This is a genomic window from Streptomyces sp. NPDC001381, assembly GCF_042895685.1.
Classification (GTDB): domain Bacteria; phylum Actinomycetota; class Actinomycetes; order Streptomycetales; family Streptomycetaceae; genus Streptomyces.
The window spans coordinates 1,555,380-1,604,109 of the sequence record NZ_JBIAWO010000001.1 but is presented as its reverse complement, the minus strand read 5'-3'; the positions used below and the strand labels follow the sequence as shown (position 1 = coordinate 1,604,109).

36 protein-coding genes and 1 rRNA gene (1 of these 37 running past the window's edge) are annotated in these 48,730 nt (G+C 72.0%); 16 read left to right on the top strand and 21 right to left on the bottom strand.

The annotated features are described in order from the left end of the window. A 5S ribosomal RNA gene (gene rrf, locus ACFY2L_RS07095) occupies nucleotides 1–95 on the top strand; the annotation flags it as partial. A gap of 130 nt (nucleotides 96–225) precedes the next feature. Here rrf and ACFY2L_RS07090 read toward each other — a convergent pair. The 5 genes from ACFY2L_RS07090 to ACFY2L_RS07070 form a co-directional block, all read right to left on the bottom strand. Then, the gene (locus tag ACFY2L_RS07090; protein ID WP_390821679.1) at nucleotides 226–1,536 is read right to left on the bottom strand and encodes a DUF58 domain-containing protein; all 1,311 of its coding nucleotides are present in this window, start codon (nucleotides 1,534–1,536) and stop codon (nucleotides 226–228) included. Next, nucleotides 1,536–2,525: an AAA family ATPase gene (locus ACFY2L_RS07085; protein ID WP_390660291.1), complete on the bottom strand. Its 990-nt coding sequence runs from the start codon at nucleotides 2,523–2,525 to the stop codon at nucleotides 1,536–1,538. The genes ACFY2L_RS07090 and ACFY2L_RS07085 overlap by 1 nt, the downstream gene beginning before the upstream one ends. Further along, the gene (locus ACFY2L_RS07080; protein WP_390821678.1) at nucleotides 2,525–3,721 is read right to left on the bottom strand and encodes a DUF4350 domain-containing protein; all 1,197 of its coding nucleotides are present in this window, start codon (nucleotides 3,719–3,721) and stop codon (nucleotides 2,525–2,527) included. The genes ACFY2L_RS07085 and ACFY2L_RS07080 overlap by 1 nt, the downstream gene beginning before the upstream one ends. Next, nucleotides 3,718–4,473 (bottom strand): DUF4129 domain-containing protein, encoded by a 756-nt coding sequence (locus tag ACFY2L_RS07075; RefSeq protein WP_390821716.1) that lies wholly within the window; start codon nucleotides 4,471–4,473, stop codon nucleotides 3,718–3,720. Before ACFY2L_RS07075 ends, ACFY2L_RS07080 begins: the two co-directional genes overlap by 4 nt. 124 nt (nucleotides 4,474–4,597) lie before the next feature. After that, entirely contained in the window at nucleotides 4,598–5,995 is a 1,398-nt protein-coding gene (locus tag ACFY2L_RS07070; protein ID WP_390660268.1) for a glycerophosphoryl diester phosphodiesterase membrane domain-containing protein, read from the bottom strand. 140 nt (nucleotides 5,996–6,135) lie between these two features. Here ACFY2L_RS07070 and mtnA point away from each other — a divergent pair, with 140 nt between their 5' ends. The 7 genes from mtnA (at nucleotide 6,136) to ACFY2L_RS07035 (ending at nucleotide 15,125) form a co-directional block, all read left to right on the top strand. Beyond that, nucleotides 6,136–7,278, top strand: a complete 1,143-nt coding sequence (mtnA, locus tag ACFY2L_RS07065; protein ID WP_390821677.1) for an S-methyl-5-thioribose-1-phosphate isomerase — start codon at nucleotides 6,136–6,138, stop codon at nucleotides 7,276–7,278. 114 nt (nucleotides 7,279–7,392) lie between these two features. Next, nucleotides 7,393–8,082 (top strand): two-component system response regulator MtrA, encoded by a 690-nt coding sequence (mtrA, locus tag ACFY2L_RS07060; RefSeq protein WP_187283109.1) that lies wholly within the window; start codon nucleotides 7,393–7,395, stop codon nucleotides 8,080–8,082. A gap of 1 nt (nucleotide 8,083) precedes the next feature. Beyond that, entirely contained in the window at nucleotides 8,084–10,204 is a 2,121-nt protein-coding gene (mtrB, locus tag ACFY2L_RS07055) for an MtrAB system histidine kinase MtrB (protein ID WP_390821676.1), read from the top strand. Further along, on the top strand, nucleotides 10,194–12,029 hold the full coding sequence (locus ACFY2L_RS07050; protein ID WP_390660265.1) for an LpqB family beta-propeller domain-containing protein: 1,836 nt from the start codon (nucleotides 10,194–10,196) through the stop codon (nucleotides 12,027–12,029). Before mtrB ends, ACFY2L_RS07050 begins: the two co-directional genes overlap by 11 nt. Nucleotides 12,030–12,200: 171 nt before the next feature. Then, complete coding sequence (locus tag ACFY2L_RS07045) at nucleotides 12,201–13,166, top strand: ComF family protein (protein WP_390821675.1); 966 nt, start codon at nucleotides 12,201–12,203, stop codon at nucleotides 13,164–13,166. A gap of 313 nt (nucleotides 13,167–13,479) precedes the next feature. Continuing rightward, nucleotides 13,480–14,172: a ribosome hibernation-promoting factor, HPF/YfiA family gene (gene hpf / locus ACFY2L_RS07040; RefSeq protein ID WP_390660263.1), complete on the top strand. Its 693-nt coding sequence runs from the start codon at nucleotides 13,480–13,482 to the stop codon at nucleotides 14,170–14,172. Nucleotides 14,173–14,378: 206 nt separating this feature from the next. Continuing rightward, entirely contained in the window at nucleotides 14,379–15,125 is a 747-nt protein-coding gene (locus ACFY2L_RS07035) for a response regulator (protein ID WP_390660262.1), read from the top strand. 53 nt (nucleotides 15,126–15,178) lie between these two features. Here the strand turns inward: ACFY2L_RS07035 and ACFY2L_RS07030 are convergent, their stop codons facing one another. Together ACFY2L_RS07030 and ACFY2L_RS07025 are read right to left on the bottom strand one after the other, a co-directional pair. Further along, nucleotides 15,179–16,390: a winged helix-turn-helix domain-containing protein gene (locus tag ACFY2L_RS07030; RefSeq protein WP_390660261.1), complete on the bottom strand. Its 1,212-nt coding sequence runs from the start codon at nucleotides 16,388–16,390 to the stop codon at nucleotides 15,179–15,181. A gap of 93 nt (nucleotides 16,391–16,483) precedes the next feature. Then, nucleotides 16,484–17,068, bottom strand: a complete 585-nt coding sequence (locus ACFY2L_RS07025; protein ID WP_390660260.1) for a GNAT family N-acetyltransferase — start codon at nucleotides 17,066–17,068, stop codon at nucleotides 16,484–16,486. A 280-nt stretch (nucleotides 17,069–17,348) separates the two neighbouring features. Here ACFY2L_RS07025 and secA point away from each other — a divergent pair, with 280 nt between their 5' ends. After that, nucleotides 17,349–20,162, top strand: a complete 2,814-nt coding sequence (secA, locus tag ACFY2L_RS07020; protein WP_390660259.1) for a preprotein translocase subunit SecA — start codon at nucleotides 17,349–17,351, stop codon at nucleotides 20,160–20,162. 120 nt (nucleotides 20,163–20,282) lie between these two features. Here secA and ACFY2L_RS07015 read toward each other — a convergent pair whose 3' ends face one another. Then, the gene (locus tag ACFY2L_RS07015; RefSeq protein ID WP_390821674.1) at nucleotides 20,283–20,993 is read right to left on the bottom strand and encodes an Rv3235 family protein; all 711 of its coding nucleotides are present in this window, start codon (nucleotides 20,991–20,993) and stop codon (nucleotides 20,283–20,285) included. 327 nt (nucleotides 20,994–21,320) lie between these two features. Here ACFY2L_RS07015 and ACFY2L_RS07010 point away from each other — a divergent pair, with 327 nt between their 5' ends. Together ACFY2L_RS07010 and ACFY2L_RS07005 are read left to right on the top strand one after the other, a co-directional pair. Continuing rightward, nucleotides 21,321–21,836, top strand: coding sequence for a DUF6912 family protein (locus ACFY2L_RS07010; RefSeq protein ID WP_390821673.1), 516 nt, complete (start codon nucleotides 21,321–21,323; stop codon nucleotides 21,834–21,836). A 73-nt stretch (nucleotides 21,837–21,909) separates the two neighbouring features. After that, entirely contained in the window at nucleotides 21,910–22,578 is a 669-nt protein-coding gene (locus ACFY2L_RS07005) for an HAD family hydrolase (protein ID WP_390660256.1), read from the top strand. Nucleotides 22,579–22,621: 43 nt separating this feature from the next. Here ACFY2L_RS07005 and ACFY2L_RS07000 read toward each other — a convergent pair whose 3' ends face one another. Next, nucleotides 22,622–23,188, bottom strand: a complete 567-nt coding sequence (locus ACFY2L_RS07000; RefSeq protein WP_390660255.1) for a DJ-1/PfpI family protein — start codon at nucleotides 23,186–23,188, stop codon at nucleotides 22,622–22,624. Nucleotides 23,189–24,128: 940 nt separating this feature from the next. Here ACFY2L_RS07000 and ACFY2L_RS06995 point away from each other — a divergent pair. Next, nucleotides 24,129–29,075 carry an NAD-glutamate dehydrogenase gene (locus ACFY2L_RS06995; protein WP_390821672.1) on the top strand — a complete coding sequence of 1,649 codons (4,947 nt, stop codon included), beginning with the start codon at nucleotides 24,129–24,131 and terminating at the stop codon, nucleotides 29,073–29,075. An 85-nt stretch (nucleotides 29,076–29,160) separates the two neighbouring features. Here ACFY2L_RS06995 and ACFY2L_RS06990 read toward each other — a convergent pair whose 3' ends face one another. Both ACFY2L_RS06990 and ACFY2L_RS06985 read right to left on the bottom strand, forming a co-directional pair. Continuing rightward, a complete protein-coding gene (locus tag ACFY2L_RS06990) occupies nucleotides 29,161–30,012 on the bottom strand; it encodes an ABC transporter ATP-binding protein (protein ID WP_390660253.1) in 852 nt (283 codons plus the stop codon). Then, nucleotides 30,005–30,922 carry an ABC transporter permease gene (locus ACFY2L_RS06985; protein WP_390660252.1) on the bottom strand — a complete coding sequence of 306 codons (918 nt, stop codon included), beginning with the start codon at nucleotides 30,920–30,922 and terminating at the stop codon, nucleotides 30,005–30,007. Before ACFY2L_RS06985 ends, ACFY2L_RS06990 begins: the two co-directional genes overlap by 8 nt. 189 nt (nucleotides 30,923–31,111) lie before the next feature. Here ACFY2L_RS06985 and ACFY2L_RS06980 point away from each other — a divergent pair, with 189 nt between their 5' ends. Both ACFY2L_RS06980 and ACFY2L_RS06975 read left to right on the top strand, forming a co-directional pair. Then, a complete protein-coding gene (locus ACFY2L_RS06980) occupies nucleotides 31,112–31,747 on the top strand; it encodes a TetR/AcrR family transcriptional regulator (RefSeq protein WP_390660251.1) in 636 nt (211 codons plus the stop codon). A gap of 48 nt (nucleotides 31,748–31,795) precedes the next feature. Continuing rightward, nucleotides 31,796–32,440, top strand: a complete 645-nt coding sequence (locus tag ACFY2L_RS06975) for a LuxR C-terminal-related transcriptional regulator (protein WP_390821671.1) — start codon at nucleotides 31,796–31,798, stop codon at nucleotides 32,438–32,440. 78 nt (nucleotides 32,441–32,518) lie between these two features. Here the strand turns inward: ACFY2L_RS06975 and galE are convergent, their stop codons facing one another. Both galE and ACFY2L_RS06965 read right to left on the bottom strand, forming a co-directional pair. Then, entirely contained in the window at nucleotides 32,519–33,499 is a 981-nt protein-coding gene (gene galE, locus ACFY2L_RS06970; RefSeq protein ID WP_390821670.1) for a UDP-glucose 4-epimerase GalE, read from the bottom strand. A gap of 65 nt (nucleotides 33,500–33,564) precedes the next feature. Further along, on the bottom strand, nucleotides 33,565–34,809 hold the full coding sequence (locus ACFY2L_RS06965) for a glycosyltransferase 87 family protein (RefSeq protein ID WP_390660248.1): 1,245 nt from the start codon (nucleotides 34,807–34,809) through the stop codon (nucleotides 33,565–33,567). Nucleotides 34,810–34,906: 97 nt separating this feature from the next. Between ACFY2L_RS06965 and ACFY2L_RS06960 the strand changes: the two genes are divergently transcribed. Beyond that, nucleotides 34,907–36,613 carry a glycosyltransferase family 39 protein gene (locus tag ACFY2L_RS06960; RefSeq protein WP_390821715.1) on the top strand — a complete coding sequence of 569 codons (1,707 nt, stop codon included), beginning with the start codon at nucleotides 34,907–34,909 and terminating at the stop codon, nucleotides 36,611–36,613. Here ACFY2L_RS06960 and ACFY2L_RS06955 read toward each other — a convergent pair. Then, a complete protein-coding gene (locus ACFY2L_RS06955) occupies nucleotides 36,561–37,058 on the bottom strand; it encodes a MarR family winged helix-turn-helix transcriptional regulator (protein WP_390660247.1) in 498 nt (165 codons plus the stop codon). The two genes, ACFY2L_RS06960 and ACFY2L_RS06955, sit on opposite strands and share 53 nt — an antisense overlap. 141 nt (nucleotides 37,059–37,199) lie before the next feature. On the opposite strand from ACFY2L_RS06955, the gene ACFY2L_RS06950 reads away from it, so the two are divergent. Then, nucleotides 37,200–37,613 carry an organic hydroperoxide resistance protein gene (locus ACFY2L_RS06950; RefSeq protein ID WP_390660246.1) on the top strand — a complete coding sequence of 138 codons (414 nt, stop codon included), beginning with the start codon at nucleotides 37,200–37,202 and terminating at the stop codon, nucleotides 37,611–37,613. A gap of 29 nt (nucleotides 37,614–37,642) precedes the next feature. On the opposite strand, the gene ACFY2L_RS06945 is transcribed toward ACFY2L_RS06950, so the two are convergent. From ACFY2L_RS06945 to ACFY2L_RS06915, 7 genes are all read right to left on the bottom strand, one after another. Continuing rightward, on the bottom strand, nucleotides 37,643–39,235 hold the full coding sequence (locus ACFY2L_RS06945) for a hypothetical protein (RefSeq protein ID WP_390821669.1): 1,593 nt from the start codon (nucleotides 39,233–39,235) through the stop codon (nucleotides 37,643–37,645). 94 nt (nucleotides 39,236–39,329) lie between these two features. Further along, on the bottom strand, nucleotides 39,330–40,607 hold the full coding sequence (locus ACFY2L_RS06940; protein ID WP_390821714.1) for a hypothetical protein: 1,278 nt from the start codon (nucleotides 40,605–40,607) through the stop codon (nucleotides 39,330–39,332). Between the two features lie 96 nt (nucleotides 40,608–40,703). After that, nucleotides 40,704–42,920 carry a CDP-glycerol glycerophosphotransferase family protein gene (locus ACFY2L_RS06935; RefSeq protein WP_390660243.1) on the bottom strand — a complete coding sequence of 739 codons (2,217 nt, stop codon included), beginning with the start codon at nucleotides 42,918–42,920 and terminating at the stop codon, nucleotides 40,704–40,706. Nucleotides 42,921–42,928: 8 nt separating this feature from the next. Continuing rightward, nucleotides 42,929–45,133, bottom strand: coding sequence for a CDP-glycerol glycerophosphotransferase family protein (locus tag ACFY2L_RS06930; RefSeq protein ID WP_390821668.1), 2,205 nt, complete (start codon nucleotides 45,131–45,133; stop codon nucleotides 42,929–42,931). 102 nt (nucleotides 45,134–45,235) lie between these two features. Then, a complete protein-coding gene (locus ACFY2L_RS06925; protein ID WP_390821667.1) occupies nucleotides 45,236–47,500 on the bottom strand; it encodes a CDP-glycerol glycerophosphotransferase family protein in 2,265 nt (754 codons plus the stop codon). Between the two features lie 152 nt (nucleotides 47,501–47,652). Then, nucleotides 47,653–48,504 carry a carbohydrate ABC transporter permease gene (locus ACFY2L_RS06920; protein WP_390660240.1) on the bottom strand — a complete coding sequence of 284 codons (852 nt, stop codon included), beginning with the start codon at nucleotides 48,502–48,504 and terminating at the stop codon, nucleotides 47,653–47,655. Beyond that, on the bottom strand, nucleotides 48,501–48,730 hold the 3' end of the coding sequence (locus ACFY2L_RS06915; protein WP_390821666.1) for a carbohydrate ABC transporter permease. It continues 1,114 nt past the right edge of the window; only the last 230 of its 1,344 coding nucleotides appear in the window; its start codon lies off the right edge, out of view — the gene reads right to left on this strand; the stop codon is at nucleotides 48,501–48,503. Before ACFY2L_RS06915 ends, ACFY2L_RS06920 begins: the two co-directional genes overlap by 4 nt.

The following is a 48,730-nucleotide window of genomic DNA, read 5'->3' as shown; positions in this document are numbered from 1 at the left end:
AAACGCCCGGTTACATTCCGAACCCGGAAGCTAAGCCTTACAGCGCCGATGGTACTGCAGGGGGGACCCTGTGGGAGAGTAGGACACCGCCGAACAATCATTCCGGGGAACCCCCGCACCGTATGGTGCGGGGGTTTTCTGCGTTCAAGGCCTTGTTTAAGGCCCGGTATGTGGAAGCGGCGCCGGGGATTTGCGGGCTCTCACGAGAGAGCCCGTTTCGCGTGGTCACAGACGTCCCGCTGTCTTCAGAGCCAGGTAGGCGTCCGCGAGGGCGGGGGCGAGTTCGTCGGGGAGGGCGTCCACCACCGTGACTCCGTGCCGCCGGAGCCTGTCGGCGGTGCGATGGCGTTCCGCCTGGGCCTGGGCGGCGGCTGCGGCGTCGTAGACGGCTTCGGTGGTGCCGCGGGAGGTGGCCATGCCGGCGATGTGGGGGTCGGCGACCGAGGCCACCAGGACGGTGTGGCGTTGGGTGAGCTGCGGCAGGACGGGGAGGAGGCCTTCCTCGACCGGGGCCGTGTCGAGGGTGGTCAGCAGGACGATCAGGGAGTGGCGGGGGGCGGTGCGCAGCGCCGTCGCGGCGAGGGTGCGGGCGTCCGTCTCGACCAGTTCGGGTTCCAGGGTGGCCATGGCGTTGACCAGGGAGGGCAGGACGTCGCGGGCCGTGCGGCCCTGGACCAGGGCGCGTACCCGGCGGTCGTATGCGAGGAGGTCGACGCGGTCGCCGGCGCGGGATGCGAGGGCGGCCAGGAGCAGGGCCGCGTCCAGGGCGGCGTCGAGGCGGGGGGCGTCGCCGACACGGCCTGCGGAGGTGCGGCCGGTGTCGAGGACCAGGAGGATGTGGCGGTCGCGTTCGGGGCGCCAGGTGCGGACCGCGACCGTGGAGTGGCGGGCGGTTGCGCGCCAGTCGATGGAGCGGGTGTCGTCCCCGGGGACGTAGGCGCGCAGGCTGTCGAACTCGGTGCCCTCGCCGCGGGTCAGGACGCTGGTGCGGCCGTCGAGTTCGCGGAGGCGGGCCAGTTTGGCGGGCAGGTGCTTGCGGCTGGTGAAGGGGGGCAGGACGCGTACCGTCCAGGGGACCCGGTGGGTGCCCTGGCGGGAGAGGAGGCCGAGGGGGCCGTAGGAGCGGACGGTGACGCGGTCGGCCCGGCGGTCGCCGCGGCGGGTGGGGCGCAGACGGGTCGTGACGCGACGGCGTTCGCCGGCGGGGACGGTCAGGCGGTGGCGGGAGGCCTCGGTTTCCGTGCCGGGCTGCCAGCTGCTCGGAGGCCATGCGTCGCGGAGCTGGGCGCGCAGGGGGCGGCGGGAGGGGTTGGTGAGGGTGAGGGTGACGTCTGCGGTTTCGCCGAGGCGTGCGGTGGTGGCGCCGGAGCGGGTCAGGCGCAGGCGGCGTACGGGGGCTGCCAGGGCGTAGTCGCAGGCGCAGGCCAGGGCCAGGGGGGCGTTGACGGCGAGGATGCCCGTCCAGCCGGGTTCCCAGATGCCGACGGGGAGGGCGCCGAGGGCCGCGAGGAGGGCGGCGCGTCCGGTGAGTGCCATCAGCGGGGGACGGGGACGTGGGTCAGGATCGCGTTGATGACGGAGTCGGCCGTCACGCCTTCCATTTCGGCCTCCGGGCGGAGTTGGACGCGGTGGCGGAGGGTGGGCAGGGCGAGGGCTTTGACGTCGTCGGGGATGACGTAGTCGCGGCCGGTCAGCCATGCCCAGGCGCGGGACGTGGCGAGGAGCGCCGTCGCGCCGCGCGGGGAGACGCCCAGGGTGAGGGAGGGGGATTCGCGGGTGGCGCGGCAGATGTCGACGACGTAGGCCGTGATCTCGGGGGAGACGGCGGTCTTGGCGACGGCTGCGCGGGCTGCTTCGAGGTCGGCGGGGCCCGCTACGGGGCGTACGCCTGCGGCCTGGAGGTCGCGGGGGTCGAAGCCTTCGGCGTGGCGGGTGAGGACGTCGATCTCCTCCTGACGGGAGGGCAGAGGGATCGTCAGTTTGAGCAGGAAGCGGTCCAGTTGGGCTTCGGGGAGGGGGTAGGTGCCCTCGTACTCGACGGGGTTCTGGGTCGCGGCGACGAGGAACGGGTCGGGGAGCGGGCGTGGGGTCCCGTCGACGGTGACCTGGCGCTCCTCCATCGCTTCGAGGAGGGAGGACTGGGTCTTGGGCGGGGTGCGGTTGATCTCGTCGGCGAGGAGGAGGTTGGTGAAGACCGGGCCCGGCTGGAAGGAGAACTCGGCGGTGCGGGCGTCGTAGACGAGGGAGCCGGTGACGTCGCTCGGCATGAGGTCGGGGGTGAACTGGACCCGTTTGGTGTCGAGTTCGAGTGCGGAGGCGAGGGCGCGTACGAGCAACGTTTTGGCCACTCCGGGGACTCCTTCAAGGAGAACGTGTCCGCGGCAGAGGAGGGCGACGACGAGGCCGGTCACGGCGGGGTCCTGGCCGACCACGGCCTTGGAGATCTCGGCGCGCAGGGCCTCCAGGGAGGCGCGGGCGCGGCCCGGGTCCCCGGTGTTCCCGGCGTTGTCGGTGGTCGGGTCCATCATGGACGGCGTACCTCTCTTTCGAGGGCGTCGAGTTGGTCGGCGAGTGCGATGAGGGCGGTGTCGTCGCTGGGCGGCGGGCCGAAGAGAAGGGAGTGCAGGGGCTGTCCGTCGCCGCGGAGGTGTGCGGACAGGGCGGGGACGAGTGCTTCGGGCGCGTGTGCCTGGGCGACGGGGACGCCTACGAGAGGGGCGAGGCGGGTGCGGGTGGTGGAGCGAAGAGCGGCGGCCGCGCGGTCGCGGGCGTCTGCCTTGCGGTAGAGGCGGGCGCGGCCTTCGACGGTTTCGGAGGCGCGGATCGCCACGGGGAGTCTTTCGGGGACGAGCGGGCCGAGTCGGCGTGCCCGCCAGAGGGCGGCGAGCGCTGCCGCGACGAAGAGCTGCAGTGTGCCCCAGAGCCAGCCGGAGGGCAGCAGGTCGAAGAAGCCCTGCCGGTCGTCCGGGTCGGTGGCGGTGGTGTCGGAGAGCGAGGGGAGGTACCAGGTCAGATGGGGTCGGGAGCCGAGGAGTTGGAGGGCGAGCGAGGCGTTGCCCTGCTGGTCGAGCCGGGTGTTGTAGAGGAGGTCGGGCGCGCCGAGGACGACGGTGTCGCCGTCTCCGGAGGTGTCCGGGATGCGCAGCAGGGTGGCCAGGCGCCGGCTGGGGTAGCACTCGTCGGCGTCGGCGTGGCTGGTGGTGTAGCGGACGCCGCCGGTTTCCGCGGTGCCGGCGCGTCGGGCGGCGGGCAGGTCGCAGCCGGGGGCGAGGGCGGAGCCTTCGCTGGTGGCCGGTTCTGCGGTGACACCGGGGGCGAGGGTGCTCACGGACCAGACGCCGGGGGCGACGAGGACGGTGCGGCCGCCGGAGTCGGCGGTGGCGGAGTGCAGTTCCTCCTGCTGTCGTGCCGTCAGGAGGTCGGGGGAGGCGACCAGGAGGGTGGTGTCGGGGCCTGTGGCGGTGCGGGCCTCGGCGAGGGTGGTGACGACGCGGGTGGACACACCGCGGTCGGCGAGGAGTTCGGCGACGGCTCGGCTGCCGTGGGGGTCGGCGGAGCGTGGGTCGAGGGTGCCGTGCCGGGCGTCGGACTGGAGGGTGGCCAGCGCGACGGCAGCTGCCAGGAGGAGCGTGAAGGCGAGAGCGAGTCCACGCGCGCGGGTCCACAGATGGCGGGCGGTGGGCGAGACCGAGGTGGACGGGAGGGTGGCCTCGGTGGTCATTCGGCGGCTCCCCGGCGGCTGGTGGGGGCCGGTTCGGGGGTGCTGGTCGCGGTGAGGCGGGGCTTGGTGCGTTCCAGGTCCAGGTCGAGGTCGGCGATGCGGTGGTACGCCTGCTCGGTCGCGCTGCGGCCGCCGTATGTCACGTCGTCGAACTCGCGGGCGGCGGCGCGCAGGCGGTCGGCGTGGGAGGGCAGGGTGCGGCCGGCTTCCGCGGCTGCCTCGTCGGCGGTGCGGCCCGGGCGGGCGTCGAGGAGGGCGCGTTCCTCGAGGGAGCGGACGATGGCGCGCATGCGTTCCTGGACGGCCTGGTTCCAGTGGCCCTGGGCGGCGTGTGCCGCGGCGGCCGCGCGGTGTTCGGCGGCGTTGCGGGGCCGGTCGTCGAACAGGGTGGCGGCGGAGGCGGGGTGGCGGCGGGGGGTGCCCAGGCGCCACCACAGGGCGCCCACGACGGCCACGACGGCCGTGAGGACCACCAGCACGCCGAGTGCGCCGCCGGGCGTCGCGGCGGACGCGCTGTCGAACAGGTCGCCGATCCAGCCCCAGAGGGTGTCCAGGGCGCGCTGGAGGAGGCTGGGGTCGTTCTCGTGGTACAGGCGCTTGGACAGTTCACGCCGGGCGGCCTCCCGCGCGGGGTCGCGGGGGATGGTCAGCGGCGGTTCATCGTCGGCGCGGGCCGTCGAGAGCAGGGAGCCGTCGGTGGCCCGCTGCAGGGCGTGGACGGCGGCGCGGCGGGTGTGCGACCAGACGTCCAGGGCCGGGCCGACGGCGCGGAAGAGTGCCGAAGGGGCTGTGTCGGCCGAGCCGGGCGGCACAGGTGGGGTGGTGCCGCCCGGGAGTGGCGGTGCGGTGAGGACTCCCCCCGTCAGGCTCACCGCATCAGCTCCCCGGGGTGGTGCCAGGTCCGGGGGCGCCGTAGCCCTGCACGCCCGCGGCGCGGGCCAGATCGAGGTCGAGGGCCTCGCGGCGGATGCGCTGGTCGATGTAGAGGAGTGCGACGACTCCGGCCGAGATGGGGAACGTGATCATGGAGCCGATCACCGAGCCGATGCCGGTGACGATCAGGTAGGTCCAGCCGGTGCCGCCGGTGCCGTCGGCGAGACCGCTGATGCCGCTGTCGCTCAACGCCGCGCCCGCGAGGGCGAAGGGGACGACGATGATCGTCGCGACGATGTTGGCGATGATCATGGCGAGCAGCTGGATGCCGAAGACCCGCCACCAGGAGCCGCGGACGAGCTTCACGGAACGGCGCATCGCCTTGGTGATGCCCTGCTTCTCCAGCATCAGTGCGGGCGAGGCGAGGGAGAAGCGGACCAGCAGCCACAGGGCGACGAAGGCGGCGCCGAGGCTGCCCAGCACGGAGAGCGCGGCCCCCGCCGCTCCCGCCCCGGCCACGCTCACGAGGACGCCGGGCAGCGCGCCCGCGGCGCCCACGGCCCCCGCGATGAGCAGCAGCAGGAAGATCAGGCCGAACAGCCTGGGCACCTGAGGACGGGCGTCGCGCCAGGCGTCCCCGAGGCTGACCGGCTTGCCGAGGACGGCGCGGCTGGTGACGGCCGTGAGCAGGGCGGTCGCGAAGATGGTGCCGATCAGGGTGATCAGGAGGACGACGCCGGAGTTGAGCAGGAGATCGCCCATGGCTCGGGTCTGCTCGTCGGCGGTGGCGTTCGGGTCGCTGAGGGCGGAGGTGTCCGTGGTGTTGTCCAGGACCAGGCCCTGCAGCAGGACGACGACGATCTCGGTGACGATCGCGACGGTCAGGGAGATACCCAGGACCGTGCGCCAGTAGGTGCGCATGGTGGCGACCGCGCCGTCGAGGATCTCGCCCACGCCGAGCGGGCGCAGCGGGATCACACCGGGCTTCGCGGCGGGCGGGGGGCCGCCCCAGCCGTTGCCCCAGCCGGGATGCCCGCCATAGCCGGGGTAGCCGCCCGGGCCCGGGTAGGCGCCCTGTCCCGGCTGGCCGCCGTAGCCGGGGTGGCCGGGGGGAGCGCCGCCGTATCCGGCGCCGGGCCCGGGCGCCGGAGGGCCGCCCCAGCCCGGGCCGGGCGGCGGGGGCGGCGGGGTCTGGGCCGGGTTCCGGGGGCCTGCGGGCGCCGACCACTGGCCGGGCGGCGGCTGCTCCTCGGACCACTTCGTGCCGGGGCTCGGCGGAGGCGCGTCCGGCTGGTTCGCGGGCTGCGGCTCGGCGGGCCGGTCGGCGGGGTCGGACGCGCCGGGCTCCTGTCCGTCGGACGGGGCGGATCCGGGCGAGGCCCAGCCCGGAGTGTCTTTCATCGTCGCTCCTTCACGGTGCCCGTCCGCGGTCGCGGCGGCAGGTTGGCAGCCATCGTGCCATGGGGCGGTCTTGGGGAGACCGGCCGCGGTAGGGGCTGCACACCTTCAATTGTCGGCCGGACAACGGGCAGACTGACCGCATGGCTGATCAGTACGCGCAATCCGGTGAGGACAAGCGACCGGCCGAGATACCGGTGATCCGTTGGGAGGAGCCACCCGAAGGCCCTGTGCTCGTGCTTCTGGACCAGACGAGGCTGCCGGCCGAGGAGGTCGAACTGGTCTGTACGGACGCGTCGGCGCTGGTGGAGGCGATCCGTTCGCTCGCGGTGCGCGGAGCGCCGCTGCTCGGCATCGCGGGGGCGTACGGCGTCGCCCTCGCCGCCGCGCGCGGGTTCGACGTGGACGAGGCGGCCACCGCGCTGGCCGGGGCACGGCCCACCGCGGTGAACCTGTCCGTCGGTGTGGGGCGGGCTCGCTCCGCGTACCGGGCGGAGCTGGCCAGGGGAGGTGATCCGGCGCAGAGCGCGCTGGCCGCGCTGGCCGCGGCGCGGCAGCTGCACCGGGAGGACGCCGAGGCCAGCGCCCGGATGGCCGGGCACGGGCTGGCGCTCCTCGACGAGCTGCTGCCCGGCGGCGGGCACCGGATCCTCACCCACTGCAACACCGGCTCGCTGGTGTCCGGCGGGGAGGGCACGGCGTTCGCCGTGGCACTGGCCGCGCACCGGGTGGGGCGGCTTCGGCGGCTGTGGGTGGACGAGACGCGTCCGCTGCTGCAGGGTGCCCGCCTGACGGCGTACGAGGCGGCCCGCAGCGGCATGGCGTACACCCTGCTGACGGACAACGCGGCGGGCTCGCTGTTCTCGGCGGGAGAGGTGGACGCCGTGCTGATCGGGGCGGACCGGATCGCGGCCGACGGTTCGGTGGCGAACAAGGTGGGGAGCTATCCGCTCGCGGTGCTGGCGCGGTACCACCATGTGCCGTTCATCGTGGTCGCCCCGGTGACGACGGTGGATCCGGACACACCGAACGGGGCGTCGATCGAGGTCGAACAGCGCGCCGGCTTCGAGGTGACCGAGGTGGCGGCACCGCAGGCACCGGTGACGGGAGCGGGCGGCGGCATTCCGGTGGCGCCCCTGGGGACCACGGCGTACAACCCGGCGTTCGACGTGACCCCGCCGGAACTGGTGACGGCGATCGTGACCGAGGAGGGCGCCGTGTCACCGGTGACGGCCGAGGGACTGGCCGAATTGTGCGCGCGGGCGCGCTCCGGGGCGAGTGCCTGAGCCCGTCGAGATCACTGTCTGCCGCTGAGGGCAGACAGTGACGGCCACCTACGACTAGGGTCACTGGCCGGTGACCCTGCTCACCTGCGCCACCTTCACTGTTATGAGAATGGGATGATGTCGTTTATGAAGGGACGAGTCCTTGTCGTCGACGACGACACCGCACTGGCCGAGATGCTCGGCATTGTGCTGCGTGGTGAAGGTTTTGAGCCGTCTTTCGTAGCCGACGGCGACAAGGCGCTGGCCGCTTTCCGGGAGGCGAAACCCGACCTGGTGCTGCTGGACCTGATGCTGCCCGGGCGGGACGGCATCGAGGTGTGCCGTCTGATCCGGGCGGAGTCCGGGGTGCCGATCGTGATGCTCACGGCGAAGAGCGACACCGTCGACGTGGTCGTCGGGCTGGAGTCCGGCGCCGACGACTACATCGTGAAGCCGTTCAAGCCGAAGGAGCTCGTCGCCCGCATCCGGGCGCGGCTGCGCAGGTCGGAGGAGCCGGCGCCGGAGCAGCTCGCCATCGGCGACCTCGTCATCGACGTGGCCGGGCACTCCGTGAAGCGGGACGGCCAGTCCATCGCGCTGACGCCGCTGGAGTTCGACCTGCTGGTCGCGCTGGCGCGCAAGCCGTGGCAGGTGTTCACGCGCGAGGTGCTGCTCGAACAGGTGTGGGGCTACCGGCACGCCGCCGACACCCGCCTGGTCAACGTGCACGTCCAGCGGCTGCGCTCCAAGGTCGAGAAGGACCCGGAGCGGCCGGAGATCGTGGTGACCGTCCGTGGCGTCGGTTACAAGGCCGGGCCGAGCTGACATGTTCGGGCACGGTGCCGCTTCGGCCCCCGGCCGGTCCGGGGCCCGGTCGGAGCGGCCTGTCGGCCGCAGGACGACGGGTTCACGTTTCGGACGCCTTCTCGAGGGCGGACTGCTGCAGGGCGGCATGCAGGGCAGCCCCGTCCTGCGGCTGCTGCTGCGCTGGGTGCGCCGGCCGCTGCTGCCCGTCATGCGGCTGTGGCGGCGCAACATCCAGCTCAAGGTCGTCGTCACCACCCTGCTGATGTCGCTGGGCGTCGTCCTGCTGCTGGGCTTCGTCGTCATCGGACAGGTGCGCAACGGACTGCTCGACGCCAAGGTCAAGGCCTCCCAGAGCCAGGCCACCGGCGGATTCGCCGTCGCCAAACAGAAGGCCGACGAAGCCGCGGGCGCCGGAGCCGACGCCGGGACCGCGGTCGACGGCCGCTCCTCCCAGAACGTCATCGAATGGATGAGCGAACTCGTGTCGTCGCTGTCCAGCGGCGGCCAGGGCGCCTTCGACGTGGTCACCCTGCCCCCGGGCGACGACAGCGGCGGCGGACGCGGACCCCGCGCATCCGGCTACGTCGACCCCAACAAGAGCGTCCCCGAGGCCCTGCGCGCACGCGTCAACACCAACCCCACGGCCGCCCAGAGCTACTCCCGCATCCTGTACAGCAACGACAAGGAGTCCCAGCCGGCCCTCGTCATCGGCAAACAGCTCAACGACCCCAACGGCGACCCCTACGAGCTGTACTACCTCTTCCCGCTCACCCAGGAGGAGAAGTCGCTCAGCCTCGTCAAGGGCACCCTCGCGACCGCGGGGCTCTTCGTCGTCGTACTCCTCGGCGCGATCGCCTGGCTCGTCGTACGGCAGGTCGTCACCCCCGTACGGATGGCCGCCGGAATCGCCGAGCGGCTGTCCGCGGGGCGGCTGCAGGAACGGATGAAGGTCACCGGCGAGGACGACATCGCACGACTCGGCGAGGCCTTCAACAAGATGGCCCAGAACCTCCAGCTGAAGATCCAGCAACTGGAGGACCTGTCACGGATGCAGCGGCGGTTCGTCTCCGATGTCTCGCACGAACTGCGGACGCCGTTGACCACCGTGCGGATGGCCGCCGACGTCATCCACGAGGCACGCGAGGACTTCGACCCCGTCACCGCCCGGTCCGCGGAACTCCTCGCCGACCAGCTCGACCGGTTCGAGTCGCTGCTCGCCGACCTGCTGGAGATCAGCCGCTTCGACGCCGGCGCCGCCGCACTGGAGGCCGAGCCCATCGACCTGCGCGAGGTCGTACGCCGCGTCGTCAGCGGGGCCGCGCCCCTCGCCGACCGCAAGGGCACGACCATACGCGTGCTCGGCGACCAGCAGCCCGTCGTCGCCGAAGCCGACGCCCGGCGCGTCGAGCGCGTACTGCGCAACCTCGTCGTCAACGCCGTGGAACACGGCGAGGGCAAGGACGTCGTCGTCAAACTGGCCGCCGCGGGCGGCGCCGTCGCGGTCGCCGTACGCGACTACGGCGTCGGACTCAAGCCCGGCGAGGCCACCCGCGTCTTCAGCCGCTTCTGGCGCGCCGACCCGGCACGCGCGCGTACCACCGGCGGCACCGGCCTCGGCCTGTCCATCGCCCTGGAGGACGCACGGCTGCACGGCGGCTGGCTGCAGGCCTGGGGCGAACCCGGCGGCGGCTCACAGTTCCGCCTCACCCTGCCCCGCACCGCCGACGAACCGCTGCGAGGCTCGCCGATCCCCCTGGAACCTAAGGACTCCCGGCGCAACCGCGGACTCGACGACCCCGCCCAGGCCGGCCGGAACGGCGAGAAGAGCGCCACCGTGCCCGTACAGACGGCCGGAGAACAGCTCTCGCCCGCACGAGCCCCGCTCACCCCCCGCATGGCCACCGTGGCCCCCACGGCCGACCCGACCGCACTGCCCGGCAACGGCGCCCGCGTGGTGCCCCGGCCCGCCTCGGGCCCCCGCCGCCCGGACGAACCGGCCCGTGACACCACCCCGGAACGCACCGACACGGGACGGGGCGACACGGCCCACCGCGACACGGCACACAGGGACGCCCCGGACCGGCCGGACGCCGGACCGCAGGGCCCGGACGAACAAGGGGAGACATTCCGTGGCCGCTGACCGCGAGGGGGGCGCCCGGCGCACGCCGGCGCGCGCGGCGGCGTACGCCGCCTGTGGCGTCGTACTGCTGGCCGGATGCGCCTCCATGCCCGACAGCGGCGACCTCCGCGGCGTCGAATCCACACCCCGCCAGGACACCCAGGTACGGGTCTTCGCCATGCCGCCCCGCGACGACGCACCGCCCTCCGAAATCGTCCAGGGCTTCCTCGAAGCACTGACCAGCGACGACCCCAGCTACTCCACGGCACGGCAGTACCTGACCACCAAGGCCGCCCAGAACTGGCAACCGGAACGGTCCACCACCGTCCTGGCCGACGGCCCCGGCGCCGAAGCGGACCGGTCGGGCGGCCGCGAGGAGAGCGACGACTACTCGTTCACCCTGACCGGCACCAAGGTCGCCACCGTCGACGCCCAGCAGTCGTACGCCCCCGCCTCCGGCGGCTACAACCAGACGGTCCACCTCACACGCGACAAGAAGACCGAACAGTGGCGCATCGACGCGCTCCCCCAAGGCGTCGTCATGGGCAAATCGGACTTCCAGCGCAACTTCATGTCCGTCAACAAGTACTACTTCGCCTCCAACACCACCTCCGCCACCTCAGGACAGCCCATGGCGGTCGCCGACCCCGTCTACGTACGCGAACGCGTCGACGCCATGACCCAGATGGTCCGCTCCCTCCTCAACGGACCCACCAGCTGGCTGCGCCCCGTCGTCCGCTCCAGCTTCCCCACCGGCACGGCGCTGAAGAAGGGCACCACCGCGCTCACGCCCGACGACCAGAACAAGCTCACCGTGCCGCTCAACGACAAGGCGGCCCACATCGGGCAGAGCAAGTGCGACGAGATGGCCGCCCAGCTGCTCTTCACCCTGCAGAGCCTCAACCCCACCGTCGACGAGATCGCCCTGCGGGCGGGCGGCCGGCAGCTGTGCTCCCTCAGCGAGGAAAAAGCCGCGGCCGTCGCCGCGCGCGGCAGCGAGACCCACCCCGACTACCTCTACTTCATCGACGGCCACCACCAGCTCTTCCGGATGGCCGGCAGCGTGGGCGGCAACGCCAAGGCCGACCCCGTCCCCGGCGCGTTCGGCGACGGCACCAAACCCGTCCGCTCGGTGGCCGTGGCCCGCGACGAGCACAGCGCCGCCGGAGTCTCCCTCGACGGCAAGGCCCTCTACGTCACCTCCACCGTGCCCAGCGGCTCCCTCGGCGAACCCGTCCTGACCAGCGCGGGCAAGACCGAGGACGACCGGCTCACCACCCCCGCCTGGGACGCCCAGGGCGACCTGTGGGTGGCCGACCGCAACACCGCCGACCCCCGGCTGCTCCTGCTGCAGAAGGGCGGGGGACAGCCCGTCGAGGTGCTCACACCGCGACTCGACGGCCGTATCAACGCCGTACGGGTCGCCGCCGACGGGGTGCGGATCGCGCTCGTCGTCGACAAGGACGACAAGCAGTCCCTGCTCATCGGGCGGATCGAACGCTCCGCGGGCAGCGGGGACCAGCCGTCCGTGTCCGTGCAGGAACTGCGCTCCGCGACGCCCGAGTTGGAGCAGGTCACGGCCGTGTCCTGGGCCGGGGACAGCCGGCTCGTGGTGGTCGGGCAGGAGTCCGGCGGGGTCGAACAGGTGCAGTACGTGCAGTGCGACGGCTCGATCCCCGAGTCCGGGACCCTGCCCGGCCTCACGGAGGTCACCAGCATCGCCGCCTCCGAGGACAGCGAGGCCCCCCTCTTCGCGACCTCCAAGGAAGGGTTGCTGTGGCTGCCCGGGGGGAGCGGCTGGCGAACCCTGAAGGAAACCGCCTCGGCCGCCTTTTATCCGGGGTGATCCTTCCAATGGCCCAGACCGGGGCGCTCAACTGATTTATCCGGCCGGGCTGCTTCCTTTCCCGCCCGGCTCACCCTTCGGCAGAACTTACCAGCGGGTTTTCCACAGGCCGCTCCGCAGGGTTTTCCACAGGGGTGGCCGACCCGTTCGCCTCCCGGCACAGTGGTGCACGTGGAAGGCGTTCGCAACTGGTGGCAGGAACTCGCCGGCCTGGTGCTGCCGACCGAGTGCGCGGGCTGCGGACGGGGCCGCACGGTGCTCTGCCCGCGGTGCCGTGCCGCACTCGACGGACACCCGCCGCGCCGGGTGCGTCCGCTGCCCGAGCCGGCCGGGCTGCCCGCCGTCCACGCGGCGGCACGGTACGCGGACGAGGTACGGGCCGTGCTGCTGGCACACAAGGAACGCGGCGGGCTGGCGTTGACGCGACCGTTGGGGGCGGCGTTGGCGGGGGCGGTGCGGGTGGGGTTGGGGTGGGTGGGGGAGGGGGAGGGGCCCCCACCCCCCGGAAACGCACCACCGCCCCCGCCCCCGCCCCCCATCCTGCTCGTCCCCGTCCCCTCCGCCCCCGCCGCCACCCGCGCTCGTGGCCATGATCCCGCGCGGCGTATCGCGTTCGCCGCCGCCGGTGAGCTGCGGCGGGCCGGGGTGCGGGTGCGGGTGGCGGCGGTGCTGCGGCAGCGGCGGGCGGTGGCCGATCAGGCGGGGCTCACCTCGCGTGAGCGGCTGGACAACCTGGTGGGGGCGCTGGCGGTGGTGCCCGGCGCCGGGCGGTTGTTGTGCCGTGGTCCGGTGGTGCTCGTCGACGACCTGGTGACGACGGGTGCCTCGCTCGCGGAGGCGGCGCGTGCGGTGCGGGCGGCCACGGCGGCGGGGCGGGCGGGGCGGGCGGGGCGCCAGGGGCGCGCGTGCCGGCGCGTCGGCGCGGCGGGGGAGCGCGGGTGGGTGGAGGGGCTGTCCGGGGCGGCCGGGGAGGGTTCCGGCGTGTCGGCCGTGTACGAGGGTCTCAGTCGGGAAGGCAGAGAGGTACGGCCGTCCCGGGCGAGGAAGGGAGGTGCGGGCGTGGGTCGTGGCGGGGAGGTGCTCTGCGCGGCCGTGGTCGCGGCGCCTCCGGATTCCTTCGTAATAAACCGGAACTGACTGCGAACTTGGGTCGTTGCAGGTAATGACAGGGTCAATTCACCTGAACGGAGGTACGCCGCAGTAGAGGGTGACGACATCCGTCCGGGCGAGATATGTTCGGTTGTGAGGGAAAGCCGCAGGCCACACCTCTCATATCCGAATGCCGTGCTGCGGTTTCGGTAATCATCCGCGGCACCTGGGGTGTAGATCTCGCCGATGGGGGAGGAGGAGGTGGAAGTCACCGAGTCCGAGGTTCCGGAGCTCACCGGGACCTGGTGCAAAAGGGAGACGCTCCGCACTGAGGCGGAGTGATCCGGGAACGGAGTTCTGCGTGGACATCGTCGTCAAGGGCCGCAAGACCGAGGTGCCCGAGCGGTTCCGCAAGCACGTGGCCGAGAAGCTGAAGCTGGAGAAGATCCAGAAGCTCGACGGCAAGGTGATCAGCCTCGACGTCGAGGTGTCCAAGGAGCCCAACCCCCGACAGGCCGACCGGTGCGACCGGGTGGAGATCACGCTCCGCTCCCGTGGCCCTGTGATCCGGGCGGAGGCAGCGGCCAGCGACCCGTATGCGGCACTCGATCTGGCGGCGGAGAAGCTGGACGCCCAGCTGCGCAAGCAGCACGACAAGCGTTACACGCGCCGCGGCGCACGCCGGCTCAGCGCGGCGGAGGTTCCCGACCACGTCCCGGGCGTGGCGACGCTCAACGGCAACGGACACCCCGTTTCCGCCGAAGCGTCGGACAGCGTGCCGACCAAGAAGATCGGTTCGCTGGAGGTGCAGGGTGACGGCCCCCTCGTGGTCCGCGAGAAGACCCACGTCGCCGCTCCGATGACTCTCGACCAGGCCCTCTACGAGATGGAACTGGTCGGCCACGACTTCTATCTGTTCGTCGACTCCGAGACCAAGCAGCCGAGCGTCGTGTACCGGCGCCACGCCTACGACTACGGCGTGATCCATCTCGACACGGACCCGATGGTCGCCCAGGCGCACTCCCCCGAGGCGGGTGGCGCGCTGGGTGGGTGACCCGGCCCGGTGACAGCTGAGCGGTGTGCCCCTGGAGCGCGGTGTGCGCCCCCAGGGGCACCCGTGTGCGACCCCCTGGGGCGTCGCTCTGTCACCGTGTTGTCGTCCGAGCATGGAATCATGGCCGGGGCGGCCCAATCGGTGGGCCGTTGCCTTGGGTTGGCGATGGCTCAGGACCACGGCCACAGCCTGCAGGGGGAGGAACGATGGCGGACAGCTTCGGACCGATGCGGGACGAGGATGCCGACGGCGGCGTCGTCGGCATGGGCCCGGACGCGGGCACCTCACGCAAGGAGCCGATCAGAGTCCTTGTCGTGGACGACCACGCCCTGTTCCGCCGGGGACTGGAGATCGTGCTCGCGGCCGAGGAGGACATCCAGGTCGTCGGTGAGGCCGGGGACGGCGCGGAGGCCGTGGACAAGGCGGCCGACCTGCTGCCGGACATCGTGCTGATGGATGTGCGGATGCCCAAGCGCGGCGGTATCGAGGCGTGCACCTCCATCAAGGAGGTCGCCCCCAGCGCGAAGATCATCATGCTGACGATCAGCGACGAGGAGGCCGACCTCTACGACGCGATCAAGGCGGGCGCGACCGGCTATCTCCTCAAGGAGATCTCGACGGACGAGGTCGCCACCGCGATCCGCGCGGTCGCCGACGGGCAGTCGCAGATCAGCCCGTCGATGGCGTCGAAGCTGCTCACCGAGTTCAAGTCGATGATCCAGCGGACCGACGAGCGCCGGCTGGTGCCCGCGCCGCGGCTGACGGACCGTGAGCTGGAGGTCCTCAAGCTGGTCGCCACCGGGATGAACAACCGGGACATCGCCAAGGAGTTGTTCATCTCCGAGAACACCGTGAAGAACCATGTGCGCAACATCCTGGAGAAGCTGCAGCTGCACTCCAGGATGGAGGCGGTGGTCTACGCGATGCGGGAGAAGATCCTCGAGATCCGGTGAACCCGGCGCGCCCGGTGGCCGGCTGGCGCGCCGGATGATGTCGGTCGGCCGGGTCAGCGCAGGGCGGTGACCAGGGCGCGGGTGATCTCCCGGGTGAGGGGATCGCGCAGCTCCGGGGCGTCCACCCGTTCCACCCGTACGTCCGTGCAGTCCACCCAGCTCGCCGCCTCGACCAGGGCCTCCGCCACCGCGGGGACGGCCTTGGCGCTGCCCAGGGTGACCTGTCGGGCCACCAGGGTGCGGCCTTCCCGGGCGGGGTCCACGCGGCCGACGAGCCGGCCGCCGGCCAGGACGGGCATGGCGAAGTAGCCGTAGACCCGCTTGGGCTTGGGGACGTAGGCCTCCAGGCGGTGGGTGAAGCCGAAGATCCGTTCGGTGCGCGCCCGCTCCCAGATCAGGGAGTCGAAGGGGGACAGGAGTGTGGTGCGGTGGCGGCCGCGCGGGGGTGTGCTGAGCGCTTCCGGGTCGGCCCAGGCGGGCTTGGACCAGCCCTCGACCGTGACCGGGACCAGGCCCGAGTCGGCGATCACCGCGTCCACCTGGTCGCCCTTGAGGCGGTGGTAGTCGGCGATGTCCGCGCGGGTGCCGACGCCGAGGGACTGGCCGGCCAGGCGGACCAGGCGGCGCAGGCACTCGGTGTCGTCCAGTTCGTCGTGCAGCAGGTCGGCGGGGACGGCGCGTTCGGCGAGGTCGTAGACGCGCTTCCAGCCGCGGCGCTGTACGCAGACCACTTCACCGTGCATGAGGGCGCGTTCCACGGCGACCTTGGTGCCGGACCAGTCCCACCATTCGCTGGTCTTCTTCGCGCCGCCCAATTCGGTGGCGGTGAGGGGGCCTTCGGCACGCAGCTGTTTGACGACCTGCTCGTAGGTGCCCTCGGGGAGGTCGTGGTTCCAGTGGGGGCGGTTGCGGTAGGCGCGGCGGCGGAAGGCGAAGTGGGGCCATTCCTCGATGGGGAGGATGCAGGCGGCGTGGGACCAGTACTCGAAGGCGTGGGGTCGTGCCGGAGGCGTGTCGGCGGAGCCGGGCGTCCAGTAGGCGTCCTCCACCGCCCTGCGGCCCACGGCGCCCAGGCGGGCGTAGGGGATCAGTTCGTGGGAGCGGGCGAGGACGGAGATGGTGTCGAGCTGGACCGCGCCGAGGTGGCGGAGGATTCCGCGGACGCCGGCCTTGCGGTCGGGGGTGCCGAGGAGGCCCTGGGCGCGCAGGGCGATCCGGCGGGCTTCGTCTGCGGAGAGCTCGGTGGCGGGGCGCGGGGTCGTCATGGCTCGCACGATAGAGCGTGGGACTGACAGTCCGCGGTGAGCTGGGGTTTTCCGTCCGATGCTCGGCTGGTGTCCGCCGGTGGCGGTGTGCCGTCAGTCGTCGGAGGGGACGGTGGGGGACGGCAGGTAGGGGGCCGCGGAGGGCAGGCCCAGGTCGGAGGGGAGCAGGGAGGCGACCCAGCAGTCCCGGCGCACGCCCTTGTTGTTGAGGGCGGAGCGCAGGGTGCCTTCGAGGGTGAAGCCGGCGTGCCGGGCGACCGCGCGGGAGGCGGTGTTGCCCACTTCGGCGCGCCATTCGACGCGGTCGACGGCGAGGTGGGTGAAGGCCCAGCGGACGGCGGTGAGGGTGGCCTCGGTGGTGTAGCCGTGGCCGCGGTGTTCCTTGGCGGCCCAGAAGCCGATCTCGGCGGTGCCGAGGGTGCGCATGGTGAGGCCGAGCATGCCGGTCAGGGTGTTGTCGGGGAGGAACACGCCGAAGGTGAACATCGAGGCGTCCGCCCAGCCTTCGGGGGCGATCTGTTCGGTGAAGCTGCGGGCGTGTTCGGGGAGGTAGGGGGAGGGGATGGTGGTCCAGCGCTGGATGTCGGGGTCCTGGGCGGCGGCGAGGACGGCGTCGGTGTCCTGGGGGCCGACGGGGCGCAGGACCAGGCGGTCGGTGGTGAGGGTGACGGGCTCCATCGGGAGATTGTGGTGGGGCGCGGCGGGTGGACGCCATCGGTTTGCGGGGCGTGAGCGGGTGATCACGATTCGCGCAATTCGTGGCCTCGGGCGGCACTATCGGCGGGCGCCGGGCGTTGTCCTGTTTGAGGAAGATTTTGACGCGTGTGCGCGACAGTGTGCGGTCCTCGTCACGGCAGGCCTCCCGGCGTGGCGGGGTCCTCGCATACGATGGCCGTTGCTCAGTAAGTCAAATGGAAACCGACCGTCCCAGGCCCGACCGGCAAGGAGACCAACCCCCGTGTCCGTCCTCTCGAAGATCATGCGTGCAGGCGAAGGCAAAATCCTGCGCAAGCTGCACCGCATCGCGGACCAGGTCAACTCCATCGAAGAGGACTTCGTCGACCTCTCCGACGCCGAGCTGCGGGCTCTCACCGATGAGTACAAGCAGCGGTATGCCGATGGGGAGAGCCTGGACGACCTGCTGCCCGAGGCGTTCGCGACGGTGCGCGAGGCCGCGAAGCGCGTCCTGGGCCAGCGTCACTACGACGTGCAGCTCATGGGTGGTGCCGCCCTGCACCTCGGCTATGTCGCCGAGATGAAGACCGGTGAGGGCAAGACGCTCGTCGGCACGCTGCCCGCGTATCTCAACGCCCTTTCCGGTGACGGCGTGCACCTGATCACGGTGAACGACTATCTGGCCGAGCGTGACTCGGAGATGATGGGTCGCGTCCACCGGTTCCTGGGTCTGAGCGTGGGCTGCATCCTGGCGAACATGACGCCGGCCCAGCGCCGCGAGCAGTACCTGTGCGACATCACGTACGGCACGAACAACGAGTTCGGTTTCGACTATCTGCGCGACAACATGGCGTGGTCCAAGGACGAGCTCGTCCAGCGCGGCCACAACTTCGCCATCGTCGACGAGGTCGACTCCATCCTGGTCGACGAGGCGCGTACGCCGCTGATCATCTCCGGTCCGGCCGACCAGGCCACCAAGTGGTACGGCGACTTCGCCAAGCTGGTGACGCGCCTGAAGAAGGGCGAGGCGGGCAACCCGCTGAAGGGCCTCGAGGAGACCGGCGACTACGACGTCGACGAGAAGAAGCGCACGGTCGCGATCCACGAGGCCGGTGTCTCCAAGGTCGAGGACTGGCTGGGGATCGACAACCTGTACGAGTCGGTGAACACGCCGCTCGTCGGTTACCTGAACAACGCCATCAAGGCGAAGGAACTGTTCAAGAAGGACAAGGACTACGTCGTCATCGACGGCGAGGTCATGATCGTCGACGAGCACACGGGCCGTATCCTCGCCGGCCGCCGTTACAACGAGGGCATGCACCAGGCGATCGAGGCGAAGGAAGGGGTGGACATCAAGGACGAGAACCAGACGCTCGCCACGATCACCCTGCAGAACTTCTTCCGCCTCTACGGCAAGCTCTCCGGCATGACCGGTACGGCGATGACGGAGGCCGCCGAGTTCCACCAGATCTACAAGCTCGGCGTGGTCCCGATCCCGACGAACAAGCCGATGGTCCGCAAGGACCAGTCGGACCTCATCTACCGCACCGAGGTCGCCAAGTTCGAGGCCGTGGTCGACGACATCGCCGAGAAGCACGAGAAGGGCCAGCCGATCCTCGTCGGCACGACGTCCGTCGAGAAGTCGGAGTACCTCTCGCAGCAGCTGTCCAAGCGCGGCATCCAGCACGAGGTGCTCAACGCCAAGCACCACGAGCGTGAGGCGCAGATCGTGGCCCAGGCGGGCCGCAAGGGCGCGGTGACGGTGGCCACGAACATGGCCGGCCGTGGTACGGACATCAAGCTCGGCGGCAACCCCGAGGACCTCGCGGAGGCGGAGCTGCGGCAGCGCGGCCTGGATCCGGAGGAGCACATCGAGGAGTGGGCCGCGGCGCTTCCGGCCGCCCTGGAGAAGGCCGAGCAGGCTGTCAAGGCGGAGAAGGAAGAGGTCGAGGAGCTCGGCGGCCTGTACGTGCTGGGCACCGAGCGGCACGAGTCGCGTCGTATCGACAACCAGCTGCGCGGTCGTTCCGGCCGTCAGGGTGACCCGGGCGAGTCGCGTTTCTACCTCTCCCTGGGTGACGACCTGATGCGTCTGTTCAAGGCGCAGATGGTCGAGCGCGTGATGTCGATGGCGAACGTCCCGGACGACGTGCCGATCGAGAACAAGATGGTCACGCGTGCGATCGCGTCCGCGCAGTCCCAGGTCGAGCAGCAGAACTTCGAGACCCGTAAGAACGTCCTGAAGTACGACGAGGTCCTCAACCGTCAGCGTGAGGTCATCTACGGCGAGCGGCGGCGCGTCCTGGAGGGCGAGGACCTGCACGAGCAGATCCAGCACTTCATGGACGACACGATCGACGCGTACGTCTCCGCGGAGACCGCCGAGGGCTTCCCGGAGGACTGGGACCTGGACCGGCTGTGGGGCGCGTTCAAGCAGCTGTACCCGGTGAAGATCACGGTGGACGAGCTGGAGGAGGCGGCCGGTGACCGGGCCGGTCTGACCGCCGAGTTCATCTCGGAGTCCATCAAGGACGACATCCACGAGCAGTACGCGGCGCGGGAGACGCAGCTCGGCTCGGAGATCATGCGTGAGCTGGAGCGCCGGGTCGTGCTGTCGGTCCTGGACCGGAAGTGGCGTGAGCACCTCTACGAGATGGACTACCTCCAGGAGGGCATCGGCCTGCGCGCGATGGCGCAGAAGGACCCGCTGGTCGAGTACCAGCGCGAGGGCTTCGACATGTTCGCCGCGATGATGGACGGCATCAAGGAGGAGTCCGTCGGCTACCTGTTCAACCTGGAGGTCCAGGTCGAGCAGCAGGTCGAGGAGGTCCCGGTCGAGGACGTCAAGCCCGTCGACATGGAGAAGCAGGACGTGGTGCCGGCGCAGGCGGGCGCGCGTCCGGAGATCCGCGCCAAGGGGCTGGACGCTCCGCAGCGGCGGAACCTGCACTTCTCCGCGCCGACCGTGGACGGCGAGGGCGGCACGATCGAGGGTGACTTCGACGCCGACGACGAGCCGGTGCGTTCCGAGGCCGACGGCCTCACGCGCGCGGAGCGCCGCAAGCAGGCGAAGGCCGGGCGGCGCCGCAAGAAGTAGCGGCTGTGCGGGCCCGCGGGGCCGTTGCCGAAGGTGACGGTGTCGTGGGGCGCGCGGCGGATCGAGGGCCGGGTCACCTGGGGTGGCCCGGCCCTTTCGCGTGCCCGCCGGTCCGGGGCTTCAGTCGTCCTGGGGGTGTGGCCTGCGCGGGCCGCCCAGTTCCACGGCCGTGCAGCGCCAGCGGCGGTCGGTGCCGAGTTCCAGGCGGAAGGCCATGGCGCGCAGCCGGTCGCCGGTGCCGATGCGGGCGAACGCCTCGATCGCGCCGGGGCGGGGGACGTAGTAGCCGATGTCGCGGACGGTCGGGCTGACGCCGTGGGTGGCGCGCAGGGGGCCGCGTTCGGCGAGGTCGGCGAGGTCGTCGTAGGCGCGGCCGCGGGTGTGGCGGAGCATCGAGTGGACGGGGCGGCGGCCGCTGAGGACCGCGAGGAGGCGGTCGGCGAAGAGGTCGGTGGGGCGGGGCTGGGCCGGTGGGCGCTGCGGGCTTCGGGCGGGGGCCGTGGCCGGCGCGGGGGTGTGGGGCCGGGGCTGTGCCGTGGCGGGTGGGGCCGGGTGCGGGTGCGGGTGCGCGTGGAGGTGGGGTGCAGGGGCTTGGCCGGGGCGGCGCGGGGTCCTGGAGGGCTGTGTCGTCGAGGGCTGTGTCGTCGAGGGCTGGGGGGTCGGGGGCTGGGTGGTGGAGGGCGGGGTCGTGGAGGGCTGCGGGGTCGTGGAGGGCTGGGTGGTGCGGGTCTGGCGGGTGCGGGGTGGGGTGCCTGCGGGGCGGCGGGGGTCTCGGCGGCCCGGAGGGCGGGTGCCCGGGGAGTGCTGCAGCCTGGTCATGACCTTGTTCATCGTGTCCCCGTTCGATCGGCTGGATGGGGCGACGACGCGACCTTCTACCGGTCGGTAACTTGCCGTCGTCGATCTTGTACGCGGTTGCGGTGCGTGATGGCAAGTGAGCGGAGAGTGTGTGGCGCGGTGCGGGGAAGTTCACCTATCAGGGTGGCCCGAAGGGGGAAAAGCCCCGGCCGGAGGGGTGCGGGGGGTGAATTCCGGGGCGTGGGGTGGACGCTTTCCGAGGCGCGGGGAGGGCCACGAAAGGGGACGTCCGCACGTATCCTGAGGGTCATCCGGGCGAAGCGTCCGGCCCGAGAACCGACGACGAAAGAGCGGCCCGCCATGCGCGTCTACGTCCCCCTGACCCTCCCCGGCCTCGCCGAGGCGCACAAGACGGGGGAACTGGGGTCCGGGCCGCTCGTCGCGTACGCCGTCACGCCCGCGTTGCGCGAGTGGTACCTGTCCGACGACATCGAGGAGCTGGAGTACGCGGCGCTCAGCCGGGCCGCGCTGGCCTCGCTGCGGCTGCTCGCGGCGGACCCGGGTGCGCCGCGCCGGCGGGTCGTGGTCGCCGTCGACGTACCGGACCGGGCGGCCGCGGTCGACCCCGACCGGGGACTGGACCCCGCGGCGCTCGGCGAGGTGCGGGTCTCGGGTGCCGTACCGCTCGCCAAGGCGGCCTCGGTGCACGTCGACGCGGCGGACGCGGAGGCGGACGTGGCCGCGGCGGCGGAGGCGCTTCGGGCGGCGGACGGCGGGGACGACGACGCGCAGTTCGTGGTGGACGGGGCCGAGGACCACGAACTGCTGTGGTTCGCCACCCAGGAGATCCCGAACCTGGTGGGGGCCGGCGGCTGAGGGACCGGGCCCGGTGAGGGTGCCGAATCGCTTCGGCTCTTGATTGTCGGTGGAGGCGGGTACGTTTTCTGGCATGGGGAAGCAGCAGGTGGCGGCGCACATCGTCTGGGACTGGAACGGGACGCTGCTCAACGACAACGACGCGATCATCGGGGCGACCAACGCGGCGTTCGCGGAACTGGGACTGGAACCGCTGACGCTGGAGCAGTACCGGGCGCTGTACTGCGTGCCGGTGCCGAAGTTCTACGAGCGGCTGATCGGCAGGCTGCCGACGGACGCCGAGTGGGAGCTCATGGACGAGATCTTCCACCGGTACTACGCGGAGCACCGGGTGCGGTGCGGGCTGACCGAAGGGGTGGTGGAACTGCTCGCGGGGTGGCGGTCGGCGGGCCACAGTCAGTCCCTGCTGAGCATGTACGTGCATGAGGAGCTGGTCCCCGTCGTGCGGGGGTTCGGGATCGAACCTCACTTCGTGCGGGTCGACGGGCGGGTCGGGCCGTCCGGGGGGAGCAAGGCCGAGCACATGGTGCGGCATCTCGCCGCGCTGGCCGAGGTGGAGCCGTCGCGGACGGTGGTGATCGGGGACGCGGCCGATGACGCGGTGGCCGCGTTGCACGCCGGGGTGCAGGCGGTGCTGTACACCGGCGGGTCGCACAGTCGGGCCAGCCTCGAAGGGGTGGGGGTGCCGGTGGTGGATTCGCTGGCTGAGGCGGTGGAGGTCGCGGGGCGGCTGGCTGCCTGAGGTGCGGCGTCCTTGAGGCGCCGCACCTGTGGGGCCGTCCGGATCAGATCGCCGGGGCCTTCGCGCGCAGCACCGTCAGGAACTCGCGCATCCAGGCCGGGTGGTCGGGCCAGGCGCGGGAGGAGACGAGGGTGCCGTCGACCACCGCCTCGGTGTCCTGGTAGGTGGCGCCGGCCGCCTGCATGTCGATCTCCAGGGCGGGGTACGCCGTGACGCGGCGGCCGCGGAGGGCGTCCGCGGCGGCGGTGAGCAGGGGGCCGTGGCAGATCTGGGCGACGGGTTTGTCCGCGTCGAAGAACGACTTGAGGATCTTGCGGAGTTCGGGGTCGTTGCGGAGGTATTCGGGGGCGCGGCCGCCGGGGATGACCACGGCGGCGTACTGGCCGGGGTCCACCTCGGAGAAGGCGAGGTCGGCGGGCCAGGTGTAGCCGGGCTTCTCGGTGTACGTATCGAAGCCGGGTTCGAAATCGTGGACGACGAACTGGAGCTTCTTGCGGGTGGGGGCGGCGATGTGGACCTCGTAGCCCTCCTCGCGGAGGCGTTGGTAGGGGTAGAGGACTTCCAGGGATTCGGCTGCGTCGCCGGTGACGATGAGGATCTTCGTGGGCATGGTGGGCGGCTCCTCTCGGGCGGGCGCTCTCCTTGGCAACGTGCCTCTCGGGGGTGGCCTTGCCAAGAGGTGGGGCGCTTTCAGGGTCTCTCGCCGAGGGATGCGACGTCGACCTGTCTCGCCCCCGCCGCCCTTACCCGTCCCATCCCTGGGGCTCCGCCCCTGTCGCCCCTCGAGGGTCTTCGCCCACCCGCCCGCCCGACTCGGTTGGTCGAGAAGTGACCCTCCTCGGGGCTCCGCCCCGGACCCCGGCGGGGACCGCGTCCCCTGCACCCCTCACGGGCTCAGCCCCTGCACCCCGGTGGGGCCTGCGTCCCCGGCACCCCTCGGGGCTCTGCCCCTGCACCCCACGGGGCTCCGCCCCGGACCCCGGCGGGGACCGCGCCCCCTCGCACCCCTCGCAGACCTCCGCCCCTCAGCCCCCACCAACCCCCATCAACCCCCCATCAACCCCCTCACCTACCCCCTCCCCCCACCAACACCTCCCCCTGCACCCCCCACCCCCTCCCACCCCTGTGCAGAACGTCAAAGTTCTCCCCCCGGTTTTGTACACATACGGCTCATGACGGGTCCCCGGTGATGAGCGATAGCCTTGGTGGCGTGATCAGCGCGATAGCTCGCGGGGGTGCTGTGGCCCCTGCCCTGCGCCCGGCATGTGCGGACCATCTCCGCGGCCGGGCGGCGGACGCTGGTTCTTGCGGGCGGGGCCGGGGCACCAGGAGCCTCAGGACGGCGCGTACGTTCGAGAAGCGCGTGGCGCGGAGAGCAGCGTCACACCTCGGAGTGGTGTCGAGAATGGCCGATTACCCCCCGCTCATCTCACCTTGCGGCATAGCGTCGGAGCAGACCGGAGACCCCGGGCTGTGGCGTCGAGCCGCTGGGGAAGAGACCGTACTTCCTTCTACGTCACGCAACGGCGCGCGACAGGAGTCAGAGGACAATGCAGACCAAGCTGGACGAAGCCAAGGCCGAGCTGCTCGAGAGGGCGGCGCGGGTCGCTGAGAACAGCCCGGTCGGGGGGCACCTACCGACTGGGACGACGGGCGAGGGCACTCCGGGCACCCTGGACCACGACGCCCTCCTCGCGTTCCTCCAGCGCTACTACCTGCACACCGCCCCGGAGGACCTCGCCGACCGCGACCCGGTCGACGTCTTCGGAGCCGCGCTCTCCCACTACCGGCTCGCCGAGAACCGGCCGCAGGGGACGGCCAACGTCCGGGTCCACACGCCGACCGTCGAGGAGAACGGCTGGACCTGCAGCCACTCCGTGGTCGAGGTCGTCACCGACGACATGCCCTTCCTCGTCGACTCCGTCACCAACGAGCTGACCCGTCAGGGACGGGGCATCCACCTCGTCGTGCATCCGCAGTTCGTGGTGCGGCGGGACGTGACCGGAAAGCTCATCGAGGTGCTGGGATCCCCGCGCGCCGCCGGTGACCTTCCGCACGACGCGCACATCGAGTCCTGGATCCACGTGGAGATGGACCGGGAGACCGACCGCGCCGACCTGAAGCAGGTCACCGCCGATCTGCTGAGGGTGCTCTCCGACGTCCGCGAGGCCGTCGAGGACTGGGAGAAGATGCGGGACTCGGCCCTGCGGATCGCCGACGCCCTGCCCGACGAGCCCACGCCCGGTGACCTTCCCTCGCCCGAGGTCGAGGAGGCCCGTGAGCTGCTGCGCTGGCTCGCCGCCGATCACTTCACCTTCCTGGGGTACCGGGAGTACCAGCTGCGGGACGACGACTCCCTCGCGGCCGTGCCGGGGACCGGGCTCGGGATACTGCGGGCCGATCCGCATCACGCCGACGGTGACGCGCACCCCGTCAGCCCGTCCTTCGAGAGGCTCCCCGCCGACGCGCGCGCCAAGGCCCGTGAGCACAAGCTGCTCGTCCTGACCAAGGCCAACAGCCGGGCCACCGTGCACCGGCCCTCGTATCTCGACTATGTCGGGGTCAAGAAGTTCGACGCCGAGGGGAACGTGGTCGGGGAGCGGCGGTTCCTCGGGCTCTTCTCCTCCGCGGCCTACACCGAGTCCGTGGTCCGGGTCCCCGTCGTGAGGCGCAAGGTCGACGCCGTCCTGACGGGCGCGGGGTTCTCGCCCAACAGCCACGACGGGCGCGACCTGCTCCAGATCATGGAGACGTATCCGCGCGACGAGCTCTTCCAGACGCCGGTCGACGAGCTGCGGTCCATCGTGACCAGCGTGCTCTACCTGCAGGAGCGGCGGCGGCTGCGGCTCTACCTGCGGCAGGACGAGTACGGGCGCTACTACTCCGCGCTGGTCTACCTGCCCCGCGACCGCTACACCACCGGTGTCCGGCTGCGGATCATCGAGATCCTCAAGGAGGAGCTGGGCGGCACCAGCGTCGACTTCACCGCCTGGAACACGGAGTCGATCCTGTCCCGGCTGCACTTCGTGGTGCGGGTCCCGCAGGGCACCGAGCTGCCCGAGCTGTCGGAGGCCGACAAGGAACGCATCGAGGCGCGGCTCGTGGAGGCGGCGCGGTCCTGGGCGGACGCGTTCGCCGAGGCGCTCAACGCCGAACTGGGCGAGGAGCGGGCCGCCGAGCTGCTGCGCCGCTACAACAACGCCTTCACCGAGGGCTACAAGGCCGACCACACCCCGCGCGCCGCGGTCGCCGACCTCGTCCACCTCGAACGGCTCACCGAGGACCAGAGCTTCTCGCTCAGCCTGTACGAGCCGGTGGGCGCCGCCCCGGACGAGCGCCGCTTCAAGATCTACCGCAAGGGCGCCGCGATCTCCCTGTCGGCCGTGCTGCCGGTGCTGAACCGGCTGGGTGTCGAGGTGATCGACGAGCGGCCGTACGAGATGCGCTGCTCGGACCGGTCGGTGGCCTGGATCTACGACTTCGGGCTGCGCATCCCCAAGGCGCTGGGCGGCGGCACCACCGATCTGCTCGGGGACGACGGGCGTGAGCGGTTCCAGGAGGCGTTCGCCGCGACCTGGACCGGCGAGGCGGAGAACGACGGGTTCAACGCGCTGGTGCTGGGGGCCGGGCTGAACTGGCGGCAGGCGATGGTGCTGCGCGCCTACGCCAAGTACCTGCGCCAGGCCGGGTCCACGTTCAGCCAGGACTACATGGAGGACACCCTCCGGACGAACGTCCACACCACCCGGCTGCTCGTCTCCCTGTTCGAGGCGCGGATGTCGCCCGGCCGGCAGCGTGCCGGGCTGGAGATCGTCGACGCGCTGCTGGAGGAGCTGGACGCCGCGCTCGACCAGGTGGCCTCGCTCGACGAGGACCGGATCCTGCGGTCCTTCCTCACCGTCATCAAGGCGACCCTGCGGACCAACTTCTTCCAGAACACCGCGGACGGCACGCCGCACGCGTACGTGTCGATGAAGTTCGACCCGCGGGCGATCCCGGACCTGCCGGCGCCCCGCCCGGCGTTCGAGATCTGGGTGTACTCGCCCCGGGTGGAAGGTGTGCACCTTCGGTTCGGGAAGGTCGCGCGCGGCGGCCTCAGGTGGTCGGACCGCAGGGAGGACTTCCGGACCGAGATCCTCGGGCTGGTCAAGGCGCAGATGGTGAAGAACACCGTCATCGTGCCGGTCGGCGCCAAGGGCGGCTTCGTCGCCAAGCAGCTGCCCGACCCGTCCGTGGACCGTGACGCGTGGCTGGCCGAGGGCATCGCCAGCTACCGCACGTTCATCTCCGCGCTCCTCGACATCACCGACAACATGGTGGCCGGGGAGGTCGTGCCGCCCGCCGACGTCGTACGGCACGACGGGGACGACACCTACCTGGTGGTCGCGGCCGACAAGGGCACGGCGACGTTCTCCGACATCGCCAACGAGGTCGCCCAGTCCTACGACTTCTGGCTCGGGGACGCGTTCGCCTCCGGCGGCAGCGCCGGGTACGACCACAAGGCGATGGGCATCACCGCGCGCGGCGCCTGGGAGTCCGTCAAGCGGCACTTCCGTGACATGGGCGTGGACACGCAGGTCGAGGACTTCACGGTCGTCGGCATCGGTGACATGTCCGGTGACGTGTTCGGCAACGGCATGCTGCTCTCCGAGCACATCCGCCTGGTCGCCGCGTTCGACCACCGGCACATCTTCATCGACCCCCACCCGGACGCCGCGACCTCCTACGCCGAGCGCCGCCGCCTGTTCGAGCTGCCGCGCAGTTCCTGGGCCGACTACAACAGCGACCTGATCTCCTCCGGCGGCGGTGTCTTCCCCCGTACGGCGAAGGCGATCCCGGTCAACGCGCACATCCGGGAGGCCCTCGGCATCGAGGCGGGCGTCACCAAGCTGACCCCGGCCGACCTGATGAAGGCGATCCTCTCGGCGCCGGTGGACCTGCTGTGGAACGGCGGCATCGGCACGTACGTCAAGGCGAGCACCGAGTCGAACGCCGACGTCGGCGACAAGGCGAACGACCCGATCCGTGTCGACGGCCAGGACCTGCGGGTCAAGGTCGTCGGCGAGGGCGGCAACCTGGGCCTGACCCAGCTCGGCCGGATCGAGTTCGCCCGCAGCGGCGGCCGGATCAACACCGACGCCATCGACAACAGCGCCGGTGTGGACACCTCCGACCACGAGGTGAACATCAAGATCCTGCTGAACGGTCTGGTCACGGACGGCGACATGACCGTCAAGCAGCGCAACAAGCTGCTCGCGGAGATGACCGACGAGGTCGGCGCGCTGGTCCTGCGCAACAACTACGCGCAGAACACGGCGATCGCCAACGCCCTCGCCCAGTCCAAGGACATGCTCCACGCCCAGCAGCGCTACCTCCGCCACCTGGTCCGCGAGGGCCACCTGGACCGGGCGCTGGAGTTCCTGCCGACCGACCGGCAGATCCGTGAGCGCCTCGGGTCCGGCCACGGCCTGACCGGTCCGGAGACCGCGGTCCTGCTGGCGTACACGAAGATCACGGTCTCGGACGAGCTGCTGCAGACCTCGCTGCCCGACGACCCGTATCTGCGCGGTCTGCTGTACGCGTACTTCCCGACCGCGTTGCGCGAGCAGTTCCCCGAGCACATCGACAACCACCCGCTGCGCCGTGAGATCACCACGACCGTGCTGGTCAACGACACGGTCAACACGGGCGGTACGACGTATCTGCACCGGCTGCGCGAGGAGACGGGCGCCTCGCTGGAGGAGATCGTGCGGGCGCAGACCGCGGCCCGGGCGATCTTCAAGTCGGCGCCGGTGTGGGACGCGGTCGAGGAGCTCGACAACACCGTCGAGGCGGCCGTGCAGACCCGGATCCGGCTGCACTCGCGCCGGCTCGTCGAGCGCGGCACCCGCTGGCTGCTCAACAACCGGCCGCAGCCGCTGCAGCTCGCCGAGACCGTGGAGTTCTTCGCCGAGCGCGTCGAGCAGGTCTGGTCGCAGCTGACGAAGCTGCTGCGCGGCGCGGACCTGGAGTGGTGGCAGAAGATCTACGACGAGCTGACCGGCGCGGGTGTGCCGGACGAGCTCGCCACCCGGGTGGCCGGGTTCTCCTCCGCCTTCCCGGCGCTGGACATCGTGTCGGTCGCCGACCGCATGGGCAAGGACCCGCTGGACGTGGCCGAGGTCTACTACGACCTGGCCGACCGGCTGCACATCACCCAGCTCATGGACCGCATCATCGAGCTGCCGCGTGCCGACCGCTGGCAGTCCATGGCCCGCGCCTCCATCCGCGAGGACCTGTACGCGGCGCACGCGGCGCTGACGGCGGACGTCCTGGCCGTCGGCAACGGCAGCTCGACGCCGGAGCAGCGGTTCAAGGCGTGGCAGGAGCGGAACGCGGCGATCCTGGGCCGGGCGCGCACGACGCTGGAGGAGATCCAGAGTTCGGAGACGTTCGACCTGGCGAACCTGTCGGTCGCGATGCGCACGATGCGGACGCTGCTGCGGACGCACTCGTGACGCCGCCCCGTACCGGCACACCGCGTACGGCGTGACGAAGGGCGCCCCCCGGTCCTCGGGGGGCGCCCTTCGCCTGTCTGCCGGCTCAGACGGTCGCCGCGACCGGCTTCGGGCGGGGCTTCTTCTTGGCCTTGCTGTCGCCGCTGAACGCCTCGTACGCGTCCATGACCTCCTCGGTGGGGCCGTCCATGCGCAGCTCGCCGCGCTCCAGCCACAGCACCCGCTCACAGGTCTCGCGGATCGAGCTGTTGCTGTGGCTGACCAGGAAGACGGTGCCGGCGTGCTCGCGCATCTCGCGGATGCGGTCCGCCGAGCGCTTGCGGAACTGCGCGTCACCGGTGGCCAGGGCCTCGTCGATGAGGAGCACGTCGTGGTCCTTCGCGGCGGCGATGGAGAAGCGCAGCCGGGAGCCCATGCCGGAGGAGTACGTGCGCATGGGCAGGGAGATGAAGTCGCCCTTGTCGTTGATGCCGGAGAAGTCGACGATCTGCTGGTAGCGCTCCCTGATCTGCTCGCGGGACATGCCCATGGCGAGGCCGCCGAGGTAGACGTTGCGCTCGCCGGTCAGGTCGCCCATCAGGGCCGCGTTGACGCCGAGGAGGGAGGGCTGGCCGTCGGTGTAGATACGGCCGTTCTCCACCGGCAGGAGGCCGGCGATCGCCTTGAGCAGGGTCGACTTGCCGGAGCCGTTGGTGCCGATCAGGCCGATCGCCTCGCCCTTGCGGGCGACGAAGGAGACGTTCTTGACCGCGTGCACCAGCCGGGTGCCCGCCGCCTTCTCGGCCTGCTTGCGGCGCAGGATCCGGTTGAGGGCCGCGGTGGCGCTGCCGCGGCCGCCGCCGGTGCCGTTGACCCGGTAGACGATGTCGACGCCGTCGACGACGACGGTGGGGGCCCGCTCGTCGAGGGGCTGGATGGGGTGTGCGGTGTCAGCCACGGCCGTACGTCTCCTCAGCCTTCCAGAAGTAGATGAAGCCGCCGACGCCGGCGAGCAGCGCCCAGCCGGACGCGAGCGCCCACACGTGGGGCGGCAGCTGATCGGCGTGGAAGCTGTCGATCAGCGCGAAGCGCATCAGGTCGATGTACACGGCGGCGGGGTTGGCGCGCAGCACGTCCCTGACCCAGGACGGCCAGTCGGTGTGCTTGCTGAGCAGGTTGTCGATGCTCCACATCACGCCGGACACGTACATCCAGGTGCGCAGCACGAACGGCATCAGCTGGGCGATGTCCGGGGTCTTCGCGCCCAGCCGGGCCAGGATCATCGAGATGCCCGCGTTGAAGACGAACTGCAGGGTGAGGACCGGCAGGACGAGCACCCAGGACAGGGCCGGCGGCACGCCGACCGCGAACAGGATGATCAGCAGCGCGGCCATCGAGAACAGCAGCTGCTGCAGCTGCTGGAGGCAGTACGAGATCGGCAGCGCGGCCCGCGGGAAGTGCAGGGCCCGCACCAGGCCGATGTTGCCGGAGATGGACCGGGTGCCCGACATGATCGAGCTCTGGGTGAACGTCCACACGAACACGCCCGTGACCAGGAAGGGGATGAAGTCCGGCACGCCCTTCTTGGTCTGCAGCAGCAGGCCGAAGATGAAGTAGTAGACGGCCGCGTTGAGCAGCGGGGTCATCACCTGCCAGATCTGGCCCAGCTTGGCGTCGCTGTACTGCGAGGTGAGCTTGGCGGTGGCGAAGGCGGTGATGAAGTGGCGGCGCGCCCACAGCTGACGGATGTACTGGGGCAGGGAGGGGCGGGCACCGCTGACCGCGAGGCCGTGCCGGGCGGCGAGGGCCGCCAGGTCGTCGTGGGGTGCGGCCATCGGGGTGGGCGGTGTGTGGAGGACCTGGCTCACATCCGCTGCTTTCACTCGGGGGTGGGGGTGCGTGCGGTCGTCCGGCCGCACGGCCGTCGCCCGGCGTTCTCTTACGGTTCTCTTCACGTTTTCTTACGTCGGGACGGGACCGTATCGTCGCAACGTGAGCGTAGGGCTTCTTCACGTCGGAACGCAACCGTTTCGTCGTAACGCCCTATGCTGGTCCGCATGACGACGAACGCGACGAACGCCGACGAACCGCAGGCGAAGCCGCGCCGCCGGGCTCCCGCGGGCGCGGCCGTGCTCCGCGAGGATGTGACGGAAGCCATCCGGGCGGCCGTGTTCGAGGAGCTCGCGACCGTCGGCTACGCGCGGATGTCCATCGAGGGCATCGCCCGGCGCGCCGGCGTGGGCAAGACCGCGGTGTACCGGCGCTGGCGCTCCAAGCTGCACCTGGTCCTCGACCTCGTCTCGGCGCTCGCCGTGCAGGGCCTGCCCGCCCCGGAGACGGGCAGCCTGGAGAGCGATCTGCGGATGCTGTACGAGGTCACCGCGCGGGCGCTCCGGCATCCCGCGGCCTCGCAGATCATCCCGGACCTGCAGGCCGAGGCGGCCCGCAACCCCGAGATCGCCGAGGCGCTGCAGAAGGCGCTGCGGGAGGGCCAGGAGGGCGTCGCACTGAAGATCGTGGCGGCGGCGGAGCGGCGCGGCGAGGTCCGGACGGGGCTGGACGAGGAGCTGGCGCTCGATCTGATCTCGGGTCCGCTTTACTGGCGTTCGGTGGTGATCCGCAGTCCGAAGCTGCCCAAGGGCTATCTGGGCGCGCTGGCGCGGGCGACCGCCGAGGCGATCAAGGCGCTGTGAACGGACGGCTCCGGTCGCCCTGACGGGAGCGACGGGAGTCGAGGTGGCATGAGAGTCGTGATGGCCGAGGACAACGCCCTGCTCAGAGAGGGCCTGGTCCTGCTGCTGACATCGGCCGGGCACGAGGTGGCGGCCGTCGCCGGCTCCGGCCCCGAGATCCTGCCCGCGCTGCTGGAGCACCGGCCCGACGTGGCGGTCCTCGATGTGCGCATGCCGCCCGGCTTCCGTGACGAGGGGCTGCGGGCCGCCCTGGAGGCCCGCGAGCGGATCCCCGGACTGCCGGTGCTGGTGCTCTCCCAATACGTCGAGGAGTCCTGCGCGGCCGAGCTGCTCGGCGGCGGCGCGAGCGGCGTCGGCTACCTGCTGAAGGACCGCGTCGGCCGGGTCGACGAGTTCCTGGACGCGCTGGAGCGGGTCGCGGGCGGCGGCACGGCCCTGGACCCCGAGGTTGTCACCGAGCTCATGACGCGCCGCAAGGACGCGCCGCTGGACCGGCTCACCCCGCGCGAGCGCGAGGTGCTCGGACTCATGGCCGAGGGCCACGACAACACGACCATCGCCACCACGCTGGTCATCACCGAGCGGTCGGTCAGCAAGCACATCGGCAACGTGTTCCTGAAGCTGGGCCTGCCGCCGAGCGACACCGGCCACCGCCGCGTGCTGGCCGTGCTGGCCCATCTCAACAACAGCTGATCCTCCGCGCGGACGATCATCACGCCGGCGGACGAGTCCGACGAACCGGGCGGCTGCGGGCCCCCGGCCCCCGGCGCCCTAGACCCGTGCTGCCTCCGGATGGTGGTGCAGCCAGCCCTGCCAGGCCGAGGTGATCATGTCCTGGACGTCGTGCCTGGCCTTCCAGGTGAGTTCCGTGGCGATGCGGTCGGCCGAGGCGACCACCCTTGCCGGGTCGCCGGGGCGGCGGGGGGCGATGGTGGGCGGCCGGTGGCGGCCGGTGACGGCGTTGACGCGGTCGATCATCTCGCGGACCGAGACGCCCTCGCCCCGGCCGATGTTGAGGGTGAGGTCGCGGCCGGGGGAGGAGCGCAGGGCGTGGGCGGCGGCCACATGGGCCTCGGCCAGGTCGACGACGTGGATGTAGTCCCGCACGCAGGTGCCGTCCGGGGTCGGGTAGTCGTCGCCGAAGATGCGCGGCGGGGCGTTCTCGGTGAGCTTCTCGAAGACCATCGGGATGAGGTTGAACACGCCGGTGTCCGCGAGTTCCGGGGCGGCCGCCCCCGCCACGTTGAAGTACCGCAGCGAGGCCGTGGCCAGCCCGGTGGCCCGGCCCGTGGCGCGGACCAGCCACTCGCCGGCCAGCTTCGTCTCGCCGTACGGCGACATCGGCACGCAGGGGGTGTCCTCGGTGACCAGGTCGACGTCCGGCATGCCGTACACGGCGGCCGAGGAGGAGAACACGAAGCACGGGACCCGGGCCGCGGTCACCGCCTCCAGCAGGACTCTGAGCCCCTCCACGTTCTCCCGGTAGTAGTGCAGCGGCCGCTCCACCGACTCGCCGACCTGCTTCTTCGCCGCGAGGTGGACGACGCCGGTGACCGCGTGCTCGGCGAGGGCGCGGGCGACCCGCTCGGCGTCCAGCGTCGAACCCACCACCAGGGGCACCCCGGCGGGTACGCGCGCGGCGATGCCGGTCGACAGGTCGTCGTAGACCACCGCCCGCTCGCCCGCCCGGGTCATCGCCCGTACGACGTGCGCCCCGATGTAGCCGGCGCCACCCGTGATCAGCCAGGTCATGTCGCGACCTTCCCCCTCGTCACTCGCTCGGTCGATCCGCGGACAATTGCCGCAATGGAGTCGTCTCACAGTGAAGCAGGCGTGCGGCTCCCGTGCAGGGTCTGTGGACAACTGACGGCGCGTTCCGCGGCGCGCGCCGTGCTCGCGCGCCACAGGCGCACGTACGAGAGCGCGGCCGCCGCGAGCAGCAGGCCGTTGCGCAGGACCATCAGCCCGGTGCCGGTCCAGGTGCACTCGATGACCTCGCCGTACTTGACCGGGAAGATCACGGCGCTGAGCGCGGTCGAGGCAAGGATCAGCGCGGCCACGGGCCGCTGGGTGGTGTGCCGGGAGGTCAGGCAGACGGCGGCCAGGCCCACCAGCCAGATCATGTACTGCGGGCTGATCACCCGGCTGGTCACGGTGAACAGCAGCACCGCGCTGAGCGCCGCGTCGTACGGCACGGCCTCGGTCCAGTGGCGGGCGCGGATCCGCCACCACAGCAGCAGGCCGAAGGCGACGGCGGTGAGGGCGAGCGAGGCGTGCGCCACGCTGGAGACGTACGGTCCGGTGAACTCCATCGCGCCGTACCGGTAGTGGACCTTGCCCGGCCAGTCGGCGTGGGTCGCGAGCGACAGCAGCGTGCCGCCCAGGGACTCGATCTGCACGCCCCTGCCGCCCTGCTGGAGCAGGAAGGCGAGCGGGTTGCGGAACGCGAACACCAGGAGCAGGAACACCGCGGCCCCGGTCAGCGCCACCGACGCCCACACCGACCGGGTCTCGCGTCCCCGTCGCACGCCCACCAGCACGAGCACCGGCCACACCTTCACCAGCGCCCCCAGGGCGGCGAACGCCCCGCCCACGCGCGTGGAGCGGGACAGTGCCAGCAGGGAGATCACGGCGAGGGCGGTGACCTGCACGTCGTAGCGGGCGAACGGGACGCGGACCAGCAGGGGCAGCCCGCCCACCCACACCGCCGCCCCGGCCAGGGTGCGGCCCGGCCGGGTGCCCGCGCGGGCCAGCGCGCACGCGACCGCCGCGTCCGAGAGGACCGTGAGGGCGACGAACGCCTGGAAGTACGTCCACCACGGCAGCAGCCCCGGCGACAGCAGGACGACTCCGGCGCCCGGCGGGTACTGCCACAGCGTGTCGTGCGCGGGGAAGGCGCCGTGCGACAGGACGCCGTACCAGTGGTGGTACGTGCGCCACACCTCCCGGCTCACCCGGCCGCCCAGGATCCCGAGGGAGTCGTGGGCGAGCAGCCACAGCATCAGGGCTCGGGTGGCCAGCCAGGCGGCGGCGAGGGCGAGAAGAAGACGACGACGTTCCATGACGGCGGATCGTAAGCCGCTTGAATGCCTCTTTAGTTCAGATACTCCGTCAATAGCCAAGAAGCGGTACTAAATCGCACAAAATGGGCCCGTGGACATGAGGAACGCGGGGAGTGCGGAGGGCCGGAGGCCGTGGCGTGCGGCCGTGGCGGTCGCCGCCCCCGCCGGGGTCATGCTCGCGCTCGGCCTGTGGGGACTCGACCGCGGGGGCATGTGGCGGGACGAAGTGGTCACCTTCCAGGTCGCGCGGCGCTCGGTGCCGCAGATCTGGCGGCTGCTGCACGGGGTGGACGCCGTGCACGGCCTGTACTACCTCCTCCTGCACACCGTCCTCGCCGTCCGCCCCGGCGAGGTCGTCCTGCGGCTGCCGTCCGTGGGCGCGGCGGTCGCCGCCGCGGGACTGGTCGCGGCGCTCGGCGCACGGCTGGCCCGGCCGCGCGTCGGGCTGTGGGCGGGCCTGCTGTACGCGACGACCCCGCTGGTGGGCCACTACGCGCAGGAGGGCCGCTCGTACGCGCTCGTCGCCGCGGGCGCGGCGGCGGCGACCCTGCTGCTCGTCCGGGCGCTCCAGGGACGCTCCTGGTGGGCGTACGGCGTCGCCCTCGCCCTCACGTGTCTGCTGCACGAGCTGGCGGTGCTGCTGGTGCCGGCCCACGCGGTGACGCTGCTGTACGCGCGCGTGGGGAGGCGGGCCTGGGCGCGATGGGGTGCTGCGTCCGGCGCCGCCGGGCTCGTCCTGCTGCCGCTCGCCCTGGTGTCGAGCTCCCAGTCCGGTCAGGTGGCGTGGCTGCCCCGGCCGGGGCCGGGCAGCGCGCACCGGCTGCTGCACGCGTTTCTCGGGCCGGGCGGGCCGGTCTTCTGGACCTGCCTGTTCCTCGCGCTCGTCGCCCTGCCGGGCCCCCGCCGCCTCACGCTCGCCGCGGTCGCCCTGCCGTGGGCCGTCGTGCCCCCGCTGACCCTGCTCGCCGTCTCCCAGCTCCGCCCCATGTACGACGACCGCTACGTCCTGTACGCCCTCGCGGGCGCCCCGCTGCTGGTGGCGACGGGCGCGGACCGGCTGCTCGGTGCGGCGTCCTCGTGGACTCCGGGCCGGTTGTCCGGTGCGGCGTTCTCGCGGACTCCGGGCCGGCTGCCCGGCGCGGCGTCGTCACGAACTCCGGGCCGGCTGCTCGGCGCGGTGTCCGCGCGGACCCCTTCGCGGAAGGCCCGGGCCCGGGCCACCCGGCGCCCCGCCCTGCGTGTCCTCGCCCCCCTGGCGGGCGCTCTCGCCGTCGTCCTGGCGTTCGCCCATCATCTGCCGCTGCACCGCCAGGACCGTACGCTGCGGGCGCGTCCCGACACGCCGGCCGCTGTCTCCGCGCTGGCCGCGCGGGAGCTGCGGGCGGGGGACGCCGTGGTGTTCCTGCCGGCCATCGGGCGGCGGGCGAAGGCGGCGTACCCGGAGGGCTTCCGGGGCGTGCGGGACGTGGCGCTCGCCGCTCCCGGGCCCGTCTCGGGGACGCTCTACGGCCGTGAGCGCGGCGCCGCCGAGCTGCGGCGCCGGCTGCTCGCCCTGGACCGGCTCTGGGTGTTCGCCGAGCCGTACGCCCTGCGTTCCCCGTGGTACCCGCGCAATCCGGTCGAGCGGGTCAAGCTGACCGTCGTGACGGAGGACTTCGTGCCGGGCGAGCCGAGGCGTGAGTTCGTGCGGGACGGGGTCACGCTGCGGCTGTACACCCGCCGCCCGCCGGCCCCCGCCTGTTCCGCGGCCCTCACCTGCTCCCCGGCTCCTCCTCCAGCGCGGCCGCGTCCAGCGCGCCGGTGAGCTGGTCGAGGCGCTCCCGCAGTTCGCTGATCTCGTCCAGCCGGAACCCGGTCGCCGATACGATCCGGCGGGGGACCTCCAGCGCCCGCTCCCGCAGCGCGTCGCCCTCGTCGGTCAGCCGGATCTCCACCGAGCGCTCGTCGCGCGCGCTGCGCTCCCGGCGGACCAGGCCCGCCGACTCCAGCCGCTTCAGCAGCGGGGAGAGCGTGCCGGAGTCCAGGCGCAGGTGTTCGCCGAGCTTCTTCACGGGCAGCTCGCCGTGCTCCCACAGGACCAGCATCACCAGGTACTGGGGGTAGGTCAGCCCGAGTTCCTTCAGGATCACGCGGTAGACGCCGTTGAAGGCGCGCGAGGCGGCGTGCAGGGAGAAGCAGATCTGGCGGTCCAGGAGCAGCCAGTTCTCCGGCGGGGCGGGGGAGGGGGTCGGGGTCGGGCTGTCGCTCATGCCTCCAGGATAGCCCCGGCGGGCCATTTAGTTGTGCGCAATTGAATTGTGTGCTCTACTTGTCTCCGTGAGCGGCCCGGGTGCGAGAAGCGCCCGGGCCGGCCACACCCGTCACAGACTTCCGAGAGGGATGGTTCATCCATGGACGCGCTCTACACCGCAGTCGCCACCGCCACCCATGGCCGTGAGGGCCGCGCCGTCACGAACGACGGCAGGATCGACCTCGCGCTCGCCATGCCGGTGGAGCTGGGCGGCAACGGTCAGGGCACCAACCCGGAGCAGCTGTTCGCCGCCGGCTACGCGGCCTGTTTCGGCAGCGCGCTCGGTCTCGTCGGCCGTCAGGCGAAGGTCGACGTGAGCGAGGCCGCCGTGACCGCCGAGGTCGGCATAGGCAAGCAGGGTGAGGGCTTCGGTCTGAAGGTGACGCTGCGCGTCGAGCTGCCCGACACGCTGGACGAGGCGACCGGCCGCAAGCTGGTCGAGGCCGCCCACCAGGTCTGCCCGTACTCCAACGCCACCCGCGGCAACATCGACGTCGACCTCGTCATCGAGTAGGCACCACGGACGGCCACCCCCGGGAGCGGCTATTCCCCGGAAAGCCGCTCCCGGGGGTTCTCCGTCGAGGGCGACACCCGCGCCAGGACCTCCCCCGTCCGCCGGCTCCACGCCACCACCACGGCCTCCTCGGGCACCGGGTGCCAGCGCGTCAGCAGCAGCCAGCGGATGCGGTAGCGACGGGCGATCGCCAGCCGCTCGGCGCGGGTGGAGTCGTGGTCGAGATAGGCGCGGACGTCCGCCAGCCGGCGCAGCCGCACCCGCTCGTCCAGCGACGCGTCCGGCCAGGCGGGCGCCGCGAGGTTGGGGCCGTATCCGGCGATCGCGTGGACGGCGTAGTACCCGTCGGTGACCACCACCTCGCCGGGACCGATGTGCCGGGCGGCCCAGTCGTACGCCGGCCAGTGCGGCGGCTGGTCGAAGCCCACCGGGTCCAGCGCGCGCGGCACGACCGCCCCCGCCTGCACGGTCAGCAGCCCCAGCGCGGCCCCGCAGACCGCGACCGCCCCCAGTGTCCGCCGCCACACCCCCCACGGCCGGGGCGCGGCCAGCTCCACCGCCAGCGCGAACTGCGCCGGCACCAGGGTCAGGCCGAGGATCCGCCCGTAGGTGTAGTGGCCGCTGGCGAACCCGTACGCCACCACCAGGCAGTCCAGGGCGAACATCAGCACCAGCGGGTCGCGCGGCGAGCGCCGCCCTCGCGCCCACAGCGCGGGCAGGCCCAGCAGCGCCAGCCAGAAGTGGCCGGTCATCCCGTCGTACAGCCGCCGGTGCATCGCGTCCACGCTGCCGTCCCCGGCCAGCGCGAACACGTCGAAGTACGGCCAGCCGGCCGTGACCAGCAGCGCCGCCGCGCCCGCCGCCGCCCAGCGGGCCGCCACCGCCGGCCGCCACTCGCGCTGCCACCCCAGGACCACGGCGACACCGCCGGTCACGGCCGCCACCGCCGTGATCGGATGCACCAGCAGGATCACCCCGTACAGCGCGCCGAGCCCGGCGTACCCGGTGAAGCCGCGCAGCCCGCTCGGGCCGACGTAGCGGACCAGGCGTCCGTCACGCGCGCGGGTCGCCGTCAGGGCCCACGCCCAGAAGGCGGCCCCGATGGCGAAGGTGGACGGATAGCCCAGGTTGCCGGTCATCGACATCAGGCCCAGATAGCCGCTCCACCAGGCCCGTTCCGTGCCCCACAGCAGGGTCATCGCCGTCAGCGCGAGAACGGGCGCCCACGGTCGTGGCGTCAGCGCGCGCACGAAACGGCCGATGCCGGTCAGCAGCACCAGCAGGTTCAGCGGCCCGGCGACCCGCAGCACCTCCCACCCCGTCAGCCCGGTCAGCCGGGCGAACGCGCCCTCGGCCACCGCGTACGGCGAGTAGTAGGGACTGCCCGCGCCCGGCAGATCGGCCATCGGATGCCGGGGCCGGAGCAGATCCGCCTCGAGGCGTTCGACGACCGCCGCGTGCACACCCGCGTCGCAGCACAACGGCACCCGCCAGAACGCCAGCGACATCACCAGCCAGAACAGGAAACCGAAGACCTGGTACGGACTCGGACGCCACACCCGCCCGCCGCGCAGCGCCCTGGCACCGCGCACGGGCCGCCGGGTCAGGACACCGGCGCTCACCGGACGGAAACCAGAAAGCGGCATACAAGGGCAAAGTTGCGCATCAGGGGCATTGGTCGTATCTTCCCGCCCGCGTCAACGGCCTTGCCCGACGTCACCCCATCGAGTGAGTCCGATCGGGCGGCCCGGACCGCTCCTGCGCCGGCAGCGCGACCCGCTCCCGCACCAGCACCGACTCCAGCAGCAGCGGCACCCCCAGCACCGGCAGCAGCCACGCCAGCACGATCAGCCGGTCACCCCAGATGTTGATGTCCGGATGCCCCGCCTGGGTCAGGATCCCGGTGAACGCCGCGGCCACGACGAACACCCCGGCCGCCCGACGCGCCCTCAGCACACCCCACGCCCCGGCTGCCAGTGCCGCCACGAACAGCGGCTCCCACAACTGCCGGCGCGACCACTCCACCCAGAAGTTCACCTGAAGGTGCAGGAACTCCGGCCACACCCGCGTGCGGTCCGGCCGGGAGAAGTGATGGGTCAGCAGATCCTGGAGGCTCTCCGACTCCGCCGGATAGTGCAGCAGCCGGGCCAGCAGCATGGTCCCGACCACCCCGCAGCAGCCCGCCGCGGTCACCACGGCCACCCCGCGCCCCGGCGCCCGCCCCGCCCGCCGCCGCCGTACGGCCAGCAGGCCGCCGGCGGCCGCCAGGCACAGCCCGAGGAACAGCGCCTGCGAGTGCTTGACCGTGAACAGCGCGGCCAGCGACCCCCCGACGAGCCACGCCGCCTCCCGCACCCGGCGCCCGCCCTCGTCCAGGGCCAGCACGCACCCCCACACCGCGGCCAGCGTCAGCGCCAGCATCAGCCCCTCGGTCATCGGGCGCATCGCGGTCGTGCCGCACGGCAGGACGTAGTACAGGGCCTGCCCGGTCAGACACACCAGGGCCGGCGCGCGCAGGGCGCGCAGCACCAGGAAGGCCAGCACCCCGCCCGCCACCGTCACCGCGACACCCGCCAGCCACAGCCCCCACGTCACCCCGAACAGTGTGAGGAACGGCAGCAGGAACACCGGATACCCGGGCCGCGCCTCGAAGATCCGCATGAAGCGCTCCGGCATGAACGGCACGGTGTGGCCGCCGGTCTGTCCCGCCCTCAGCCGCCCCCCGACGTTGCGCCACTCCCGCTCCCGGCACTCGGCCTGCACCCGGCGGGTGGGATCGGGTCCGTGGAAGCGGACCACGTCCACGCTCTGCCGCCGGGCCGCGATCGAGGCGCCGCTCAGACAGGCGTAGTCGATGGTCGCCTCCGCCGCCTCCCGTTTGCCCTCCCCGCGCAGGCTCAGCGCGTACGACAGGTAGTTCTTGGAGTCAGGGGTGTCCCGGCCGGTGACGTTCGCGAGCTGGAGCACCGCGAACACGGCGGCCAGGACCAGCACCCAGGTGCGGGGACGCCACCTGAATGCGGCGGCATCTGCGGATTCAGTGACATAAGGGGATTTCATGGCATCTGGACTATCACGCCTGCCGGGCGTTCAGGTCGACGCGAGCTGCTCGTGCGCCGCGCTCGGACCGGGCACCCGCACCGGCGTCCCGTCCGGGAACTCCTCGCCCAGCAGCAGCCGCCGTACGACCCGCTCGGCGGCGCGCCCGTCGTCGTACTCGCAGAACCGCGCCCGGAAGTCCGCCCGCAGCCGGGCGGACTCCTCGTCCCGCCAGCTGCCGGAGGCCAGCAGCCGGACCAGCTCGGGGTAGGTGCGCGAGACATGGCCGGGCGCCTCCGCGGTGATGTCGAAGTAGGCGCCCCGGCTGGCCGCGTACGCGTTCCAGTCGTCGGCGTGCACCACGATCGGGCGGTCCAGGTTGGCGTAGTCGAACATCAGGGCCGAGTAGTCGGTGACCAGGACGTCCGAGGCGAGCATGACGTCCTCGACGTGCGGCTCGTCGGTCGCGTCGACGAGCACCCCGCGCCGGTGCAGGTCCGACAGGCCCATCCCGCGCGCGTGCCCGGTCGCCAGGGACGGGTGCAGCCGTACGACCAGGGTGTGGCCCTCGCCGAGGTCGGCGGCGAACCGGGCCAGGTCGATCCGGTCGACGTGCCCGCCGCGCACGTACTCCCGCCGGGTCGGCGCGTACAGCACGACCGTGTGCCCGGCCGGGACGCCCAGCCGGGCACGCACCGCGGCGCCCGCCTCCGCGTCCGCGCCGACCAGCACGTCGTTGCGCGGGCTGCCGGTCCGCGCCGACGCGAAGTGGCACGGGTACGCCCGCTCCCACACCAGCTCGGAGTGCCGGTTGGCGACCAGGCTGTGGTCCCAGCGGTCGGCGCGGCGCAGCATCTGCGGCACGTCCACCCCGTACCGGGCGCCGGGCTTGGCCAGCAGATCGGCGGCCATGTACTTCAGCGGGGTGCCCTGGTGGGTGTGGATGTGGACGCTGCCCGGGCGTTTGGCGAGCGTGCCCGGCCAGTTGACGTTGTTGACGAAGAAGCCGGCCCGCGCGGTCACCCGGCGGTACTCGGGGGAGTCCAGGAGCACGTGCTCCACCCCCTCGGGGAGCCGCGCGGCCGTCTCCTCGTCGCGCACCACCCACACCCCGCGCAGCTGCGGGGCGATCTCCAGCGCCTTGCGGTAGACCGCGCCCGGGTCGCCGAGCACGCCCCGGTGCGAGAACGCCGAGTACACGACGAGCCGCGGATCGGGCGCCCGGCGCGGCCGCACGCCGTCCAGCCCGTGCCGCACCCGGCCCGCGGCCGCCCGGCGGACCAGCCCGCCGCGCCGCGCCAGTTCCCGCCCGGCCCGCTCGGCCTGCCGCCGCACCCGGTAGGCGGCGTACCCGCCCTCCAGCACCCGCAGTCCGGCCGGGACGGGCTCACCGGCGGGCTTGTGGGCGCGGAACATCTCGGCCGTCCGGCGGAAGAACTCGCCCTTGTCCGAGGGGGGCAGCCGGTCCGGCTTGGCGAGGATGTCCAGGCAGTGCTCGCCCATCTTGCGGTGCAGGAAGGGCCGCCAGTCCGCCAGCGCGGGGCGGGAGTCGACGAAGGCGAAGACCCGCTCGTACTGGTCGTGGATGTCGAAGTGCTTGCGGCTGGTGGTGGACAGGATGTTGCCCTGGCGGCGCTGGCGGTAGTTCAGGCAGATCCGGTCCAGCGTGGCGATCCGCTCCGCGCTGAGCATGACCGGGAACGTCCAGGGGGTGTCCTCGTAGTAGCCGGGCGGGAACGCGAAGCCGTTCGCCTCGACGAAGGCGCGCCGGTAGACCTTGTTCCACACGACCATCAGCAGGTCCAGGATCTCCGGGCGTTCGGCGGCCGTGAAGGTGCCGTCGCCTGCCTCGGTGAGGAGGTGCGCGAGGGCGTTGCGGCGCGTGCCGCCCCACCAGTAGGTGCGCGCGTAGTCGAAGACCAGCACGTCCGGGTCCGCGGCCTCGGCCAGCCGGTCGGCCATCGCGCCCAGGGCGCCCGGGGTGAGGGTGTCGTCGCTGTCGAGGAAGAACAGGTAGTCGCCGGTGGCGAGGGGCATCCCCGCGTTGCGGGCGCGGCCCAGGCCGACGTTCTCCGGCAGGTGCAGCACCCGGACGCGGTCGTCGCGGGCCGCGAACTCGTCGAGGATCGCACCGCAGCCGTCGGGCGAGCGGTCGTCGACGGCGATCACCTCGAAGTCCCGGTACGCCTGGTCGAGCAGCGAGTCGAGACACTCGCGCAGGAAGCCCTGCACCTTGAAACAGGGGACGATGATGCTGAAGCGGGGCACTGCGGGGGTCAGCTCCTTACGAGGGGGGAGGCGGCCGGGGCCGGGACGCGCTCGGCGAGCGGCCGCACGGGCGGGATCGCCTCCGGGGGCTCGCCGAGCAGCACCCTGCGCACCACGCGCTCGGCGGCGCGGCCGTCGTCGAACTGGCAGAAACGGGCACGGAACGCGGCCCTCAGCGCCTGGGAGCCGGCGGAGGCGTACGCGCCGTCGCGGAACACGCGCGCCAGCTCCTGCGGGGTGCGGGCCACCGGTCCGGGCGGGGCCGCCATCAGGTCGAAGTACACGCCGCGCGTCTCGGTGTACACGTCCCAGTCGTCGGCGTACACGACGATCGGGCGGTCCAGGTTGGCGTAGTCGAACATGATCGACGAATAGTCGGTGACCAGCACGTCGGCGGCCAGACAGACGTCCTCGGAGGAGCGGTGGCCGGTCACGTCGATGATCCGGCCGGTTCCCCGGGAGGGGCCGCGGTCGTAGAAGTAGTGGGCGCGCAGCAGGACGACGACGTCCTCGCCGGCCGCCTCGCAGAAGGCCTCCAGGTCCAGGCCCGTCTCGAAGCCGGTCAGGTGGTCGCGGTGGGTGGGCGCGTACAGGACGGCCGTCTTGCCCTCCGGCACGCCCAGCTCCCGCCGCACCCGGGCCACGTCCCGGGCCGTCGCCGTGTAGAAGACGTCGTTGCGCGGATAGCCGTACTCCAGGTGCTCGTACCGGCCCGGGAAGGCGCGCTCCCACATCTGCGTGGAATGGGTGTTGGAGGAGAGGTTGTAGTCCCAGCGGTCCACGCGCCCGAGCAGCTTGGTGAAGGAGCCGGTCGCGGCCGCCGTCACCGGGTACGTCGACTGGTCGACGCCCATCTTCTTCAGCGGGGTGCCGTGCTGCGTCTGCACATGGACACTGCCCTCCCGTTTGACGACGCCCTCCGCGAAGTTGGCGTTGTTGACCAGGTACTTGGCGCGGGCCAGCACGTCCCAGTAGCGGCGGCTGCCGATGACGGCGTGGTCGATCCCCGCCGGCATCGCGTGCGCCTGGTCGGGTTCGACGAGGAACACCGAGCGGATGTGCGGGGCGAGTTCGGCGGCCTTGGCGTGGATCGCGGCCGGGTTGCAGGCGTAACCCCGGCCCCAGTAGGCGCAGTACACCGCCAGGCCGGGGTCGATACGGCGGCGCAGCCGGCGCCGGTAGAACAGGCGCGTGCGCAGACCCCGGGGGCGCGGCACGCGCTGGGCGGCCGCCGACACCTTCTGGTTGGCGCCGCGCAGCGCGCGGAACGCGGTGTACGCCCCCGCCGCGAGGAGCCGGTGCTGTACCCCCAGACTCCCGCCCGGCCTGCGGAAACCCGCCGGCCGGTGAAGGCGGTACAGCCTGCCCGCGCGGCGGAAGAAGGCCCGGCGGCAGCGGCCCGGCAGCCGGGCGGGGTGCGCGGCGGTCTTGAGGACGAGGGTGAACAGCTGCTCGAACAGCGGACCCAGCCGGTCGGCGGGCAGGCCGAGTTCAGCGGCCCGCGTCAGCACCAGCTCGGCGCGGTCCAGCAGTTCGGTGTGGTGCGCGCCTGGCAGGTTGAGCCGGCTGCCCTGCCGGCGCAGCAGATGCCGTACGACGACATGGCGCAGCACCGCGATCCGGCCGGCGTTCAGGGTGACCAGGCCGCCGAAGCCGACGTCGGTGAAGTGGCCCTCGGGGAAGGCCAGCCGGTGCTCGCCGAGGAAGGAGCGGCGGTAGGCGGCGCTCCAGGCGGGCAGCTGCACACCGGTCACCCGGGGCGCCTCGGCGGGGGAGCAGGCGCCCTTCGGGGCCCTCGCCAGCAGCGGGGCCGCCGGGTTCGTCGGCTCGCCCTCCCACCACGGGGTGCGCTCGTGCTCGAAGTACAGGACGTCCACGTCACCGGTCGCGGTGAGGCGGGCGTCCAGCGCCGTCAGGGCGCCCGGGGCGAGGGTGTCGTCGCCGTCGAGGAACAGCAGGTACCCGCCCGTCGCCGCCCGCATCCCGGTGTTGCGCGCCCCGGCCAGGCCCGCCGACGGCGGCGAGTGCACCGGTGTCACCCGCGCGTCCCGTTCCGCGTACCCGGCGGCGACGGCGGCGGCCGGGGTGCCGGGCGCGTCGCAGACCGGGATCAGCTCGAAGTCGCCGAAGGACTGGGCGAGGACGGAGTCCAGCGCCAGGGACAGCCGGCCGGCCACCCCGTGGGACGGGACGATGATGCTGAAGCGGGGCATACTGCTCTCTCTGTGGTGATCTGTGCCGCTCTGCGGCCGCGCTCTGTGCCGTCGGCCGCCCGGTACCGCCGTGTGCCGCTCTACAGCGGTGTTCAACGGCGGTCAGCGGCCGTCGGTGACGGGGTGCGAGCCGGAAGGCTGCGGCACGGCGGCGACCGGGGAGTGCGCCGCGGCGGCCGCCGACGGCACGGGCCGGCGGTCGGCGAGCGGCACCACCGGCGGAAGCTGCGTCTCGCCCAGCACGATCCGGCGGACGACCCGCTCGGCGGCACGTCCGTCGTCGTACGGGCAGAAGCGCTCGCGGAACGCGGCGCGCCGCTGGGCCGAGGGGGAGCCCCGCCATCGGCCGGTGGTGAAGATGTCGACCAGCTCGTCCTCGCTGCGGGCGACCGCGCCCGGCGGGAAGGCGCGCACGTCGAAGTAGGTGCCGCGGGCCGCCTGGTAGGCGGCCCAGTCGTCGTCGGGGGCGTGCACGACGATCGGGCGGTCCAGGTTGGCGTAGTCGAACATGATCGACGAGTAGTCGGTGACCAGGGCGTCCGAGGCCAGGCAGAGGGACTCGACGCTGGGGTGCTCGCCGACGTCGATGACACCGGGCGTCCGGCGCGCGAGGAGGGAGCCCTGCCAGTAGTGGGCGCGGGCCAGGATCACGAAGCGCGGGCCCAGACGGCGCACGACGCGCTCCAGGTCGAGGGCGGCGCACTGGGTGCGGCGGTGGTCGCGGTGGGTGGGGGCGTACAGGAGGGCGACCGTGTCGCGGGGGATGCCGAGGGACTCGCGCAGCCGGGCCACGTCCGCCGCGGTCGCCTGCTGGAAGACGTCGTTGCGCGGATAGCCGTACTCGAGGGTCAGATAGCCGCCGGGGTAGACGCGCTCCCAGGTCAGCGTGGTGTGGCGGTTGGCGGACAGGACGTAGTCCCACTTGTCGACGCCGCGCAGCAGCTCGTCGAAGTCCATGTCCCTCGCGGCCGCCGGGCGTTCCTGGAGGTCGAGGCCCATGTGCTTGAGGGGGGTGCCGTGCTGGGTCTGGACGAAGACCTGGCCGGGCCGCTTGACCAGCCGGCGGTCGAAGTTGACGTTGTTGACGAGGTACTTGGAGCGGGCCAGCGCCGTCCAGTAGGCGGCCGTGCCGGGCGCGAGCGGCTGCGGGCCCGGCGGGACCGACCGCTGGTGCTCGGGGCGGGCGATCCAGGCGGTGCGCACCTGCGGCGCGAACGTGCGGAACGCGGCCTCCAGTGCGCCCGGGTTGCAGCCGTGCCCGCGCCCCCAGTACGCGCCGAACACCGCGCGGTCGGCGCGCAGCGGCAGCCGCAGCTGGATGTGGTAGTGCGCCTGGAGCAGGGCGGCCCGCAGCGCGCGGGCCAGCTTCACGCCGAGCTTCAGGGTGCGGCGGCGCAGGGTCATGCCCGCCTGGAGCGCCCGGTAGGTGCGGTGCAGGCCCAGGTGGACCAGGGCGTGGCGCAGCCGGGAGCGCAGCGGGATCGCGCTGCCGGGGCTGCGGTGGCGGCGGTAGTGGGCGCGGGCCCTGCGCAGGAACTCGGCGCGCGAGCCGCGGGGCAGCCGGTCCTGTTTGGTGAAGATGGTCGTGAAGTGGTCGACCATGCGGCGGAACAGCACCGGCCGCCACGAGGCGAGCCGGGGGTGCTCCTCGACGAACGCGAAGACCCGGTCGTACTGCTCGAAGACGTCGAAGTGCCTGCGGCTGGTGGTGGACAGGATGTTGCCCCGGCGGCGCTGGCGGTAGTGCACGCACACCCGGTCGAGCGTCGCGATCGAGTCCGCCGCCATCAGCGCCGGGTACGTCCACGGTGTGTCCTCGTAGTAGCCCGGCGGGAAGGTCAGGCCCACACGCTGGACGAACTCCCGCTTGCACGCCTTGTTCCAGGCCACCATCAGCACCCGGAGCAGGCCCGGCCGGTCCGCCAGCCGGAACGGCGCCGGGCCCTGCTCGGTCAGCAGGGCCGCCCGCTGGTTGCGCTCCACCCGGCCGTCCCAGTAGGCGCGCGCGTAGTCGTAGACCAGGACGTCCGGTTCGCCGGTCTCCTTCAGCCGGTCGGCGATCGCCCGCAGCGCCTCCGGGGTGAGTGTGTCGTCGGAGTCCAGGAACAGCAGGTAGTCGCCGCTCGCCACCCGCATGCCCGCGTTGCGGGCCCGGCCCAGACCCACGTTCTCCGCCAGATGCACCGCGCGCACCCGCGGATCGCGGGCGGCGAACTCGTCGATGATCTCACCGCAGGCGTCCGGCGAACGGTCGTCCACGGCGATCAGTTCGAAGTCGGTCCACGACTGGGACAGCACCGACTCGAGGCACTCGTGCAGGTACGCCTGAACCTTGTACGCGGGGACGATGACACTGAACCTGGGCAAGGGACATCCATGGGTCGGCGCGGGCAGGGCCTTGCCCGGAAACGGCCGATGGAGTGATCCGGTTACGGTTCGTACGGCATTCGGGGGATTACGGGTGAACGAAAGGGGACGGGACCGTGACGTCCCGCCCCCTCCCCGTGTTGTTCTCCGGGCTATTTGACCGCGCCCGCCATCACACCGGACACGAACTGCCGCTGGAACGCGAAGAACACGGCCAGCGGGATCACCATCGAGATGAACGCGCCCGGCGCCAGCACGTCGATGTTGTTGCCGAACTGCCGTACCTGCGTCTGCAGGGCGACCGTGATCGGCTGGCTGTCGGCGTTGGTGAACACCAGCGCGACCAGCATGTCGTTCCACACCCACAGGAACTGGAAGATGGCCAGGCTCGCGATCGCCGGAGCGGCCAGCGGCATCACCACCCGGAAGAACAGGCGCAGTTCGCCCGCCCCGTCCAGCCGGGCCGCCTCCAGCAGTTCGCGGGGGATCTCCGCGAAGAAGTTCCGCAGCAGGAACACCGAGAACGGCAGGCCGAAGCCGACGTGGAACAGGATCACCCCGAGGACGGTGCCGAACAGGCCGATCTTGCCGAACAGTTCGGCGATCGGGATCAGCGCCACCTGCACGGGCACCACCAACAGGCCCACCACGGCCAGGAACCACCAGTCGCGGCCCGGGAACTCCATCCACGCGAAGGCGTATCCGGCGAGCGAGCCGATGAAGACGACCAGGACCGTCGCCGGGACGGTGATCAGCACCGTGTTGACGAGGGAGTCGGTGATGTCGCTGTTCTCGAGGAGCTTGCGGTAGCTGGCGAAGGTGAGCTGGGAGGGCTCGCTGAACACCTTCCACCAGCCGCTCGCGCTCATGTCCTCCGGCGCGCGGAGGGAGGAGATGAGCAGACCGATGGTCGGCACCAGCCAGAACAGGCCGACGACGAGGAGGAACGCCCGGACCAGTCCGCCGTTGAGCTTCTCGACCAGCCACTTGCCCGTCGTCGTCATCGCCGCACCTCCCGCCTCAGCCGTCGCACGTTGAACCACATCACCGGGATCACCAGCAGCAGCAGGAACACCGCGATGGCGCTCGCGATGCCCGGCTGGTCCTCGGAGAAGCCCTTGCGGTACAGCTCCAGCGCCAGCACGTTCGCGTCGTCCTGCGAGGATCCCGGCGCGATGATGAACACCAGGTCGAACACCTTGAGCACATTGATCATCAGGGTGACCGCGA

What these genes read in the sequence shown, in the direction of transcription:
- ACFY2L_RS07090 (WP_390821679.1), bottom strand. Translation starts at nt 1,536, where the DNA reads ATGGCACTCACCGGACGCGCCGCCCTCCTCGCGGCCCTCGGCGCCCTC.
- ACFY2L_RS07085 (WP_390660291.1), bottom strand. Translation starts at nt 2,525, where the DNA reads ATGGACCCGACCACCGACAACGCCGGGAACACCGGGGACCCGGGCCGC.
- ACFY2L_RS07080 (WP_390821678.1), bottom strand. Translation starts at nt 3,721, where the DNA reads ATGACCACCGAGGCCACCCTCCCGTCCACCTCGGTCTCGCCCACCGCC.
- ACFY2L_RS07070 (WP_390660268.1), bottom strand. Translation starts at nt 5,995, where the DNA reads ATGAAAGACACTCCGGGCTGGGCCTCGCCCGGATCCGCCCCGTCCGAC.
- mtnA (WP_390821677.1), top strand. Translation starts at nt 6,136, where the DNA reads ATGGCTGATCAGTACGCGCAATCCGGTGAGGACAAGCGACCGGCCGAG.
- mtrA (WP_187283109.1), top strand. Translation starts at nt 7,393, where the DNA reads ATGATGTCGTTTATGAAGGGACGAGTCCTTGTCGTCGACGACGACACC.
- mtrB (WP_390821676.1), top strand. Translation starts at nt 8,084, where the DNA reads ATGTTCGGGCACGGTGCCGCTTCGGCCCCCGGCCGGTCCGGGGCCCGG.
- ACFY2L_RS07035 (WP_390660262.1), top strand. Translation starts at nt 14,379, where the DNA reads ATGGCGGACAGCTTCGGACCGATGCGGGACGAGGATGCCGACGGCGGC.
- ACFY2L_RS07030 (WP_390660261.1), bottom strand. Translation starts at nt 16,390, where the DNA reads ATGACGACCCCGCGCCCCGCCACCGAGCTCTCCGCAGACGAAGCCCGC.
- ACFY2L_RS07025 (WP_390660260.1), bottom strand. Translation starts at nt 17,068, where the DNA reads ATGGAGCCCGTCACCCTCACCACCGACCGCCTGGTCCTGCGCCCCGTC.
- ACFY2L_RS07015 (WP_390821674.1), bottom strand. Translation starts at nt 20,993, where the DNA reads ATGAACAAGGTCATGACCAGGCTGCAGCACTCCCCGGGCACCCGCCCT.
- ACFY2L_RS07010 (WP_390821673.1), top strand. Translation starts at nt 21,321, where the DNA reads ATGCGCGTCTACGTCCCCCTGACCCTCCCCGGCCTCGCCGAGGCGCAC.
- ACFY2L_RS07005 (WP_390660256.1), top strand. Translation starts at nt 21,910, where the DNA reads ATGGGGAAGCAGCAGGTGGCGGCGCACATCGTCTGGGACTGGAACGGG.
- ACFY2L_RS07000 (WP_390660255.1), bottom strand. Translation starts at nt 23,188, where the DNA reads ATGCCCACGAAGATCCTCATCGTCACCGGCGACGCAGCCGAATCCCTG.
- ACFY2L_RS06995 (WP_390821672.1), top strand. Translation starts at nt 24,129, where the DNA reads ATGCAGACCAAGCTGGACGAAGCCAAGGCCGAGCTGCTCGAGAGGGCG.
- ACFY2L_RS06980 (WP_390660251.1), top strand. Translation starts at nt 31,112, where the DNA reads ATGACGACGAACGCGACGAACGCCGACGAACCGCAGGCGAAGCCGCGC.
- ACFY2L_RS06975 (WP_390821671.1), top strand. Translation starts at nt 31,796, where the DNA reads ATGAGAGTCGTGATGGCCGAGGACAACGCCCTGCTCAGAGAGGGCCTG.
- galE (WP_390821670.1), bottom strand. Translation starts at nt 33,499, where the DNA reads ATGACCTGGCTGATCACGGGTGGCGCCGGCTACATCGGGGCGCACGTC.
- ACFY2L_RS06965 (WP_390660248.1), bottom strand. Translation starts at nt 34,809, where the DNA reads ATGGAACGTCGTCGTCTTCTTCTCGCCCTCGCCGCCGCCTGGCTGGCC.
- ACFY2L_RS06960 (WP_390821715.1), top strand. Translation starts at nt 34,907, where the DNA reads ATGAGGAACGCGGGGAGTGCGGAGGGCCGGAGGCCGTGGCGTGCGGCC.
- ACFY2L_RS06955 (WP_390660247.1), bottom strand. Translation starts at nt 37,058, where the DNA reads ATGAGCGACAGCCCGACCCCGACCCCCTCCCCCGCCCCGCCGGAGAAC.
- ACFY2L_RS06950 (WP_390660246.1), top strand. Translation starts at nt 37,200, where the DNA reads ATGGACGCGCTCTACACCGCAGTCGCCACCGCCACCCATGGCCGTGAG.
- ACFY2L_RS06930 (WP_390821668.1), bottom strand. Translation starts at nt 45,133, where the DNA reads ATGCCCCGCTTCAGCATCATCGTCCCGTCCCACGGGGTGGCCGGCCGG.
- ACFY2L_RS06920 (WP_390660240.1), bottom strand. Translation starts at nt 48,504, where the DNA reads ATGACGACGACGGGCAAGTGGCTGGTCGAGAAGCTCAACGGCGGACTG.